Raw genomic sequence first — 57671 nt, 5'->3', positions numbered from 1 at the left:
CTGCCATTTACTAAAAAATATTACGGCCGCAACTGGATTCGTTTTGAACCTTTTGAAAACTTAATTGACGATGATACTGCATACGTAAGAAATGTATATGTGGAAATTGCAAAATCTCCTAACGACAGCTTCCAGGTAACTATGAAAAAAACAGCAAGGGGGTATTCTAAAAATGATGCTACTGCGCTTGCCAACCTGATACAGTTTAATGTAGCACAAAAGGATTCTATATTGTTATTAGATAAAGGCATTGCCATTAATAAAACAGATAAGTTTCGTAACCAGATGGTTATAATAACAGTGTATGTGCCTGTTGGAAAACAAATACGTGTTAACAAAGGGATCGGCTGGCCGGTACATTTTGGAGCCGGCAGGTGGGATAACGATTGGGACAATGATTACTACGATTCTGAAGAGGATATCAGGTGGCAGAGTGATGTGGATTATGTGATGAAAGCTGACGGATTATATACTTTAACCGGAAGAAAAGCTGATGGCTGGAATGACAAGGAAGAGAAAAAACAAAAAACAAATAACAGGAGCGGTAGTAGTTACAGGTACGATAAAATACAGGATTCACTAGAAAGAAGGCAGGATTCTATTGAAAATAGAAATCAACATAAAATAGATTCTATTGAAAGAAGAACACAATATATTAAAGACTCTATAGACAGGCAATCTGAAAAAGAAAAAAGCAAACTGGAAAACAGCAATGGTAGGGTGCAGAGTAATGAACCCGGAGATTTAAGTACCATCATAACACCGGGGATTAATATTTTAACCAACATCAATTAAGATCATTGCAATAATAAACCATTCATTCATCCCAAAACTAACCATATATGAAAGTTCGTTTTGTTCTGGTTGCAGGTGTTTTATTTTTCTTAAGTGTTTTTTCATCCTGCCACCGGCATCGCCACTATCATGATGTATCTATTTCGATAAATGATGATGAGGATATATACCAGTTATCAGCAAGATTTGATGATAGAAAAACAAGGGCTGTAGAAAATTATATTCACGAGTATACAGATGCCGCTGACATTTTTAAGTATGGAGGTCACGGTAATATGGACGCCACTTTAATACTTGATGATGAAAGCAAAGTGTATGTCAAATCACGTGAAGGCTGGTTGAAAATAAAATTTAATAAAGACGAGAATTCAGAAGAAGCTTACGAACGGGTAAAAGATATGTGCGAAGGCATCAAAGAAATTTTAGCCAAAAATTAATACAAAATAGTTTCGAAAGTTGAGTTGAAGTTGAAACACAAAAGTCCTGCCATTTTTGGCGGGACTCTTTTTGAAAATTAAAAAATTGCGCCATGAAAAAAAGACACCCTTTACTATTTGTAAACCTGCTTGTGCTATTGCTTTCTGTGGCCTGTAACCTGGGCAGTGGTACAAGAACTATAAGTACCAATGATGGTAAAGTATCACTTAAAATTGAATACAAAGGAGAAGTATTTTTTAATACAGATGGAACAGCCATTGATGAAATTTCGCCGGGAGGTTATGTAAAATACAAGCTGAACGATAATCAACTGATAGCTGAACCAACTGACAGCGGCAACGTTAATTATAAACTGTATTTTGGCGATCGTCGCCTGGACCTTAATGATACAGCGGCAAAAGAATTTTTTAAAACGGCGATGAATACAATTGCCGAACGGTATGAAAGATAAGCGGCCGTAATAAATTTTATCTTTGTAAAATGAAAGATAATTTTTCGCAACAGGCAGCAGGGTATGCAAAATACCGGCCGCAATATCCGGATGCTTTATTTAGCTATATACTCGGTTTTGTAAAAGAAAAAAACACGGCCTGGGATTGTGGTACCGGCAATGGGCAATCTGCCGCTGTACTCTGCAAATATTTCAATACGGTTTTTGCAACCGACATCAGCCAAAAGCAAATTGATAATGCATACAAGGCCAACAATATTTTTTATGCTGTAGCACCTGCAGAAAAAACAAATATTGAAGAACATAGCGTTGACCTTATTACTGTATCGCAGGCATTGCACTGGTTTAATTTTCAACAATTTTATGCAGAAGTAAAACGTGTGGCAAAACCGGGTGCCGTTATTGCGGTGTGGACGTACAGTTTATTACAAATAACTCCTGCAATTGATGCAATTATTCAGCATTATCATTTTAATACACTAGCCAATTACTGGGATGCAGAAAGAAAATATGTAGATGATAATTATACCGGCATTCCTTTTCCGTTTGAAGAAGTAACTACTCCACCTTTTGCAATACAACTCCACTGGTCTTTAAAAGACCTGGAAGGATATTTTTATACCTGGAGTGCATTGCAAAAATTTATTACTGTCAACAACTTTAGCCCGGTAGCTGCACTGATGGCGCAGATACAGCCTTTATGGGGAGCGGATGAAAAAAGAGAAATTATCTTTCCTGTTCACCTGCGGTTGGGTACAATAAAATAACAGCTTACATTTGCCAACAATAAACAGATCATTAAACTAATTAAAACTACATGAAAAATACTCCCTTTACACAAAAACACATTGCGCTGGGTGCAAAAATGGCTGAATTTGCAGGTTATAATATGCCCATATCTTATAGTGGTATTAACGACGAACATGCCACTGTGCGTAATAATGCCGGAGTGTTTGATGTAAGCCATATGGGAGAATTTATTTTAAAGGGAGAAAATGCTCTGGATCTTATTCAGAGAGTTACCACCAACGATGCCTCTAAATTAACCAATGGCAAAGCGCAATACAGTTGCTTACCTAATAACGACGGTGGTATTGTGGATGACCTGCTGGTGTATTGTGTGGAAGAAAATAAAGTGTACATGCTGGTGGTAAATGCCAGTAATATTGAAAAAGACTGGAACTGGATCAGCAGTTTTAATGATAAAAAGGTAGAGATGCATAATATCTCCGACAAAACCTGTTTGCTGGCCATACAAGGTCCGAATGCTACAAAAATTCTGCAACCGCTTACCGATATGGATATAATGAATTTAAAATACTACACTTTTACAAAAGGCACTTTTGCCGGAGTGGAAAATGTTTTGGTAAGCGCAACGGGTTATACCGGCGCCGGCGGTGTGGAAATTTATTTTGAAAATATAAATGGCGATGCAGATAAAATATGGGACGCTATTTTTGAAGCAGGAAAAGCCGCAGGCATAAAACCAATTGGTTTGGGTGCAAGAGATACCTTACGTTTAGAAATGGGTTTCTGTTTATATGGCAATGATATTGATGATACCACCTCGCCACTGGAAGCAGGATTAGGCTGGATCACCAAATTCACCAAACCTTTTACCAACAGTGCTTTTTTTGAAAAACAAAAAGCAGCCGGTGTTACCAAAAAATTAGTGGGTTTTGAAATGCTGGAAAGAGGCATAGCACGGCACGACCATGAAATAAAAGATTTTGAGGGAACTATTATTGGTAAAGTAACTTCCGGCACACAATCACCATCATTAGGTAAAGCTATTGGCCTGGGCTATGTTGATATAAAATACGCTGCTATTGACAGCGAAATTTTTATCAGTATCAGGAATACGTTGTTGAAAGCTAAGGTGGTGAAAATACCTTTTGTGTAACAACCTCGTCAGCGGTTACAAATCCTGACGGCGGTGGAGTTGACTGGCGGCTAATAAAATATGAAAAATATCGTTTTTCAAATAACCACTGTCGGGGTTGATAGCCGGCAGGGTTAGTAACGAAATCAGAAATGCCAAAAATTCATTTAACAACATTCATCGCTGCGCCTGTTGAAAGGGTGTTTGATTTAAGCCGCAGCATTAACCTGCATAAAATTTCAACTGCAGGAACTGAAGAAGAAGCTATTGCAGGTGTTACAACAGGATTGATCAATTTAAATGAAACCGTTACCTGGAAAGCTAAACACTTTTTTAAAACCAGGCAACACAGTTCTTTAATATCTGCCATGGAAAAGCCGGTTCAATTTGTGGATGAGATGACAGCAGGGGATTTTAAAAGCTTCAGGCACGAACATTATTTTAAACCGGTTGATAACGGTACCATTATGATCGATATACTGGAATTTGAAAGTCCGTACGGGGCCTTGGGCAAATTTTTTAATGCTGTGTATCTTAAAAAGTATTTGCAAAAATTTTTAGAAAAACGAAATAACACTATAAAAGAGTATGCTGAAACACAGAAGTGGAAAGCAATACTAACCCCCTAAAAGTAATGGATAATTTTTCCGATTTGCAGAGAAGTTAATTCTTGGAAAGAACCCCCGATTTAAGGCATTATTAATTATCCATTACCTGACTATTCATTAAAAAACTACAGATGGAAAAAACAAAACCTACATTATACACCTGTCTTTCTCCGGCGCTATTACATTTATATGATTTAAAAAATGCCGTGGTGGTTATTATTGATGTTTTCAGGGCCACGTCAACAATTGCATCGGTTATAAAAAACGGTGCTAAGTGTATCATACCTGTTGATGAAGTTTTTAAAGCCATTGAAATAAGCAAGCAATTAGATGCCATTGCGGCAGGCGAAAGAGACGGACAGATTGCAGAGGGTTTGCAACACGGCAACTCTCCTTTAGAATACAGCAGGGAATTTATTGAAGGCAAAACATTAGTGCTTACCACTACCAACGGCACTAAATTATTGCAAATGGCTTTGGATAATAATGCAGATACTATTATCAGCGGTTCATTCCCCAACCTTTCTTCGGTTTGTAAATACTTAACAGAGCAAAATAAAAATGTGGTATTGGCCTGCGCCGGCTGGAAAGACCGTTACAATATAGAAGACACTTTATTTGCCGGTGCTGTTATCAGTAAAATAAAAGAGCACTTTACCATTCATTGCGACAGCTCCTTAACCGCAGAACTGTTATACGAAAGCAATAAACACAACCTGATGGGTTTTGCACCCCACCTTACCCATTACCACCGCCTGGTGGAGCGTTTTGGATTGATTGAAGATATCAGTTTTTGTTTAACACCGGATTCGGCAGATATACTGGTGCTGTATAAGGAAGGGAAATTAATAGCAGGGTAATGAAAATTGCATTAAAAAAGAGGTAGCAACCGGTTAATAATTTCCGCTGTTATTTCAGGTGCCTGCTGTTTTATCGGGGGAACAGGTGGCGGACCCTGTAACGCCGGCATAGGCTTTATTACAGACTTTTTTATTTTACTGGCTGCGATTTTGTTTTTTGCCATGTTTATGTTTGTTCGGGAACCATCAGTTTCATTAACGGCTAAAACAGAGGTAATTGCGCTGACTTTAGGGTTGGTTGTCTTTTTTGCAATGCTTCTGTTTATTTAACAGCAATTTTCACAACAAACTTTCCATTTTACGCCAGAAACTCAGTTATTTTCCTTTACTTTTGCAAATTGCCCTTTTCAGACTGGCTATTGGTTAAAAACCGCTGTGCTGCCTTACATCTGAAATCATAAATCGGCAATCCAAAATCATAAATGGCATTATCCCACCTTATCAAATATGTTTACAACAATGGTTCTGATGAAGTGATCCGCCGTGGAAAAAAGATCCAGTCGATGGGTTTTGTAGAACTGGTAGAGCATGATCACCTGATGGGCAGTGTGGTATTTCGTGTAAAAGACGATAGCTACAGTACTTTTTACAAAGTGTATATTCAAAAGTATGCTGATGCTAAAAGTATTTCTGTGCGTTGTGGTTGCCCTTATAACCTGGGAGATATCTGCCGCCACGAAGCAGCAGCTTTATTGCGCCTGCAGGAAATGATTGATAAGAATATGCTGGGCAATGCCGCTATCCGCTACAACCAGCGCCACACAGTAGCTAAGATGAAACATATTGACCTGAAGATGATCAAACTTTTTTCATCTCCCGGAATTTATGAGCAGGCAGAAGATATGTTACGCACCGTAAAGGCAACTATTTTAAAAGCAGGCGACGAAAGAGTGGAAGCTGAACTGGAGTACGACGGCCAAACCTTTCCGTTAGTAATACAAAAAAACGACGAACGTAATTTTGATACGTCCTGCAAATGCGACGAAGCAGAACACCCGCTTTGCGAACATAAGACAATGCTTTTTCTGCAATTACTGAATGCTTATGGCCCCTATTATTTTGATACCATCCGCAACTGGGATAAAGAAAAAAATAAATTACTACAGATATACGGTTATAGTTTAGACGATGACCTGAAAGGTAAATTTGAATTTACCTATAAAGACGGCAAGCCGTTTTTAAAAGTGCTGGACACTACTATTAAGCGTGTAGCAGCACCGGCAGCCGGCATGAGCAGCCAAAGACCTGCAGAAGTTTTTGTAACCCCGGTTGAAGAAACAGAAAATGAAACTGCCACGCAGGCGCCACCCGAAAAAAAGCTGGGTGTGGTATTTAACTTTAATGCTGCTACTTATCCATACTTTACTGTAGATGCCATACAGGGCGATGCTGATGAAGAGAATAAAAAATTTACCACTAAAGTTGAAAAGCTGGACCTGGCCAAGTTTGTAAATGCCGAAGTGTTTAGTGAAGATGATAAACAATTATTGCAGCAGGTGCGTAAGCTGCAGGTAAGTGAGATCAATAAATACCTTGACAGAAATTCTCCCTTCAGCGGTATCTGGGAAAATATCATCCAGACGGATGGGGATGAATTACCAGAAGAAACCAAGAGCCTGATGGCAGAATACCTTCAACCCAAACTGAAAAAATTATTTGAAGAGCAGGCTGCTAATAATTTTATTTTTTACCTGCCGGAGAAAAAGGTTTTTAAAACAGAAAATTTAAAAGAATTAGAAATAAGCGATCATTTTATTTCCCCGGTATTTAAAGTGCTGGCAAAAAATAATCATTTTGAAATTGCCTGCACGGTAAAAATGCAGGGTGATATTATCCCGTTTTCGGATAATGAATGCAACAGCAGCCTTGTTTTTTTGCACGATAAAACACTGTACCTCTGGCAAAAATCGGAAGATGTATTGCAGGCCGAAAAGTTTATTAAAGAAGGCAACATACAGTTAAGCAAAGAAAACTGGGCCGAAAAGATGCAGAAGGTGATCATGCCTTTAACTAAGGAGTATCACGTGGAGTTTGATAAAAATTTAATAAGGGAAATTAAAAGCGGCGAGCCTGATGTAAAACTGCAATTGCAGGAAAAGGGCGACTACCTTGTGTTTCAGCCCATATTCAGCTACCAGGGTTTTGAAACTAAAGCATCCGACAGAGAAACGATCACTATACCTGACGGTGATAAAATATTGATTGTACACCGCAATAAGGAAGCGGAAGAAAAATTTATTCAGAAACTGGAAGCATTGCATTCAATGTTTGTGCGGCCCAGCGATAACAGCAGCCTGGTTTTAAAAGGCGCTGACGTGTTGCGTAACAACTGGTTCTTTTTGTTTGTGGATGCCATGAAGGAAATGAAAGTACCGGTATATGGTTTTGAGGCATTAAAGAATTTCCGCTTCAACACTGCAAAACCTAACACACATATACATGTAAGCAGCGGGCTGGATTGGTTTGATGCCAAAGTGGAAATTGAATTTGGCGAACAGCGTGTAGGCATTGATGATATTAAAAAGGCGTTGGTTAATAAACAGTCGTTTGTACAATTGGGTGATGGCAGTTTGGGTATTTTACCCGACGAGTGGTTAAAAAGATATTCGCTGCTGTTTAAAGTAGGCGACGATCACCGCAACCGCCTGCGCTTATCAAAATACCACATGAGTGTGATTGATGAGTTGTACGAAAATCGTAACGAAACCGAACTGAGTTTTGAACTGGATGAAAAATTTGAACGCTTAAGAGAATTTAAAAATATACCGGAAATACCGGCACCCGAACATTTGCAACCTATTTTAAGGCCTTACCAAACTTCGGGTTTTCAATGGCTGAGTTACCTTAATGATGTAAACTGGGGCGGTATTTTAGCAGACGACATGGGTTTGGGTAAAACCATACAGGCATTAACCATGTTGCATCATTACAAAGCCACAACTGGCAATTTAAAAGCCATTGTTATCTGCCCTACTACATTGATCTATAACTGGAAAAATGAAGTAGATAAATTTACACCCGGCTTAACCTGGCATATTCATCATGGCAGTATGCGTAGCCGCAGCAGCGAAGACCTGCAGAAGTACAATATTATAATTACCACTTATGGTACACTGAGAAGCGATATTCAACTCTTATTAAAAATAAAATTTGATTACGTAGTATTAGATGAAAGCCAGGCCATAAAAAATCCTTCTTCTAAAGTTACCAAGGCTGCTTGTTTGCTGGAAGCAAAAAACAGATTGTGTATGAGTGGTACGCCGTTGCAGAATAACACATTTGATATTTTTGCCCAGATGAATTTCCTGAATCCCGGTTTGCTGGGCAGCATGGAATTTTTTAGAAATGAATTTGCAACGCCTATTGATAAATTTGGCGAGCAGGAACAGAAAGACCATTTAAGAAAATTATTATACCCCTTTATTTTACGCCGTACCAAAGAACAGGTGGCCAAAGATTTGCCGGATAAAACTGAAACCATTTTGTTTTGCGAAATGGAAAAGGAACAACGGGATATTTATGAAGCTTACCGTGATACTTACCGCAGTAAAATTTTGGGAGAAATTGACCAGCAGGGTATTGGCAAATCGCAATTGACCATTTTGCAGGGCCTGATGAAGTTGCGGCAGATATGCGACAGCCCGGCCATTTTAAATGAAGAGGACAAATATCCTAACCACTCTATCAAGTTAGATGAACTGGCGAGGGAATTAACAGAAAATATAGGTGAACACAAGGCCCTGGTATTCTCCCAGTTTTTAGGTATGCTGGGCCTTATCCGGAAAACATTAACGGAACAAGGTGTGCCATTTGAATATTTTGATGGCAGCACTTCTGCAACGGACAGGGAAAAAGCCATCCAGAATTTCCAGAATAATGATGAGTGCAGGGTATTCCTGATCTCTTTAAAAGCGGGTGGTGTAGGGTTGAACTTAACGGCGGCTGACTATGTGTACATTGTTGACCCGTGGTGGAACCCGGCAGTGGAGCAACAGGCTATCGATCGTACACATCGTATTGGCCAGACCAAAAACATTTTTGCATACAGGATGATCTGTATCGATACTATAGAAGATAAAATTTTACAACTCCAGGAGCGCAAGCGTAAATTAGCAAGCGAACTAATAGCCGACGACGCCAGCTTTGTAAAGGCGCTTAGTAAGAGCGATGTGGAGTATTTGTTTAGCTAGGTAATGCCGGGGCAATTAAGAAGCTATAAAATCTTTTAACCTCCTGAATTCCCTGTTGGAACTGGATTGGAAGAAGCTGTTAATTACAGCACCTAAAGACTTAACTAATACTGCAAATGCAGTTGGTTGGGATGATTGGATCTTTTTCATGTTATTATCGGATTTTGAACTTTAAAGTTACAATTCAACAGAACTCTTGTCAAGAGTGGTTTTGCTGATTTATAGGGTTCGGTATTTTCCGAAAGGATTGAGTTATTTTACAAGTGGAGCCTGCCATTTGCGCCTGAACTGTTTTCCTTTTTTATAATATCTTATAGGATATACATCCGGGTTCTGGCGGAGTTTGCCTATAAAGTTTCTTACTACCTGTAATAATGGATTGGTCATGAGGTGTTGATTAGGTTTATTCATAGTATAAAATATTGTCTTTTATGTAACGGGGGCCTAAAAAGAATATTGTATTAAAAGCCAAAAAGAGTAAAAATACCTGCCTGTAAATTCCGCTGTTAAAATGCAACCTTGTTGGAAAGATAACCGGCAACGATATCCAATTACAGTAATCAAAACTTTATTTTTGCAAAGTGAAACTATTGGCCTTTATATTCTCCTGGTACATTTTATTATTGCCTGCCCTTCCGTGTGCAGATGGTAATGAACGTACACCAGCCGATCAAACTGTAGTATCAGCATCGGGTTGCACGGACCAGCAGCATGAAGACGAAGCCTGCAGCCCGTTTTGCGCCTGCGCCTGCTGCGGACAGGTTTTTACACCGTGCTTTCAGCTGAACAAGATCAGCCTGGCCAAACCTGTTACACAAAAGCAACATTATTTTTATACCAGTGTTTCTCTTTCTTCCCGATATTCAGGCACTATCTGGCAACCGCCAAAAGTTTAGTTAGTGATAAAAGGCAGGTATGCCTTTACCGTGTTTTACAACACATCTATTATTCATTTTACTAAACACATAACAATGCAAAAAATAATGCTGCTGTTATTGGCTTGTATATTATCAGGCAATACCAAGGCACAACATACATTTAAAACGATCATAAAAGATGGGGCAACCAATGCGCCATTAGTAAGCGTAACGGTTTTGTTCGAAAAAAGTAACAAGGCCGGCGTATCCAACGAACAAGGTTATACAGTATTATATAATATTCCCCAGGGGAAACAAAAAATTGTATTTAGCTGCGTGGGCTATGCAACACAGGAACGCCATTTTGTTTTTCCTTTAAAAGATACCAATGCCATTGAAATAATAATGCAGCCCAACAAAGATGAGTTGAGCGAAGTAATTGTACAAAGCACCAGAACCAGCCGTACTATAAAAAATACACCCACAAGAGTGGAGACTATTGATGGGGAAGAGCTGGATGAAAAAAACAATATGCGGCCGGCAAATGTATCCATGCTATTGCACGAAAGTACGGGCCTGCAGGTACAGCAGACATCTGCTACCAGTGGTAATGCCAGCATACGGGTGCAGGGCCTGGATGGCAGGTACACACAATTATTGAAAGACGGCTATCCGAATTTTGGCAATTTTGCCAGTGGCTTAAGTGTGCTGGAAATTCCGCCGCTGGATCTTAAACAGGTGGAAGTAATAAAGGGGCCGGCTTCAACATTGTATGGCGGCGGCGCTATTGCCGGTGTTGTCAACTTCATCAGCAAAACACCCAACCAAAAATTTGAAGGGGATATGATCGTTAACCAATCGCATATTGGCCAAACGAATATTGGTGCCTATATATCACAAAAGAAAGGTAAGCTGGGCTATACATTTCTGGGCCTGGCAAATTTTCAAAAAGCATATGATGTGGATAAGGATGAATTTTCTGAAATACCGGAAAGCAACAATTTTACTATTAACCCAAGATTGTTCTATTATCCTGATGCAACTACTACCATTATGCTGGGTAACAGTTTTACCAAAGGCAATAATACCGGTGGCGATATGGAAGTAATAAAAGGAAAAGCAGACGCCAACCATACTTATTTTGAAAAGAATACTACCGTAAGAAATACCACTACGCTTGAAGTGGATAAAAAGCTGGGCGGTAAGAATAGTTTAAAACTAAAACAAAGCGTAAGTATTTTCGACAGGCACATCACCATTCCTAATTATAACTTTTCAGGTATCAGCACCAATAGCTTTACCGACCTGTCATTGCTTTTTGTTAAGCAAAAACATACCGTGATCAGTGGGGTAAATTTTGTGTTTGATAAATTTAAACAGGAAAACAGCAGTAGTCAGAATACGCAATCTTTTACTGCCGGCGTTTATTTACAGGATACCTGGGATATTACAGAGAAAGTAAAAATTGAAAGCGGACTTAGAATGGATAATGTGACCTATAAAAACAGTAACTACAATAAAAACCAAAGCTTTTTATTGCCCAGAACTTCGGTATTGTTTAAGATCAGCAATAAAATAAGTTCCAGAATCGGCGGCGGCTTAGGGTATAAAATTCCTACCATTTTTACGGAGCAAACCGAAACAATGCAGTATCAGCATGTACTGCCACTAAATAATGTAAAGGCAGAAAAAAGCGTTGGCGGCACAGCGGATATTAATTACAAAACAAATCTTTCTGTAGACCTTTTATTAAGCATTAATCAGCTGTTTTTTTACACCGGTATTAATCAACCATTGATATTGCAGAAAGACAATGCGGCCAATTATTATTTTATCAATGCCTCAAAGTCTGTTATCAGCAATGGTTTTGAAACCAACCTGAAATTTATTTTTAAAGAAGACCTGAAATTATTTGTGGGCTATACTTTTACCAATGCCAAAGCAAAGTATTTAACCACCAATCAGTTTCTGCCGCTTTTGCCAAAGCATAAACTCAACCTAACATTAATGTATGAAAAGGAAGATAATTTTAAACTGGGTTTAGAAAGTTATTTTACAGGTAGTCAGTATTTATACAATGGAAGTAAAACCCCATCTTTTCATGAGCTGGGATTTATGGCTCAAAAGACGTTTGATAAAATTTCCTTGTTTGTAAACTTTGAAAACTTTACAGATGAAAGGCAGAGTAAGTACAAAACTGTAGTGAATCCGCCGCACAGCAACCCCACATTTGATGATATCTGGAACCATACCGAAGGCTTTGTGGTAAACGGTGGTATTAAACTAAAGCTTTAACGATATCTTAGTTAAAGACAGTGTATTTTTACAGTGAATTAAATTTAAACAAAATGAACAGACTTAATTGTTGGAAATGTGTATTATTGCTTGCTTCTGTTTTAGGAATAGCACATGCATTTACTGCATAGTAATAAACACAGTATCTCTATATCGGGTCGCAGATAATAAAATATCTGCGACCCTTTTTTATATAATTGCAACCATACTGCATTTGGCGTTAACAATTAAAAAAGATTCATCCTGGTTACCTTAGTACATTTCCCAATGGCTAAAATTTGAGCGATGATGAATCTGAAAGAGATCAGTAAAAAAATTATAAAAGGCGATTTCAGCAGCCTTCTTGGTTTTGGCGGCAGCAATAAAAAAGTGCATCCTACAGAAGTTGCTAAAATGCTGGGTGCTGTACCCACCGAAACAGCTTTACAGGCATTTGAATCTTTGCCGGCAACAACGCAGTCAAAAGTTTTTGCTTACCTGGATGCATTATTGCAAAAGAAAATTGTAAAAAAACTTACCAAACCCCGGGCTGCATTTATTTTAAATGAACTGAGCTCCGACGACAGGATTGCTTTTTATTCTTCTTTAAAAGGTGTTGAACGTTCGGCTTATTTAGAATTGCTGAATGAAAAAAATAAAGATGCGGTACATGATATTTTAGGTTACCCGGATAATAGTGTGGCAAGGCTTATCAATACCGAATTTGCCACCATCAGTACAGAGCTTACTATTGCCGAAGCAAATGAACATTTGCGTAAACATCATAAAGATACCGAAGCGGCCAATGTAATTTATGTAGTAGATAGTGAAGGAAAACTGATTGACGATATTCCTGTCCGCAGGTTTATTTTAAATGATCCCAATAAAAAAGTAGCGGATATTTTAGATGGCTTTTGTGTTACACTACACATGACGGACAGTAAAGAAGATGCCGTAGCTAAATTTAAAGAATATGACAGAGTAGTATTACCGGTGACCAATGCAGAAAATATCCTGCTGGGCGTACTAACCGTAGATGATGTGCTGGATGCGGCTGAACAAAGGGATACAAAAGAGATACAGAACTTTGGTGGTGTGGAAGGGCTTGATTATCCGTATGTAAAAACTTCTTTTTTCTCATTGATAAAAAAAAGGGCAACCTGGTTAATAGTTTTGTTTGTTGGCGAAATGCTCACTGCAACAGCAATGGGTTATTTTGATGCCGAGATTTCTAAAGCAGTGGTATTGGCATTGTTTGTACCGTTGATTATATCCAGCGGTGGTAACAGTGGTTCGCAGGCTGCAACATTAATAATCCGTGCAATGGCCTTAAAAGAACTGACTATAAAAGACTGGTGGTTTGTAATGCGGCGTGAAGTTTTATCAGGACTTACATTAGGGTTTATTTTAGGCACTATAGGTTTTGTACGTATTGCAGTGTGGCAAAGCCTCCACCTTTATAATTACGGCAGGTATTGGTTTTTATTGGCGCTCACCATTTTCTTTTCGCTTATTGGCATTGTTATGTGGGGCACATTAAGCGGCTCGATGATCCCTATTGTTTTAAAGAAATGTAAACTGGACCCGGCCACTTCATCAGCTCCGCTTGTGGCTACCTTAGTGGATGTTACCGGCCTTGTAATTTATTTTACCTTCGCTGCAATTATTCTGAAAGGAACAATTTTAAAATAAAAAATGGCGCACCATCATTCTGAAGAACATCATTCCGGGCACAGTCATAGTCATGCACCGGTAATTACAAACCTAAACAGGGCTTTTGTAGTTGGTATTGTATTAAATCTGGCCTATGTGCTGATCCAGGTAGTGATTGGTTTAAAAATTAATTCTCTTTCCTTATTATCCGATGCCGGGCATAATTTTTTAGACGTGGCAGGTCTTGCTTTGGCCATGCTGGCTTTTAAACTGGCAAAAAGTAAAAGCACTGAAAAATATACCTACGGTTATCGCAAAGCATCAATACTGATCTCTTTACTGAATGCAGTGGTGTTGTTGATTTCCATTGGCGCTATTGCCTATGAAGCAGCGTTACGGTTTAAATATCCGCAGGAACTGCCGGGCACAACAATAGCGATCATTGCGGCAATTGGTATTGTTATCAATACTGTTTCGGCTTTTATGTTTTTTCGTGACAGGCAAAAGGACATTAATGTAAAAAGTGCTTTTTTGCACCTGGCGTCGGATGCATTAGTTTCTCTTGGCCTTGTGGCGGGCGGTATTATTATTCATTATACAAAACTTTACTGGATAGATCCGTTATTGAGTATCATAATCTGCCTGGTGATTATTGCCAGCACATGGAGCTTGCTGAGAGATAGCCTGAGGCTTTCGTTAGATGGCGTTCCGGAAAATATTGATGTACAAAAAATTAAAACTGCCGCACTGCAGGTTGCAGGTATAAAAGACATTCATCATTTGCATGTGTGGGCTATAAGCACCAACAGAAATGCGTTAACAGCACATATTATTCTGGATAACAGCATAACGATGCTGCATGCACAGCACATAAAAGAAAAACTAAAACACGAATTGGAGCACCTCAATATTCATCACGTTACATTAGAAACTGAAGTGCAGGAAAAACCATGTACAGGAAAAGATTGTTAGTTACTTTGATATACTGAACACCTGTGCCGCCGCACCGTTTTTCAACACCATCAATACATTATTTTCTTTCAGGTATACCAGCTTTCGGCTTTCACCTCTTACTTTTAATCCATCTGTGGCATGCGATACTGCGGTAAATGAACCTTTGCCGTTTCCCTTCAGCAGCAAAATAGAAGAGGCATCAATATTGCCCACCATTACAGCAGGATCGTAAGTGTTGCCGCATACCAGAATATCTTTATTACCATCTTTATCAAAATCATCAATTACCATATCATTGATATTGGAAAATTGTGCCTGTTCGGGAAAAGCCACAAAGTGATAACTGCCATTACCATTATTGAGTAACACCCCCGATTCAAAAAAATTGCTTTTATATACATCCATGCCCTGTTGTTGTTCCGGAGTAAAAAGTTTATCCAATGTGGTGCCGGAATAATCTTTATAGCGGATGAATTTTTTTCTCATCGAAGGCATCTGGTCTATCAGCTGGTCGCGGCTGAAAAGCGGGTAGCATTTGCCCTGGTTGTAATAGCCCAGCACGGCATCATAACTGCCGTTACCATCAAAATCTTTTGCATATACCGTACAGGGATTATAATAATTACCTTTAATAGAACAGTTGGTACCACGGTTACCCACAATAATATCCTGGTCGCCATCGCCATCAATATCACCTGTTTTTAAACTGTACCACCAGCCACTGAATTCATCCATGCTGATGGTGGTATCCTGTTTTGTTGCCGGGGAAACAAAGCTTACCGTTTGTTGTTGTTTATTAAAAACACCATTTTGCATTTTATAAACCGATACCGGCATCCATTCTCCCGAAAGTATCAATTCATTTTTTCCATCACCATCAACATCGCTCCATACGGCACAGTTGGTAATGCCTGGTTTAACTAATTCCTTAGCTACATCGTTGGTTACGTTGGTAAATACACCCTTATTATTCTGCAGCAACATGCTGTTATCGGCCTTTGGAAATTTGCCGGGTAATACATGCCCGCTTACAAAAAGGTCAATATCACCGTCACTATCATAGTCGAGCGGAATGACACAGGAGCCGTTAAAAGCTTCTGCAGGTAAGGCTTTTGCGGCACGGGTAAAATTTCCTTTACCATCATTTACATACAACCTGTCCTGGTATAAAGGACTGCCGGCATCAAATTCTGCACCGCCGCTTACCACGTACAGGTCCATATCTTTATCGCCATCAGCATCAAAAAATACAGCCCCCATATCTTCATAAGCTTTATCTGCTGTAAAGGCGGGTAGCTTTTTTTCTGCAAAAGAACCGTCGGCATTCTGCAGCATCAGTTTGCCTTCAATACCTGCGGCACCACCAATATACATATCCTGTTTACCATCACCATTTACATCTGCAGCAGCGTAGTAGGGCCCTTTTCGGCTACACTTATACGGTATCAGTGGCTCTCTTTTAAAATCGATATAATCATTTTCCATCTGCGTATACTTAAACTTGTTTTGGGTAGAAATATCAGCAAATAAGGTTGACTTTTTTTCAGGTGTTTCCGGCACCGGTACTTTGGCATCGCTTTCTGCAATGGTTAATACCTGGTTGGCTTTTACATTTTCTAATACAATTGTTTTAAGTGAAGGAAAAGTAATTTCCACCCGGGGTATAACGGTTTCGGCACCGGTACCAAAATGTAAAAAATGTTCGGAAGAAGATAAAAAGCCCCGTTGCGGATTATAGTGCAGCAGCTGTACCTGGCCCTTTGCATCGGTAAGTTTTACAAAGCAGCCATACACTTCTTCTTTTGAAGCAGGTGTTTTTAAAAACTTAAAACGTAAATAGTTAGCGGTGGCCGCATCATCTGTAGTATTATTTTTAAAAACAAAAGGCTCGTCATCTACATTATTAATTACTAAATCCAGATCACCGTCGTTATCTAAATCTGCATATGCAGCACCACTTGAAAAAGAGGCCGGTTCATCCATCCACACATCGGTGTATTTGTCAAATTTTAAACTGCCGTTGTTATGATAAAAATAGTTTTTGGTTTTTACCGAAGGAATGCTTTGCAGCCATTTATCTAAATCAACACTTTGCCCCCTGTTCATAGCATTGATAATAGAATCGAGAATAAAAACTTTATAATCCCAGTCGGTGATATCTCTTTTTATACCATTGGTTACATAAATATCTTTCCAGCCATCGTTATCAAAATCTGCGATCAGTGGTGCCCAGCTCCATTCTGTTTCGGCCACACCGGCATAATTGGCCACCTCGTTAAAAGTGCCATCGGTATTATTCAATTGCAAACTATTGCGGGGGTATTGATAAAATAAACCAAACTGCAACATCAGTTGAAATTTATCGTAGTTCTGGTTTACAGCAAATAATTGCTTTTGCCGTTTAGGCTCTTCCACGGCCATATCCACTACATAAATATCTTCCAGGCCATCATTGTTGATATCTGCAATATCAGAACCCATTGCAGAAAAACTCGTATGGTTTAAATGATCGGTAAGTTTATTGGTGAAGGTTCCGTTTTTATTGTTGATAAAGAAAAAATCGGGTTTATTAAAATCATTGGCCACATAAATATCGGGCCAGCCATCTTTGTTATAATCAAATATAGAAGCGCTTAAACCAAAAGCATGAGTGATTAACCCGGCTTTTTTTGTAACATCCACAAATTTGCCACCCCGGTTTTCAAACAGCCTGTCGCTGGTATACACGGTAGTGGTATCTTCTACGTACACCAGCTTACCGTTTTCCATCCTGGCAGGTATGGTCATCGATTTAGTGAAATCGTCAAGATGGTCAACAAAAAAAACATCTTTGTCCCCATCATTATCATAATCAAAAAAGTAGGATTGAATGGTAAAGCTGGCATCTTCCAAACCATATTCGGCAGCTTTGTTGGTAAAAGTGAGGTTGCCGTTATTGATGTAAAGAATTTTCTTTCTCAGTTTAGGATCTTTAAATCCTGATTTGCAAATAAAAATGTCGAGTAAACCATCCCCGTTTACATCCACCATATTTACACCGGTCTTAATACCATCGCCGCCATCAACACCGGCATTTAAAGTAATATCCTGAAATTTAAAATTACCCAGGTTTAAATACAATTTATTACGCCCTCTTGTAGACGAAAAATAAATATCCTGTAACCCGTCATTATTAATATCGCCAATGCTTACACCGCCGCCAACATACAAGTTTTCGTACAGGTACATAAACATGGTGGCATCTTCTGTAACATCATTTCTAAAAGTGATGCCTGTACCTGAAGACGGTAGTAAAGTGAATTTTTTTTGTTGGGCGCCGGTATTGTTTACAAATACAAAACACAGTAATAAAAAATAAAAACAACGGGATAATATTGTCATAATAATTATTTAATGATTGCTGCAGGATATAAAATTTGTAATACATTTTTTCCAATGGCTTTTCCCTGCAGTACACTTATACGTGCGGTTTCGGGATAGTGGATACCGCCATAAACCCGGCTGGTGGATGATTCAAGCGACGCTTCGTAAAAAGAATTGAATGTTCTGGTGCCCTGGCCAAAAGGGATTTCTGTTTTATCAGTAAACACATAATTATCACCCAGTAAAGCGGTAAGTATAGTTGAAGCTGCGTTGGAAGTTACGGAGTGACCGCTGGTAAATTCAGGAAAAGGCGGTGTTTGAATAAAGGGCACCCAGTTACGATCTACATTACGGTTGATGATAGTGATGGGGCGAATAAGATTGATCCTGTACTTTTCATCCCAGCAACTGATAAAAGCATCAAAAATAGCAACAGTAGTTAGTGCATAAACCTGTGCAGATTTTGTAACGGAAATATTTTTTTCGGCACAGGCCTGGCCGGCTATCATTACCCAATGGCCACCCGGAGAAATTTTATGAATGAAATAATTCAGGTGGCCGATATTTGCCGATACGTTAGGGTTATCATCCCAATATAATGCTGTGGCTTTTCTGCCAGAATCCAAATTATTTACGATGTTGTAGCATTCCATCATGGTTTTATAAAACTTAGATTTCTTATCCATGCTGTACACTAATTTTTCTTTTGGGGAAAATTGCGACGGAGAGCTTAAAGTTAATGGCCTGATGGTGTTCCAATGAGGTTCAAGCCCCTGTGCATAATCTAACGGTGTGGGTTGCCAGTCGCCGGGTTTATGACTGATCACATAACGCATCAGTCCTCTCGACTTCAGGTAATTATCTCTTTTTGTCCATGCAATAATACTATCGGCAACAAGGCGGCCATACTGAACAGAGTTTTTGACTACCATAGTATCTCCCTCGTGCAATAACGAATCGGTGAATGCAGTACGCCAGTTTTCTATTTTATATTCGGTACCCACCAGCGTTTGTGCTACATAGGAAAACGATGCACAGGCGGCAACAAAATTGTCAATCTTTTTATTGGCAGGTAATGCCGGCAATGTTTTAAGCCCATTCAGCTTTCCTGTTAAAGTAGGTAGTGAAGGATCATCTAAACGTATACATTCATAAAATGCAATATTGGGATACACATAAATACGGCTGGCAATGGGTGGCGTAAAAAGATCTTCCATAACCGTATTTACCAGCAGCTTATTTAAATGGTGTAGTAACTGTTCTTTTTGCTGTGCAAAACCTGTAGTGAATGAAAATAACAGCATTGTTGATAAAAGAGTAGTGCATACTCTTTTACGGAGTTGGTTTGGAAACATGAATAGAAAGTTTGGTAACGTTAAAACAAATTTAAAATAAAAAGTTGGTGTTTGGGCATCTGCTGCAGATTGCGCCCAAAAGCACATAAAATAAAAAACCGCCATACGAAGAGTATGGCGGTTTTAAAATACGGGAGCAAAACTATTTTACCAGCTTCAGCTCTTTAATAATATTACCTGCACCACCCAACTTATCAATACACCACAATACATAGCGCACATCAACACAAATAGTTCTGTTTAAATCTTTATCAAAAGCAATTTTATGACTTAATGCTTCGTAGTTGCCATCAAAAGCAAGACCTATTAAATTACCATTGCCATCAATTACCGGGGAACCGGAATTACCACCGGTGATATCATTGGTAGTGATAAATGTTACCACCAGGTCATTTTTAGCTTTATCAATATACTGGCCAAAATCTCTTGCCTTTAATAATTCAATTTGTTTAGATGGCAGATCAAATTCATAATCTTTAGGTACATACTTTTCTAAAATGCCTTTTGCAGTACATACATAATCGTAAAACACTGCATCACGCGGACGATAACTTTTTACATTACCGTAACTGACCCTCATACTAAAGTTAGCATCGGGATACATTTTTTTAACGGCTGCCGGGTTCATTTCCATAACGCCTTTTAAATAAGCTCTTCCCAACTCAGCATTTTTATTGGTAAATGCAGTGTATAACGATGCATATTTGCTATTGTAATTTTTTACAAATGCACTGGCAAATGCAAAAGCAGGATCGGCCTGCAATCCGGCAGCAGTAGGTGCTTTGGCAAAGGCATCCCATTTGGTATCATCTAAAAACATGGTTTTAGCAAATACATCTTTAGCCCAGCTCTTAAAAGTACTTTCTTCTTTAAGACTGCCGAATGTGCCTTTCATACTTTCGTATAAACCAACGGGGTGCTGGTTTTTATCAATGTCGTTGTAAAACATCATTGCAACTGAGGCTAATATTTTTTCATCGCTTGGCAGGTCTTCTCCTTCTAAAAAAGCTTTGCGGCTGGCAGTGGCAGCTTCAATAGCTTTTTTAATTTCAGCAGACGGCGTGCTTGGTTTTAATAACTTATCTTCCAAAGAAACAAACGAAGCCGCAAATGCCGCCAGCGGAGATCCTGTGATACCTTCATTTAAATACTGGCGCATTTTACTATAAGGTGTCCATGCAGCATAATTTTTTGCATAGTCAGCAAAAATATTTTCATACTCCGGTTTGCCTTTTGCCCATGCAGTAAATTTAGCTTCGTATTCTTCCTTTTGCTGCTGGGTATGAAATTTTATCAGTTGTTTAGTTTCGCCATCATAAAATTTCCAGTAGTTGGCAATACCGGCATAGCTGTTGGCTAATTTTAATTTTACCGCCGGGTCTTTAATCATTTGCTCGTACATGTATTTCAAGCGCATGTCACGCAAATTCACCAGTGATGGGTTTTCAATTTCATTTTTTAATTTAATGCCATAGCTGGTTTCGTAACGATTGGTGCCGCCGGGATAACCATAGATCATAGCATAATCACCATCTTTAAAACCTTTAATGCTTACCGGTAAAAATGCTTTTGGTTTAAGCGGCACATTATCGGTGCTGTAATCTGCAGGCTTACCATCTTTTGTAGCGTATACTCTAAACACACTAAAATCACCGGTGTGGCGGGGCCATTCCCAGTTATCGGTATCGCCACCAAACTTACCAACGCTTTCCGGAGGCGCACCAACCAGGCGTATGTCACGGTAAGTTTTGTACACGTACATGATGTATTGATTGCCTTTGAACATGCTGTATACCCTGCCGGTTAACCCGTTTTCCTTATCAGCCACTTTATCGGTGATGGTTTTAAAAACTTCAGGCATCTTTTTTACCCTGTCATCCCAGCTTAAGCCTTTTACAGCATCTTCCACATCTTTGGTTACGTCCACAATCCTGTCCAGGAACTGAACGGTCAAAGTGCTTTTAATTTCCTGGCTCATGTTATAAGCATAAAAGCCATCCTGCAAATAATTGTGCTCTACAGTGCTTGCCCCTGCAATAGCTGAGTAGCCGCAATGGTGATTGGTAAAGATGAGGCCCTTGTCGCTTACAATTTCGCCGGTACAGCCACCGCCGAAGATTAAAATGGCATCTTTAATAGATGATTTGTTGATGGAATACAACTGCTCTTTGGTAAGTTTCAACCCTTTTTTTACCATATCAGCATATACCTGTTCGCCCAGTAACATAGGCAGCCACATACCTTCATCGGCACTGGCTTTAAATAATGTGATTGACAAGACAACCGCTAAAATAATTTTCTTCATTTCGTTTTAGTTTTAAGGCGATAAAATTAGTTAATATTTATTGATACGCCCACTTGACTTTGGTCATGCCCGGCCCGGAAAGGGGTGTTATCTTTCGGGCTTATTGTTTATATTTGTGTACTTAACCTTGCAAGCATAGATGGCCATATTTGACATTAAATTACCGGCTTCCATTGCCCGGGCACTTAATTTGCCTGTAAGCGATGCCCGCCGGCAGCAATTAAAAGTGCTGAAAAAATTATTGCGCAAAGCAAGGTTTACCGAGTTTGGCCAGCGGTATCGTTTTGATGATATCCTGCTCAGCCGCCATCCCGGCAAAAAATTTCAGCAATTAGTACCTACTTATAATTACAATAAAATTTACGAGGCCTGGTGGCATAAAGCCAAAGACGGTATACCCGATGTATGCTGGCCCGGAGTGATAAAATATTTTGCCTTAAGCAGCGGTACCAGCGATGCTACCAGTAAATACATTCCTATTACCAAAGAATTAATACGCAGTAATGTAATTACCAGCTTTAAACAATTATTAAGCCTTACCAAATATCACGATGTGCCCAAAAGCGCTGTGGGCAAGGGTTGGCTGATGCTGGGCGGTAGTACGCAATTGCAAAAGGGGCCCACCTATTATGCAGGCGATCTGAGTGGTATTCAGCAAAAAAATATTCCTTTCTGGTTCCAGGGGCTGGGTTTGTATAAGCCGGGTAAAAAAATTGCCAAGCAAAAAGACTGGGGTAAAAAATTAGAAGAGATTGTAGAAAATGCGCCCAACTGGGATATTGGTTTTATTATTGGTGTGCCGGCATGGCTGCAGTTGTGCATGGAAAAAATTATTGAGCGGTACAAACTCAACAACATTCACGAGATATGGCCTAACCTTTCTTTTTATGTACATGGCGGCGTGGCTATGGAACCCTATAGAAAAGGTTTTGAAAAATTGCTGGGCAAACCAATCACCTATATAGAGACCTACCTGGCAAGTGAAGGATTTTTAGCTTATCAGAACCGGCAGGATACCAAGGGTATGCACCTGGCACTCAATAACAATATCTTTTTTGAGTTTGTGCCTTTTGATGATAATAATTTTGATAGTGAAGGTAATATGGTGGATGATCCGGAAACCTTTATGATCCATGAAATAGAGGAAAATAAAGATTATGCCATTTTAATAAGTACCAATGCCGGCGCATGGCGTTATGCCATTGGCGATACGGTAAGATTGATTGATACTGCCAGAAGTGAGATCATTATTACCGGAAGAACAAAGCACTTTTTAAGCCTGGTGGGTGAGCATTTGAGTGTAGACAATATGAACAAGGCCATTGAAATGGTGAGTGAAGAGCTGAATATTTCTATTCCTGAATTTACTGTAGCGGGTGTACCATACGGCAACTTTTTTGCACACCATTGGTTTGTTGCCACAGATGATAATGTAAATGCAGTTTCATTAGCAGCTTTAATTGATGCCAAATTAAAGGAACTGAATGATGATTATGAAGTAGAACGTAAACATGCATTAAAAGAAGTAATAGTAGATGTGATGCCTGAAAAGCGGTTTATGGATTTTATGAAAGCTAAAGGGAAAGAAGGTGGCCAACATAAATTTCCCCGTGTACTAAAAGGCAAAATGCTGGAAGACTGGCAAAAATTTTTAAATGGCGAATTAGTAACCACCCAAGGGAACCTCAAATAATAATAGTATCGCTCCATTAGACAAGGCTTCAAAATCTATCTCAGCTGTGTTCCAGATGGCAAGCCCGTCTTTAGCATGCAACAACCGGTCTTCAATTTCAAAAGCCCCTTCAATTACAAAACAATAGATACCACTATTTTTATTTTGTAAAGAATAAGCGCCTTTCTTTCTGCCATCATATTTGCCGATATAAGAAAAGGCTTGTAGATTTAAATCGGCTGCAGTAATTATGGTGTGCAGTTGATTGGTTTGCGACAGATCAAAATGGCACAGTTGCATTTTTGGAATAAAAACAGTTTCTTTTTTATATAGCCATATCTGTAAAAAATTTACCAGCGCCTCTTTTTCATACGGATTGATAATTTCATAACGACTTTGATTAGCCGCAGCAAATAATTGCACCTGCCCCGGGTTGATGCAGGTTTCGTTGCCGGACTGTTCTTTAAAAAGTATCGTGCCCGTTAAAGGGATAATCAGCACTTCAGTATTTTCTTCTACCAGCATGTTGATGCTTTTACCAGCTGCCAGGGTATCTTCATTAAAAACCTGCAAGGTGCCGAACGGTTGCCGGTTTTCATTTTTATAATTACCAAAATTAAAAGTCACCAGGCTACGCATCCATTCACTTTCAAAATGGCCCCTGTTATCACTTAAATGAATAATTGCCTTTGCATCGTGAGCCATTTTATACAGCTGGTTTAATGAATGAATAAATACTCAATTGCTCAACCTGTGTAATCAATTCTGTTTCTACCTCCTTGCCTTCCTGTAATTGCTGCAGTTTATCGCCAACAGCTATTAAATACCGGTTAGTATAAACATCAATTAAAGTGAGCGGCTCTGATATAAAAATAATTTCCACTTTATGCAATGCACTATCCACCATATCCGACTGGATAATATTGAATTTGAAATTTTTAAACGGTATCATGTTTTTGCCATGAGCATTAACTAACCCGGGAATTACATCCTGCAACTGCCTGATATAGCCAATGGCGGCGGTGCTCACTGCACCATGCAATTTTTCTGCATTGGAATTTTCTCTTGCGATAGCAGTAAACAATGTTGCCTTGCTTTGCTGGTTATAATTAGCAGCCTGCATCCTGTATTCCATCCACGTAGCGTCAAACACTAATTTTTCCCAAAGCGATACAGCCGGTGCTTCAATAATTTTTTTGAGGCCGAATTTTATGATGCCTTTACTCATGTATACATTTTAAAAGATGGAAAGCCTTAAGCAAATGCTTAAAGCTCCCATTGTGGTTTACCTGAAACAAACGCAAAAAAATTATGCGGCTACATTTATTGTTTGTGTTAATACATAGCCAGCTGCAAGGCTGCCGGTTACTGCAGCAATTTGTACGCCGGCAGTATCATCGCTGAATATATTATCTGCAGCGTTGTAAGTATATCCGCTCATGCCTTTTGTATAGCCATAAGTTGTGCCGCCACTTCCGTTTACGGTGGCTACTGCACTGCTGCTACCCTCAGGAAAAGCAATTTGCGTAATTAATAAAGAAGTACCCGAAGCATTATACACATGCACATGAATATGAGTGGCACGGCCGGTATACCAGCCCGGAAAAATTGAAGTGAACGAAACCTGCCCGCTGCTATCTGTTACCTGGCGGCCTCTTAAAAAATGTACTGCAGTGTAATTGGTGGTTTGCATACTGGTGCCGCCATACTCAGAGTAATTGCCATCTTTATCGCAATGCCATATATCTACAATGGCACCTGCCAATGCAGCACAACTGCTGTTGGTATTTTTTATGATGATATTAATGGTAAATGCCACACCGGTCCTGTCTGACCGGATATCGCTTTTTACCAATGAAGAAGGCGTGATAGTAGGAAATGGCCCTGCAGTTTCTGATGGAGCCACGGCACAGTTGGTACTGCCGCCACCACTTCCACTGCCACCAGACCCGCTGGTATCTGTGGTGGTATCGGTTTTTTTGCAGGCATTCATTAAAGGAGCCACAGCTACCAAACCTAAAGCTGCCAGGCCGTTTTTTAAAAAATGTTTACGTTCCATAATTGTCTGTTTTTGGGTGATGAGAATATGATTGGTTTTTCTTTGAGCCAATTGAATTAAAGCGGCGTTGCTATATAACGCATAGATACTCCAAATTGTAATTTGGTTGGGCCGGGGAGAATAATGTACCGATGAATGAAAGAGGTGTACCGATTAAATGAACAAAAGATTAGTTTCTTAACTTTTCTTTAAAGGCCTTTATAAAGCCCGAGTAACTGTTACTTACAGGCAATTGAGTGCCATTAACCAATTCAATATTTTTTTGCTGCAGTAATTTTATTTTATCAACCGCAACAATATAACTGCGGTGTATTTGTTGAAATTTTTCCGGGGGCAAAAGCGCTGCTATTTTTTTAAGCGTTTGCAACGTCATTACCGGTTTTTCATGTTGCAGGTGAATTTTTACATAGTCCTGCATACTTTCTATATAGAGCACATTGCTAAAAACAATCTTCACCAATTTATATTCGGCATATACAACAAAAGAATCATTGTCTTCTGCTTTTGATATTCCTTTGGCTACTACAATGGCTTTTTCAACTGCCTTATCAAACCGTGATGCCTGTATAGGTTTTAATAAATAATCCACTGCTTCCATATCAAAAGCCTGTAAAGCAAATTTTTTATGTGCCGTAGTAAAAATAATCAGTGGCTTTTTGGCCAGGCCTGCAATGAGTTCTATGCCGCTCTTATCGGGCATATCAATATCCACAAAAAGCAGGTCTGTAGTATGTTGCTGCAAATATTTTTCGGCTTCAATTACATTATCAAATACCTGCTGTAATAACAACAGCTCATTTTTATAAGCATATTTTTTTATTACTTCCAGTGCCAGAGGTTCATCATCTATTGCTATGCAGGAAAGCTTCATGTGTTAATAATTAAATGTACTTCAAAAACTTTTCCATCCTCTTCAATTTTTAAAAAATGTTTACCGGGATATACGTTTTTCAAACGCATGGTAACATTGGTAATACCGGTTCCCTGGCGGCTTATATGCTGAGTATGGTTAAAGATAGTATTCTTACAATAAAAAAGGATGTCTCTTTCCTTAACTGCAATTTTAATTTCAATAGTACTGGCTTCATTATTACTGGTGCCATGTTTAAACACATTTTCAACAAAGGGTAATAATATCAAAGGTGCAACCTGTAGCTGGTTATTTATCTTTTCATAAGTGAATACTACAGTTGTTTTGCTGTTCAGCCGCAGCTTTTGCAGTTCAATAAAATCATTGATACATTGTATTTCGTTTTCAAGTGGTACAAAATCGTTTTGTATTTCATCGGTAACATAGCGCATAATATTAGACAGGCGCAGGATACTTTCCGGTGTTCTATCACTACCTGTAAGCGAAAGCGAATACAAATTGTTAAGTGTATTGAATAAAAAATGCGGATTGATCTGCGCTTTTAAAAAAGAGAGTTCTGCATTGGCTTTGTCTTTTTGTGCAGTAATAAATTGCTGCTGTGTTTTTTGCCATTGTTTTACTACAGGGATAAGTATACTCATTGAAACAACAACAGCATATAAAAAAAGACTTACAAAATCTACACGCCGGTGGTGTACCGGGCCAGGCCTGTTATTAAAATTACCAGCTGGTTGATTGGGTGGCGGTGAAAGGCTGATGATATGATCGAAGGGTTGAATAAAATAAACAACTGACAGAAGTGCCAGCAATGTTGTGATATAAAGCAGGTATTGCTTCTTTAAGTACAAATGGGGGAAAAGCCAATATGCATTCAGGTAAAAAATGCCGCTGTAAATAAGAGAGAATATCCAGAACCAGCTATTGGCTGCAACTGCAATGATACTCTTGTTTTCGGGGCCGTTACTTAAAAACAAAACCGGCAGGCATAAAAAAATAAGTATACCTATTACATGAAAAAAAATAAACTGCTTTTTACCTGTAGCCATTTGCCAAATTAATAACTATAAAATTACAATTATATTATTGTGTCGCCGAAATGCATAAATGAACAGATAAATGACAGTTGGTGCTGATAATTAACAGGGGTTTCTTATTTTTATTTAATGATTGATGCATTTGTAAAAGGGCTGGCTATAAGTTTACTGCTGATATTTTCAGTAGGGCCGGTAATATTTACAATTATCAAGCAAAGTGTTAATCATGGCAGGCGTGGCGGATTTAGTTTTGTAGCGGGTGTGTGGCTGAGTGATATTATCTGGGTGGTGCTCAGCAACAGCTTTAGCGAGGCAGTAAAATCCTTACTGGATTTTAAAGTACCTATTGGCATTGCCGGTAGTTTATTTTTGATTGGCATGGGTATTTTTTTTGCCTTTATTAAAAAAGTAACCCCCAAAGAAGTACCGGTTGAAATAGCCGGCGATATAATAACACCTGCAGGAAAAAAGAAAACGAATTATTTTGCCATTTTTACTTCAGGGTTTTTGATCAACACACTAAATCCGGCTGTAATAGCATTTTGGGTAGCCATGGCAGTCTCTCTCTCTGCCGATTATAATTTTCACCAGCGCATTATAATATTTGTTACCTGCCTTGCTGTAAATATGCTGGCCGATATGGGTAAGGTTTTAGGTGCTGGTAACCTCGGAAAAAAATTAAGCGACAGGAATATATTGCTCATCAACCGCATATCCGGCTTTTTATACCTTATTTTTGGTTTGGTTATTTTATCAGGTATTGTGTATACATTGATAAAACATTAACAATTAATTTGCCCGCTCATTAGTGTTGTTTTTTATTTTGTACAATGAAGTTAATTTTACCATTCCTGCTGTTGTTCTCTGTTTGCTCCTATGCACAGTCGGCTGATTTTATTATTGTAAAAAAGAAAAACAAAACACTGCAAACTATCTACGCAGGTAATGATATTGCTTTTACCACCACCAGCGGCGCCTACATTAAAGCTTATATCAATGGTATAAAAAACGATACGCTCTTTCTGCAGGAATTTGTGATCAATTATTTACCCACCACCTTTGGTACCTATATTATTGATACCGCCGGAAGTTTCCGTTATAAATTTCATTACAACCAGATAAAAGCATTGGGCTATTTTAAAAAGAAGGGTTTTGACAGCAAAGGCAGTGGTGCAAGTTTATTTGGCGGTGGCGTACTGCTCACATTAGCCAGTGGAGTGGTATATGTAGCGGACAGAAAAAAATTCAGTGCGCCTTTATTAATTGCTTCTGCTGGGTTGGGTACACTGGGTTATTTCTGGGCCAAAAGCGGTGGCAGCGGATTAGTGATTGGCAAAAAATACAAACTGGTGTATATGGATATGAGTAATACAAAGCGCTAAAGTTTTATATTGCAGCATAATAAACGTGTTGGATTACAATAGTATAACATGTTCTTTTTTAAACCCGATAAAAAATGCTCCTGTTTTGAAAACCATCTGGCGACTGATAAAAAAAATATTCCTGGTTGTTTTTGTAATTCATATTGGCTGGTTTTTATATTTTGTATTTACCAACTTTTCTGATGCTGTTGCAGTGAAAGAATTTAAATGGCAGTTGCTGGTAGCCATCGGCATTGCCTGCCTGCTTGCCATAGTATATCTTGTGTGGCTAAAAAAGAATAATCCCATAAAAAAAGCAGTTGCTCTAACCTGTAAGATTTTTTTTACCGCTTACATACTCTACTTTTTTTATTTTTTGCTGGGCTTTGTCTTTAATCCCCCCATTACATTAACGCAATTAGGGAGTGTGTTACAGGGTAATGGTTTGTCAAGGGATTATATCAGTTATGATGCCATGGGTCCCAATATTAAACTGGCTGTAATTGCCAGTGAAGACCAACGATTTCCCGACCATGATGGCTTTGATCTGAAAGCGATAAAACTGGCGATGAAATATAATAAAAGGCATCCCGGCAAAATAAGAGGTGGCAGTACCATCAGCCAGCAAACAGCAAAAAACATTTTCCTTTTCCAGGGTGGCGGCTTTATTAGAAAAGGCCCCGAAGTGTTTTTTACTTTTACCATTGAAACAGCCTGGAGTAAAAGAAAGATTTTAGAACGCTACCTGAACATTGCCGAGATGGGCCGCGGTATTTTTGGTGTGCAGGCCGCTGCAAAAAAATATTTTAATAAAGATGCCAAAGACCTAACCCGTGGCGAAGCGGCGCAAATTGCGGCTTGCTTACCCAATCCTAAAAAGTATACTGTTAAACCATTAAGCAATTATGTGGCTAATCGCTATGACGATATTATGCGGCAGATGAATAATCTGGAAGGTGATCCGGATATAGACGAGATCATTAAATGACAGCATCAATAGCCGTGATGGCTTTCTGCAATCTTTCCTCATAACTTCCACTGATATCTACCCATGGCACATCCTGGTTCACCATGATGTCTTTATAATGATGGTATAATTTTTCTCTTATCACAAGGTCTGGGTATTCTCTCAGTTCATCTTTTACCCAGGGCGCATCAATATTACAAAGCAGGTACAGGTCGTATTTTCTTTCAACGATCCTGTTTAATATCCAGTGATGGCATTTTTCAAAAACAAATTCGCACCATACTTTCATTACATACATATCCGTATCCAGAAGGATCGGAGATTTTGGGTTGCTGATTTCCGGCTTATGGGTGGTTTGCCAGCTATCAACAACCGTGTCCTCATTGGCTAATTGTCCTTTTGCAACGTCGAGTAAATTTTCAAAAGTATAGTCGGTGCCGTTTTTTAAAAGATATTCCCTGGCGTACTCCTGTACCCATGCCGATTGATAATGCCTGGCAAGCAGTTCACACAAAGTGCTTTTACCTGTAGATTCAGGCCCTATCACAACAATTTTCTTCATCCTGCTTTACTTTATATACCCGATATACTTTTTTACTTTTTTATTTTTTCTCTCCACATGGGTTTTGCTTTAATTACCTTTTTATGCACGGGGCAATCTTCATCATGTGCACCGGGCAGGTAACCTGCACTCATTAAAAATTCATTGACAATTTCGCCGCCTGTAAATTTAAAAGTTTGTTTAAATACTTTCATCCATTCCTCTTTTGTTTTGGGATGATGGTGATTTAACCAGTCTTTAAATGAACCGAATTGTTTTTGTAATACAAGAATGGTCTTGGCATTTTCTATAGCCGCATTCACTTTTAATTTATTGCGGATGATGCCGGCATCATTCAATAAACGTTCGATATCTTTTTCTTTATAAGCGGCCACTTTTTTAATATTAAAAAAGTGGTAGGCTTTTCTGAAATTATCCTGTTTGTTCAAGATGGTTTCCCAGCTAAGGCCCGCCTGGTTTATTTCCAGTATCAGCCTGCAGAATAATTCATCGTCGGTTGCAATAGGAAAACCATAATGGTTATCATGATAAACCTTGTGTACTGTTTTTTCGCCGGGTTTAAGGGCATTACTAAATGTACAATAACTCATGCTTTATTTATTTTTTCTTTTTTCATCCATTCTAATAATCCCATTATGGCCATTGCCAGTAATACCATATAATATACACTGGTAAAAACATAATGCTTTACAAAATACAAAGGTATTGATGCAATATTGGTGGCTATCCACCAGTACCAGCTTTCTACTTTCTTTTTTGTCATCAGCCACATACCGGTATAAGCAGTGGCACTTGCAAAAGCATCAGCCCAGGGAATAGCCCCTTTTATATAACCCTTGCTGCTCATCCAGGTAATGGCAAAATACAACACCACATAAAATGAAGCAAAGAATAATAAATGGTACCCCCATTCTTTACCCGATGCCTTGGTTATCTTCACCATATTTTCATGCGCACTGTTTTTCTTGCTCCACATCACCCAACCATAAATACTCATTACGGTGTAATAAAAATTAACGCTGGCTTCACCCAGTAATCCCCCTTTTAAGCTCAGGTAAATATAAAAAATGGTATTCAGTAAACCTGTTGGATAAACAAGAATATTCTCTTTACGGCTGTACCAAACACTGATGATACCGGCAAATACGGCTATATATTCCAGCCAGCCAGTATCCTTCATGCCCGCAATAAACTCGTGATAGATCTGTTGAAAGTCCAAAATAATTTTTTCTAAATGTAATTAATATTTATTGCTGTAGCGCCGCATTGGCCTCAGGTATTGTATTCCCCTGGCTGTTTTAAACCTGGTACCCACCTGTTGCCATTGGCCCTTACCATCAAAGCGCCACACAATAAAATGCAAGTGCGGAAATAAAGTATAACCCGTTTTACCACTCAGGCCAATAGGTTGATCCTGTTTAACCGTATCACCCACATTTACCAAAGCACCATTAAACTGTAAATGCCAGTAACCGGCTCTTGAACCATCGGCATGTTGTATAACTATCACGTTGCCATAGGGCCGGTATTTTTTATTCCAGCCGCCTTTGTTGCCATCTTCTTTTACACGAACCACCACACCATCCCGTGCTGCACAAATTGCAGTACCTCTTTTCATTTTAAAATCCAGTGCCGCCCTTTCCTTATGAGAGTACCTGCTGAAATAACCCTGCACCAGTAAATGTTTGGTATCTTTCAGGTAAGGCAGATGATAGACAAAGCTGGTATCATCTTTAATAATTCCTTTTTGTAATTGCCTTATCTGGTTGCGCTGCGGATTATTGCTTACTGCACAACTACTGAGCAAAACAACTGCAGCGAACAAAACGATATGTACCCGGTTATAACTATTCATTAAAGTGGGTAAAGATAAAACGAACTGTTGTATAACTGAACGCATTAAAATATCGTATATCAAAAAAAACTGCAGCTATGTTTAAAAAGATAAGTTGTATACTGATCCCCATATTATATATCGCCGCAGGTATTAATCATTTCCGTAGCCCGGAGAGTTATTATAAAATTATCCCGGAGTATTTGCCCTGGCCTGTTTTCATCAATTTATTTTCGGGTGCGGCAGAAATTATTTTAGGCTTGCTGTTTGTACTGCCTAAAACAAGAAGCATTGCCGCCTATGGTATTATTGCTTTACTGATTGCATTTATACCTGCACATATTGTAATGATACAAAAGGGTTTTTGTTTGAGTAATGGCTATTGTTTGCCGCAGTGGGCAATATGGGTAAGATTATTTCCCCTGCAGTTTTTGTTGATGCTCTGGGCCTGGGTATGCCGCAAATAAATTTATTTCACCAGTTTGTAAATAAAAACAGCATTACAATAAAACAGGTTGCACGCTCTTTCTGATAAAGAGGGATTATTAGGAACAGTGATGATACTTTGGGGAAGAACATACCCGGGTGTTACATTTATTATACATCTTTTATAGGCATAGATCAACGACAGATTAAAATCGTAACTCAGCAGCGAGAATTGTTTACTGTCTTCTGTTACCAGCTCTTCGGTAGTGGGAAAGAAAAGAAAATTATTTTTCTTATAGTAACTTTTGGTAAAATTTTGTGTACCTGCATTGGCTGCAACTGATGGCGTAATTAGAAAAACATTGTCGCCTTTTACTTTTTTAAATTGATGGTCTAAAGAAGCTGTTGCAAAAAAATCGGTATTACTTTTAGAAAATGCAGTACTTGCACCACTATTAATATTGATTATTTTATTAAGATAGGAAAGTGTAAACCCGCCTTGACCTTGTTGCACTGACCGTACCAATTCACTGGCTTGCTTATAAAAAAATTTATCAGCATAAATAGTTCCGGCAATACCTTTCTTTTTGCCAAAATTATACGTGGCGTTTATGGTGGAAGCCGCGTAATTAAATGAAGCCGTGCTGTTATTAATAAAGATGAAAGAAGGAGTAAAAGTAAAATGTTTACCAGCCTGTATTACAATTGTGGGCAGTAATGCACTGCTTTTAAGACTATCTGTTCTGCCATAATAGTGCAGGCGGGAAGAATAGGCTGCTGCAACAGAAATTTTAAATTTACTTTCTTTTTCGGTAGTTACTGTGCTATCTGGTGTTTCGGTTTGTGCTTTGCAAATGCTCACTGAAAAAAATGACAGCAGCAGTAACAGCACAATGGCAAGTTCTGTCTTTTTCATAAAAGGGATTTTAGGATAAGATAACAATGCAGCTGCTATAGGCAGCCGCATTGTTGCAATAGAATTACAGAAAATTATTGCTTTCCTGTTGCTGCAGCTGCTTTTGTTTGTGATTCCACTTTTACATCTGCCTTTGTATTGGCCTTAACTTCTTTTGCTGTAGAGGTGGTTTGTTTTGCCCTGGCAGCAACTGCTGCTTTGGTTTCTTTTGTTGTTTCTACGGCAACGGTTTTTGCTTTATCTGTTGTTGCATTTACTTCTGTACCTGCTTTGGGTTCAATCGAAACATCAGCATTAACAGCTGTTGCAGAAGATTGACTTGCCGCCGCCTTGTTATCAGAAGTTGTTGCAGTACCGTTAATCTGTGTGTTTACATTAGTTGAAGTGTTTGCATTAACGTTAGTATTACCTGCAGATTGCACAGTAGTTTTTGCAGCTCCGGCTGTTGCAGTAGTAGCCTGTTTTGTTTTTGTAATTGCTGCGTTGCTAACATTTTTTGTTGCAGCTGTAGTGGTATGTGCAACAGATTTAACAGCATTGGTACTTGCTGTTGTGCCCACTACTGCTTTTGTTGTTGCATTTAAATTAGTGCTTACTTGTGCTTTTGCAGCCATAGAGGTAGTAACTGCAATTGCTAATGATAAAATTTTTACTTGTGTTGTTTTCATAAAAGAGATTTTTAATGATTGAATATTTACACAGTGCATTTTTCAAATACTGTGCCAAATGAAGATGTGGCAAGTATAAAAAACGCAGCCTGTAAAGCAGATTAAAATTTATGTACGAAAGAATTTTTGTGATGGATTTATATGATGAAGAGGTAGTTTGTTACAAAAAAATTACTCCTCTTTAAAATTCAATAATAAAAGAATGAGTATTTTTTTTATTGTATAGCCCTGTACCATTTGCCGGGACGCAAATAAATAATTCCTTTTTTAGTTAAAAATCTTGTGGCTATATTTTTTCCATTTTTATCATATACCTGAAAATGTAAATGCGGAAAAGCGGTGTATCCTGTATTGCCGCTGTAACCTATATGCTGGCCCTGCTTAACAGTATCACCTGCATTAACCAGTACGCCATCTTTTTTTAAATGCCAGTACATTGCTTCACTGCCATCTTCCTGTTTAATAATAATGTGGTTGCCCTGTGATAAATATGCATCTTTTAATCCACCCACATCACTGTCTTCTTTTACTGCAGTTACAACCCCTGCCCTTGCTGCACAAATTTTACTGCCCTTCTTCATTTTAAAATCCAAACTCAATTCATCTTTATGGCTCATTTTACTATTATAGGCCTGTATCAATAAAAATTTACTGCCTTTACTGAATGGTAAAAAATAAACCGGGCTGTTATCTGGTTTTACCTTTCCGGCTTTCAGGTCATAAATTTCTTTATCGGGTAGTTGTGCGTTTGCAGTAAAATAACAAGCAAGGAATAATAATAGAAGAGGAAATTTCATCAAAAGGATGTTTTTTCTAAGATACTATAATCTACGCTTCAATAATACTTTTGCATTACTCATTATTTAGTTAAAGTATACCTCACCAGGGCGGGAAAATGTTGCGCTAAGCAGCCTGGTTCAAAAAAAATAAGTCAGGTTTTAAAACCTGACTTATTTAAAAATCAATAATTTAACAGATTAATTATTCCGCTTCTGCCACCACTTCCTTTACTTCGGGAATCATTCTTTTCATCATGCCTTCAATACCTGCTTTTAAAGTAATGGTGCTTGAAGGGCAACCGCTGCAACTGCCCTGCATGGCTAAATTAACCGTTCCGTTTTCGTAACTTTTAAATTGTATGGCACCACCGTCCATTTCAACAGCCGGCTTTACATAATTTTCCAGTAGTTCCTTAATGCGTTTTACCACGTCATCATCATCTGCATTTACTTCGTTGCTGTTAGGTGTTTTCATGCTGGCCACATCTTCTTCATTTACCACAGCTTTACCTTCTTCCAGGTAATCTTTTAAAAATTGCTTAATGGTAGGAATCACATCCTGCCAGTCTTCCATATCAGGAGTTTTTGTAAGCGTAACAAAATTGCTGGCTATAAAAACGGCTTTAATAAATGGAAAGGTGAATAACTCCTGTGCCAATGGCGAGGGGCCTGCGCTGGCTTCATCTGCAAAATCGATGCTTTTACCGGGATATAATAATTTGTTGGCTACAAATTTCATCGTCTCCGGGTTAGGGGTCATTTCGGTATAAATGCTTACGATCGTGTTTCCTGTCTTTATCATAAAATGATATTTTATTTTCAATGCAAATTTAGCCAAAAATGGGCTGGTTTTGGGGCGGGGAAGTATATTTTTCGGATTTCGGAAATACAGTGGTCCCGCAGATATCGCTGATTATGCAGATCAATACAATTGTTTTCTTTTCGGCGCAATCTGCAGGTAAATTTTACTCCACTATCCGCAACTTAGCATAATTCAGCATGATCTTTTTCTCCCCGTTCAGTTCAAAATTAACGGTGGCAATGGGATTATGTGCGGCGCCTTCCATTTTCATTACTTCTCCAAAACCAAATTTCTGGTGTTCCACTTTTTGGCCGGCTTGTAAATTACTGGTATCACTGGCTACAAAATCTTCAGAAGGGGTGTGCTCAACAGTTCTGTTTTGTGGCTTAGGGGCCACATAGCCCGGCGTTGCAGCTTTGCCCGGAGGTGCCCCATATTGTTTTTCTGCTTTTGCAGCTGCAGATGATTTGCCGCCCCACGCATTACCACCGCCGCCACTAAAGCCCCGGTTCATTCTTTCAAATGCAGTGCCGGTACTGCTGCTGTTTTTCATGCCACCACCGGCATAACTTTTATCTAAATATTCTTCCGGTATTTCTTCTAAAAATCGGCTGCTTTCGTTTTGCTGTAACTGCCCAAAGCGGTAACGGGCATTGGCATAGGTTAACCACAATTTATCTTTGGCCCTTGTTATGGCCACGTAAAACAAACGGCGTTCTTCTTCCAGTTCCTCTCTTGTATTAATACTCATGGCACTGGGAAAAAGTGTTTCTTCCATCCCGCCAACAAACACTACCGGAAATTCCAATCCTTTAGCTGCATGTATCGTCATCAGTTTTACCACATCACTTTCCTGTTTATCATCATCAGCGTCGGTAAGTAAAACAATTTGCTGTAAGTAGCCACCCAAACTTTTATCACCTACTTCACCATCTTCTTCATTCATGGGTGTTTCGGTAAATTCTTTTATCGAGTTTAATAATTCCTGCACGTTCTCGTAACGGGCAAGGCCTTCAACAGTTTTGTCATTAAAAAGCTCCTTAACAATATTGGTGTTTTTGCCTACTAAAATAGCAACATCGTAAGCATTCTTTTTGGTCAGCTCACTTTGAAACATTTTGATCATCGTTACAAAATTGTCTATTGCTTCTAAAGTACCACCTTTAAAACCATACATGGCAGCATTGCAAAAAACCTCCCACAACGTTAAATTATTTTCGTTGGCAAACAGCACCGATTTTTCAATAGTTGTTTTACCAATACCACGAACGGGATAATTGATGATGCGTTTTAATGCTTCCTCGTCTCGTGGGTTTACCACCACTCTTAAATAAGCAATAAAATCCTTTACTTCCTTGCGTTGATAAAAACTCATGCCACCATAAATGCGGTAAGCAATACCCATCCTCCGCAACGCTTCTTCAAAGCTGCGGCTTTGTGCATTGGTACGGTACAGAATGGCAAAATCTTTATTGTAATAATGATTGCGGAGCTTTTGTTCCTGTATGGTATCGGCAACGCATTTACCTTCGTCATTATCCGTCATGGTACGTACCAGGTGGATTTTTTCTCCCTGCCCGTTATCTGTAAATAGTTTTTTCTCTATTTGATTTTTATTATTGCCGATCACTTCGTTGGCAACGCTTAAAATACTTTTAGTGCTACGGTAATTCTGTTCCAGTTTTACCACTTTTACTTCGTCGTAATCTTTTTGAAACTGTAAAATATTTTCAATTGTGGCGCCACGAAAACTATAAATACTTTGAGCATCATCACCCACTACGCAAACATTTTCATGCATGGCGCCCAGTAATTTTATGATCTCGTACTGCGCCGTGTTGGTATCCTGGTACTCATCAATCATGATGTATTTAAACTTCCGCTGAAATTTGCTTAAACTATCAGGATGATTTTTCAGGAGCATGTACATTTTAAACAACAGGTCGTCAAAATCCATAGCGCCGTTTTTAAAACACCGTTTGGCGTAGGCATCGTATATCTGGCCAATGGCGGGGCGATTGGCCCTCATATCTTCCTGTTGCAATGCATAATCGTTCATGTATTCTGCAGGGCCGATCAGTGCATTTTTGGCCGAAGAAATTCTGTTGTATACTACATTGGGTTTGTAATGTTTATCATCCAGGTCCATTTCGTTGATCACTGTTTTCACCACACTCTTGGCATCATCGGTATCGTAAATAGTAAAGTTGTTGGGATAACCAATTTTGTTGGCTTCACCCCTCAGTATCCTTGCAAATACGCTATGAAAAGTACCGATATACAGATTCCTGGCTTCGGTATTACCTAAAACCTTTTCCACCCTTTCCTTCATTTCGGCGGCGGCTTTATTGGTAAAAGTGAGCGCCAGTATATTAAAACTGTCGATATGGTGAAAACCCATCAGGTGGGCAATACGTGTAGTAAGCACTTTGGTTTTGCCACTGCCTGCACCGGCAATGATCATTATCGGGCCGTCTTTGTGTTCTACCGCAGTCCGCTGCGGCTCATTCAGTTCGTCTAAATATTTGGGCATGGGGCAAAGTTACGAAAGGGAAAATTGGGGTGGAGGGTTGTGAGGAAATAAATCGATTTTATTTCTGCTGCTTTAAATGATCTTTCAGCAACATGGTGCTTTTTTGCCCGTGGAAGAGTCGGTTACTATAATGATGGTGGTTGCATTACGTCGCATTTTCTCTTCATTATCATTCTGAGCAAGATCATTAATGAAGGAAGTAACATGCCAAAAATGAAATATCAGCCACAATATTCCCACACCAGAAGTGCCTGCTGCCACTTTGGTTTTGTAGTTCAGTTTTTAATATTAGTTGAAGAACGAAATTAATCTAAATTCCCTGGGGGTAGCAAAATTGTTACCTTAAAATTTTGCAGGTAGTAGCAAATATGCTACCTTCATAAAAACGAAAATAAGACTTGCTTTAATGAAAGTAAAAGAACTATTAAAAGTACTTAGAAAGGATGGATGGATAAGGATCAGAAAGGCAGTCACCTGCAATTAGAACATCCGGTTAAAAAAGGGAAAGTTACAATACCGGTACATAGTGGAGATATCCCTAAGGGTACGTTAAATGCAATTCTTAAACAAGCAGGATTAAAATAAACAACCTATTCTATTATATAGTAAAACCAAAAGCAATGACACTACATTTAATATTGGAAAAAGATGGAGGCAAACTGTGGGGCCGTGTTTCTTACAACGAAAACCTTATTGTTGATTCTGCTACAACCCTACCTAACGTAGAAAAAAAGCTGCGTAAAGCTTTAAAAGATTTTCACCAGTTAGAAGAAGTGAAATTTGAGTATGCTTATGACCTGACCGTATTTTTTGAGGAGTTTAATTTTCTCAATCAATCTAAGATAGCAGAGTTATCAGGAATTAATGCCAGCTTGTTAAGACAATATGCTTCGGGAGTAAAAAATCCATCAGAGGCACAGGCAAAAAAAATTCAAACTACTATCCGGGGCCTTGCATTAAGATTAAAAAATGTTCAGATTTATGCTTAAGTGGTCAATCATTTCATAAAAAGCAAAAGAGGTTCTTTTCGTTTACAATAGTATCATTTCCCCGGTTCGGGGAAAATGGTATGCCACTGATGTAAAATCTCTCTTCTGCCACCAATCCCTTTTTTATCTTTACATCTACAAAGTATCGCCTTGCAACACATCGAATTCTTCCATATCAATCATTTTGAAAACAATTACCACAGGGTAAAGCCTGCAAAGGAACTGGAAGGGTTTATCGATTTTTTCTGGGAAACAAAATTTGATGACTTGCTGAAAGAAAATCCCAAAGGTTTTTCAGATGCATTGTTTCCGAATATTGGTTACACCTACCTTATTAATTTAGGTACGCCGTTTATTATGCAGGTAGATGATAAAAAGTTCAGCATGAAAACGGATGGTTTTTTACCCCGTAATAAGTCCATTGAATGTTATCACCGGCAGGGCAATAAATTATTCGGTATCAAGTTTAAAATCTCTCCCATTATTTTTAAGACCAGGGTCAACTTTGCTGAATACAGGGAGTATATTTACCCGTTGAGTTATTTAATGGAGCAATCGGTGATTGATAAAGTGAAGAAAGCAGTTTCCTTTGAAGAACGCATCAATATTTTAAATACTTATTTTCAATCCATCATTAAAACATATTCCGGTTCCTGGGAAGCGATACGTATTGTATCAGAAATATTACAGCATTGCGATAATAAAAATGATTTCACTACTCCGGTAGAAGAATTTGCTGCTCAATACAAGATTTCTGCAAGAACATTGCATCGTTATTTTGAAACCACTACAAGCCTTAGCAGTAAAAAAGCCTTGCAGGTATTGCGTATACGTAAGGCCGTACAACAATTAGCTAATTCACCCGAAGATTTTGCCTATGAAAAATATGGCTATTACGATTACAGCCATTTTTGTAAACACCTCAAACAGTTTTTGCAAAAAGATACCATTGTTGGTTTAAAACCGCATCTGCAATTGCTGCAAAAATTCAATCAGAAAAACATTTCTCATTAAGCCGCTGATATTTTTATCTGCAGAAGGCAAACAGTAATTTTTACCGCAGGCAAATTAATGCTGCTTCAACCGTTAAATAGTAGCTTATGCAATAGTATAATTAAAATGATCTCTTGCTTCTTCCCCACAAAATTTTATCTCTTTAATAATCCCCCGTAATCAGGTTCTCCTGGAAGGGTTACTGTGCTCTCTGCCTTTCCTCTTCCGAAGCAGTTGTTCTTCTTCTTGCAGCCGGCACTTTATTATTTCCAAAACGATAAGTAAAACTTAAATTGGCTACCCTTGATTCCCTGTACGCATGCCACTTCTCTATATAATTATTGTAAGTGATCACGGCTTTTGGAAGATTGGTCCAGAATATATCTGTAATGTTGAAACGTAGGGTGCCTTTATTTTTTAAAACAGTTTTTTGTACGCCGGTTGAAATTCCCCATTGCGGATCAAGCACCATAAAACCATATTGGCCTCCGGTATTTACACTGGCATTCAATTCTGCTGTCCAGCCTTTTTTAAAAGTAAAAGTGTTATTGGTTCTGATATCTGCCGCAGGCTTGCCATTATTTAAAGTGGTGCCACTGAAATTGCCATGAAACTTTTCAAAATAAATATTGCCGTTGTTAACCATGTTCCACCATTGGGTGATTTTAACAGGTGTGGAAAGCGATAACCCAACATAATCAGATGAGGAAAGATTGATAGGAATTTGTACCGTTACATTATCTGCTGATGGAATATTAGGGAACACTTCTTTAAATCTGGCTAAAGTAATATTCTGGTTGTCTTTGGTATGGCTATAACTGATACCGAAATTTAAATTCTTTAACGTATAACTCAATTCATACGACCAGGTAAGTTGTGGCCGCAATGCGGTATTGCCCGTTGCATAGGTAGTTACATCAATTAAAAATAAAAACGGATTTAATTGAGAATAACCCGGTCTGTCTATGCGGCGGCTTACAGATAAACCCAAAGTTTGATCTTCTTTTAATTTATAGTTGACAAATGCGCTGGGGAATAATTGAAAATAGCTGGAATCAAATTTTAAATTCCCCATTTTCTGCTCGGTGCTCATATTGGTTTGTTCTCCTCTTAAACCTACCTGCCAATCAAACTTTTTAAACTCCTGGTGAAAGTTAATGTAACCGGCATTGTTATATTCTTTGTATAAAAAATGATTGGTTTTGTTTACATCATTTTGAGGTGTGCCGTTGCTTACATCATAAAATTTAGCGTCATTATCAGATGACACAAAACTTGTTTTAAGCCCCGCTTCCCATTTGCTGCTTTTACTTACCGGGTTCACATAATCTACTTTGGCAGTTTTAAAAGTAAGTGTACCGTTCTGGTCGCCATCCAATACGTAATTGGGTTGCAATGGGGTGCCATCAAGTTTATAGTAACTGGTAGCATTAACGGTTAATGAGGTAGAATGGTATACACCATAATCAGCATCAGCAGTTAACTCTTTTCCGGTACTGTCGAATGTATGCTTAAAATTAATATTGGAAACGCTGTTATTGGCATGGTCGTTATTTGTTGCAAGAGAATTAAATGTACTGGTAACCTGCTTTTGTGTATTGAGTACGGTTGAACTGTTATCATTATCACGGGTATAATGATTAAAATTACCATTTACCACAAAGCCGATAATTGTTTTTTTAGAAGGAAAAAAATCCATACCCAATCTTGCGGTGTTGGAACTAACAGGTGATTTAGAATAATTGTCTTTCAGGTCGCCGCCATTGTAGGCGCCATTCTCATAAAAATTTCTATCTAATAACAAATGATTTAAACCAATACGATAAGCATAATTATAGTTGCCAAAAATATTTACCTTTTTATTGCGGTAATTAAAAGTGGAACCAATATTTGCTTTTGGATATACACCTTGTCCGTAACCGGTAGTAAAAGTTCCGTTAACACCCAGGCGCTGGTCTTTTTTCAGGCGGATATCAATAATGCCCGAATTACCAGCCGCATCATATTTTGCAGAAGGGTTAGTAATAATATCTATGCGTTCGATGGCAGATGATGGAAGCCCTTTTAAATAATTGGCCAGGTCGGCACCGGTCATTGGTGTAGGTTTTCCGTCTACCATTACAATAACACCCGATTTACCACGGAGCGTAATATTATCATTCTGATCAATGTTCACACCCGGTGATCGTTCCAATACGTCCATAGCACTGCTGCCTGCGCTCACAATGCTGTTTTCTACATTTACCACAATGCGGTCAGACAGTTTTTGAATGAACGGTTTACGGCTGGTAACAGTTACGGCACTCAGTTGGGTGGTAGCCGGTTGTAATGTAATGTCGGGTATTTGTATCGTTGGCTGTTCTGCAGTTAAACTAAATGCGGGGGAATATTGTGTTGCAAAATTCACCATTGTTATTTTAATGAAGTAGTTATCAAAACGAATGTTCTCAAACCCGGCAATACCACTTTTATCTGTGAGTGATATTTTTACCAAAGAAGAATCTTTGGCTTTACGTAATTCAACAGTAGCATTTTCTGCTGCCTGTTGATTAATGCGAATGCCGGCTGTTATTTTTCCTTTGCTGTTTTCCTGTGCATTGGCGCATAGCGATGCCACCAATAATAAAATGGTAAAAATGTTTTTCATGACTGTATACTTTACAACAAAAGTGCAATCAAAACGAATCTGTTCGTATCGGTTTTATACCAGCAGTAATTGTATGAAGATGAACGGGAGTATTAAAAATTTCAGATGTCTGTTTTTTACATTAATACAGCTATTGCATTGAATCCGAGGGCATTTATTACCTGTACCGCAGCCTATAGAAAAAATTCTATACACAAAAGGTTCAGCTACTACAGGAATCTGATTTTTTTTAACAAATCTTTACGGCATAATATCCTTATCCAATTTTGTAAATTAATCCTATGAATAACCATACAGAAATGTCTGATGAGAAGCTCATCCAGTTTTATTTAAATGGCAACCCCGGCGCCATGGCCACTCTGGTGGAATTGTACAAAGACAGAATTTACAGTTCAATTTTTTCGATGGTGCAGGATAAATACGTTGCCGAAGATATTTTCCGCGAAGTCTTTATTACAATTATCAACAACCTCATGGCAGGTAAAACATCAGAGGACGATAATTTTCTGCATTGGGCTGTACAAATTGCTCACCAGCTGTGTATTGATCATACCCGTAAAACCAAAATGGCTTTTATTATGGAAACGGATAAAGAAAACAGTAACGTGGTTGAAGCAGTTAATTTTTCGGTACCGGTACCGCTGCCCAATACTACTTATTATGATAGCCATAGCAAAATTAAAAGCATGATATCCATGTTGCCCGATGAACAAAGAGAAGTGATGGCATTGAACCATTATGCAGGATTGAGTTTTAAAGAAATTGCAGGCATAATGAAATGCAGTCTTTCAACTGCGTTGGATACAATGAAGTATGGCCTTAATAACCTGAGAAAGCTGATGAATGAAAAGGAGATCATCCTGAGATAAAAGCAGGGCATTTACAAACAAAATAAAAATCCGGATAACTGCTAATAGAAAAATTCCTACAAAGAGTATATTTCCACCTCTACCAAAATGAATTTTTACTTTTAGATATTTGTAATACAATTCCCAATAACCTAAAATCTATTTTATGAAAAGCACTACCACACTAACAGACGAACAAGCTGTTCAACAATTTCTCCATGGCGATTCCCAGGCTTTGGAATTACTGATCAACCGCCACAAAAACCGCATCTTCACCTCTATTTCTTTACTGGTAAAAGACAGGTACCTGGCCGAAGATCTTTTCCAGGATCTTTTTATAAAGATCATTGAAACGCTGAGGGCAGGTAAATACAATGAAGAAAATAAATTTTTACAATGGGCTATGCGGATAGCGCATAACCTTTGTATCGATCATTTCAGAAAACTTAAGAATGCCCCGGTTATAAGAACCAGCGAAGACAGGGATATTTTTGATGTGCTGGATTTTAAAGAACCCAATGCCGAAGAAAGATTAATGAAAACCCAGAGCCATAGTCGTGTAATGCAAATGGTGAGTATGCTTCCTGAAGAACAAAGGGAAGTGATAATACTAAGGCATTTTGCAGACCTGAAGTTTAAAGAAATTTCAGAACTATTGCAATGCAGCGTTAATACCGCATTGGGCCGTATGCGTTACGGGCTTTTAAATATGAGAAAAATAATGCAGGAAAAAGAACTGGCTTTATAGCAGCAATGCAATAACTCTAAACCGTCATAGTAATCAAAAAACCTTCTTATTGGAGGTTTTTTTGATTTTACAGCATCCTACATATAGGTCATCCACCCCCCTGTACATTTCTCTTTTGATTTTAAAATATAATGAGTATATTTAATATCATTAAATGATACCATTATGCCATTCTTCGATTTTCATTGTCATCCGGGTTTAAAACCTCAGTTTTCTGATCCGGCAACCAAGCCATCTCCCTGGGATTTTATTAATGCTAAACTGGCTTTATCACGAGACGTTAATCTCAGCATTAATAAGTTGTTTAATGAAACTTTAAACTCTCAATCCAGCCTTACGCAATTATTGCAGAACGAAGTAAGGTTGATTGGAGTAATACTGCATGCACCGGAGCAAAAAATTGGCCAGGGCCTCAGCGAAAAAAAAATCGTTAACAAAGGAAGTGTTAACCTGATTGATAAAACACAGCTGGCTTACCTGGCATCGGGGGTGCATAGCTATCAACTGATTAAAGAGGAACTCAGGTGGTTACTGGAAGCAATACCCGAAATACCCGGTGCAGCATTTAAAGTAGTGAGTAAGACCACCGATTTTGATGAAGCCGGCAGCAATACGGTTTTTGGTGCTGTTATAGTAGAGGGGTTGCACTGTTTTTTCGATAACCCCAATGCACTGGATGCAAAAGAAAAATTTCTCGCCAACTTTAACGAATTTACAGATACACACACCGTAGTGGCCATTAACGTTTGCCATATGCAGCAAAATCCTTTTTGTAATCATGCGCATGGTATACAATTTATTAACCCGGCATATTTTTATCCTACACGGGGAGGTATTACACCATGGGGTTGGGAAGTAATTAAACTGATGTATGCCAAAAATATTTTACCCGATATTAAACACATGAGCCTCAGGTCAAGGCGGCAGTTGTATGATTGGCTTAAAGACCCTGATGACGAAACAAAATTCAGTCATCCCATAATTTGTACCCACGCTGGTACCACCGGCTTGTCTATAGCAGACAGGGCAAAATTTTTGTTGAACAAACCTGTTGACAGGGGCCTTGTATATGAAGTGGCTTATTTAAAACCCAGGAGTAAACACGACCCCGAATGTTATCATAACTGCAGCAGTATTAATTTATATGACGAAGACATTGCAAACATTTTTTTATCGGGTGGCATCATCGGGCTTTCATTCGATCAGCGTATCCTCGGCTTTGCAGATGAAAATGTTTTACTTAATGTAACCGTACCGCATGATGTGGAATACATAAGCCATATGGAATCTGATTTCTTTTTGGGCCCCAACCCAACTATATTACCTGTTTGGCCAGATGATACAGAAGTTTGGGCAAGCGAAGATTTTGAAAACCTAGATCCTTCACTTTATGTGGATATGCACCGCAGGTTTCTCATTAATAACATCATTCACATTTTATGGGTGGCTGATAAACATGATAGTATCGATTTGAAAAAAGCGGCCAAACAAATTTGTATCGGTACCGATTTTGACGGTTTGATAAATGCCATCGATTGTTGTAAACAGGCAGATGGGCTGCAACAATTAAAAGAAGATATGAAGGAAGGCCTAATTGATCTTTTTATATCACAAGGACTAACCGCAATTAATGTGGATGAGTTTTTGGATGATCTTTTTTATAACAACGGAAAAAATTTTATACTTAACAGGATAAGAGCAATGAGAGGCTAATGAACATGCTCCCTGAAACGATTATTTTTTTACAAGGCAAATACATACTGTACGCATCTGCAATTGAGTAATTTTTAGCCTGCAGCAAAAATTATTGTAATCGAAACTGCAGATCCGCTGCGCTCATTCAGGAAATTTATGTCCCCAAACAAGAATAAATTAAGTCTAATATGAGCCTGTTTTATTAAAATTTATTATCATACCAAGGCCCAAAAGGGTGTTTTAACCCTCAAAAATTACCACTTTGTGGTATTGTTTTGTTGGAAAAACTAACCTCTCTTTGTATCAGGTACAAACTAATTAGACCCTTTACAAACTGAACATATATTTAGTGCGAACGTTAAAGGCCCGTATTTTTAAGCCTAACCTGAAAACTCGAGAAATTACCTTAGTAGATTTTTCTCATGCTTGAACACAACCTGTCCCGGTTCCCCGGGATGGGTTTTTTGTTTAAAATATATCCAACTAAAAAAATTATCAAAAAAATACTAAAATAATTAGTGTTGATAAAATAAACTTATTATCTTTGATTCCGAATTTACATTTACAACGCAAAACCAGATACATCACTTAAAAAAAACAAACACATGAGCAACGCAACAGACAAAATGGAAAAAACAGAAAAATTTAAGGCGCTGAAATTAACGATAGATAAGATCGATAAAGATTTTGGCAAAGGCTCGGTAATGATGATGAATGAAAAAACCAATATGGAAATTGATGTTATTTCCACCGGCTCTATTGGTTTAGATATGGCATTGGGTATCGGCGGTTTACCTAAAGGCAGGGTGGTTGAAATTTATGGCCCGGAAAGTAGTGGTAAAACCACTTTGGCCACTCATGTAATAGCTGAAGCGCAAAAGAAAGGTGGCATGTGTGCATTTATTGATGCGGAACACGCCTTTGATAGTGTATATGCAAAAAAATTAGGTGTGGATATTGATAATTTACTCATCTCTCAGCCCGATTATGGCGAGCAGGCATTGGAAATTGCCGATCGTTTAATTCTTTCAGGCGCCTTGGATGTGGTAGTGATAGATTCTGTTGCCGCATTGGTACCTAAGAGTGAACTGGAAGGCGAGATGGGCGATAGCAAAATGGGGTTGCAGGCAAGATTAATGAGCCAGGCTTTAAGAAAATTAACAGCTACTATTCATAAAACTAATTGCTGCTGCATATTTATCAACCAGCTTCGTGAAAAGATAGGTGTAATGTTTGGTAATCCCGAAACTACCACGGGTGGTAATGCCTTAAAGTTTTATGCTTCTGTACGTTTGGATATTCGTCGTATGACACAGATTAAAGATGGTGACGAAGCAGTAGGTAACCACGTAAAAGTAAAAGTGGTAAAAAATAAAGTGGCACCACCGTTCCGCCAGGCAGAGTTTGATATTATTTACGGCGAAGGTATCAGCAAAGTGGGTGAAATAATTGATATGGGTGTTGAACTGGGAATTGTACAGAAAAGCGGTAGCTGGTTCAGCTATAATAACGATAAATTAGGCCAGGGAAGGGAATCTGTAAAGCAATTGATGCTCGACAATCCGGAAATGGCAACAGAAATAGAAAACAAAATAAGAGAAAAGGTAAAAGAGATGCAGGTTGCATAACAACTGTTTTCACTTATTAGGGTTAGTAAGTATAAGGTCATTATGTGTAAAAGCATAATGACCTTTTTTTTGGGTATGCTGAAAATCCTTTTCGGCTGTTACAGTAACCGAAATACAATTTCGGTGTACTAAAACGGCAACCGGTGTAATGGTACTTTTTTCACTATTATGCGGTACGCTGAAAATCCTTTCCGGCTCTTACTGCAACCGAAATAAAATTTCAGTGTACTAAAAGCGGCAACAAGTATAATGTTACTTTTGTAATACCATTATGCCATTGAACAAAAGCACAACAGCCCATTTAGCATTGCTGTTTACCAATCTTTTCTTTGCTATCAATTTAAGTGCAGCAAAGCACCTTACCAGTTTGCAACTGGCAAAGCCATTTGGTTTAAACGTGGTACGGGTTGGAGTGAGTGCAATTTTATTCTGGCTATTATATCTATTAAAACCAACTTCGGTAAAAATTGATAAACAAGACAGAATGCGTTTTGTATGGTGTGCATTAACCGGCATTGCAATTAACCAGCTACTTTTTTTAAAAGGCCTTTCGCTAACTTATCCGATACATGCTTCGCTGCTGATGCTTACCACACCTATTTTAATTGTATTTATTGCAGCATGGTTATTAAAAGAAAGAATTGGTATTTTTAAAATTGCGGGACTGGCATTAGGTATTACCGGTGCTGCGGTATTGGTTTTAGCCAAAGGCGGAACAGCCAACAGAAGCGATGTGGTGCTGGGAGACATACTAATTATCACCAATGCTGTTTCTTACACCATTTATTTTATAATGGTAAAACCCCTGATGGTAAAGTACAACCCGGTAATGATCATGCGCTGGATATTTACCATTGGCCTGGTAATGATCTTACCTTTTGGCTGGCTGGAGTTTACGCAAATTCAATGGGCCGCTTTTAATGCAATTGATGGTACCACCATGGCACTTGTGGTTATTACAGGCACATTTGTAGCCTACCTCTTTAATGTGTATGGCATAAAAATACTCGGTGCTTCTGCAGCAGGTTTTTATATTTATACACAACCCTTCTTTGCAACCATTATTGCCATGATCTTTTTAAAAGAAGAATTACAGTTGTATAAAATTGTGGCAGCGGTATTGATATTTACAGGAGTGTACCTTGCTAACAAAACAAAAAAAAATGCCTGAATATTTAATTGTACAAACCAACGAAGAATACAAAGCAGCAGCACAACTGTTTAAAGAATACGCCGCATGGTTAAATATCGATCTGGGCTTTCAGCATTTTGATGAAGAGCTGGAAAACCTGAAGGCAATGTACAATGCAACAGATGGTGGCATCCTGCTTTGTAAAGAGGACAATACCTTTATTGCCTGTGTTGCTTTAAGAAAAAGCGAACAAAAAATTGCAGAGCTCAAGCGTATGTATGTACAACCTGCGCATCAGCATAAAGGCATTGGAAAAGTATTGCTGGAAAAATCTATTGTCCTGGCACAAAACTGCAACTACAAATATATAAGACTGGATACGCTAAATCATATGACGCCTGCCATCAACCTTTATAAAAAATATGGATTTTATGAAATAGCGCCGTACTATCATAATCCTGTTGCTACAGCAGTGTATTTTGAAAAAGTATTGCAGTATTAATTACAATGTTTATTATATCGTTTTATAAATGCTTTAAAGCTCGATTCCCTGTAATTGAGCTGCAGCAGATCTCCTTCTTTAATGTAATAACAATCATCAGTCCTTTCACGTAATTGATCTTCAAAAATCCGGGAGTGGCTTACATAATTGACTAACTGGTAAATTTGCCGTAATGATTCTTTATCCTGCATCTGGCCTCCCAAAGAATACAATAGCTGCACCGGAATGCTATCTTGCCGTGCCTGCACAAAGAAATAAGCAACCCCATCTTTATCTTTTGCAGAAAATAAATTAATTTTCCCACCCGTAATAAGAGGAGTTAAAAGAACAGTGGTATCATACACCGGGTCGCTGTAATTAGGTGATTGCACATCTTCAATATTTTCGGAGTAACCATACAATACCACCCGTAAAACAGGTTTAGCGGTATTGTTTTTTACAAAAATCCGTACCTCTTCCGAATTAAAAACAGCTGTGTCGGCAACCGCTTTTATAACCCTTACCTGTTTGCCGGATATTTTTACTTTGCCGGATACAGTATCGCCACGTTGCAAAACAATATATTCATTTGACTGTGCCAATGAGTTCACAGAAAGGAATAAACCAAGAATAAAAATTACAATTTTCATACGAACGAAATAATATTTACAGCAATAAATAGCAGCGGTCAACTCACCTGGTAAAAAAATAGTATCAGCTGTTTTTGGGGTAATCAAAAAATAAAAATTCCTTTTTTGCTTTGGCAAAATCTTTCCATTGACTGATATCGGTCTGCACAGCAAATACAGCACAAGTGGGCATATTGTCAATCCTTACATCAGCAACAAGATCGTTTACAAAATAAGTAATGCCGGGATTATGTGCAAAAATGGCAACAGTATTCAAACTATCATCCAGGGTTTTTATCACTTCATAAAACTCACGGGCCGGTGCATGGTACAATGCACTGATGAAATTAATATCCTCAGCTTTTTGTTTGTATGTTTCGCTAAATAATTCAGCAGTTTTTTTTGCCCGCTTGGCAGGGCTGGCAACAAAGGAATCAATAGCGATATTTCTATCCAAAACCCTTTTTGCCATTTCAGGGGCATCTTTTTTGCCCCGTTCGTTTAAAGGTCGCTCAAAATCGTTCCCAAAAAAACTCTGGTCGCTTTTAGCATGCCGTATAATGAGCAATGTTTTCAATACAGTTATTTGTATAAAAATAAAATAATTTTCAGATAAACAGGGAATTAACAAAACATATCGGTTCTTTTACCAAATTTGTACTCTAAAACCATTCCAATAATGTTCAGATCCCCTGTTTTTTTACTTTGTTCCTCCCTGTTGTTATTATCCTGCAGTAACCTTAAAAAAATTGCCATTGTACCGCAGGCACAAAATATCAGTGCTGTAAAATTGCTGGGAGAATATGATATGCCCTATAACCTTAGTTATAAAAACACTACCGTTGGCGGCTTATCAGGTATTGATTATGATGCAGGTAACAATGTGTACTACATGATATGTGATGACAGGAGCGACATTAACCCGGCCCGGTTTTATACAGCAAGGATCTTTATTACACCACAGGGTATTGACAGTATACAATTTGTAGATGTTCAAAATATGCTGCAACCAGATAACACAGTGTATCCTAATAAAAAAACAGACCGTTCCCATGTTCCCGATCCGGAAGCAATAAGGTATAATCCATTATTAAAACAATTAGTATGGAGCAGCGAGGGCGAAAGAATTGTAAAGGAGAAAGATACTGTATTGGAAAATCCTTCGGTAATTTCTATAACAACCGATGGCAAATTCAAAAATAATTTTGAATTACCTGCTAATGTAACCATGCATGCAACAGAAAAAGGTCCCCGCCAGAATGGAGTTTTGGAAGGCATGAGTTTTGCCGATAATTACACAACGCTTTTTGTAAATGTAGAAGAACCGCTTTACGAAGATGGCCCAAGGGCTGATGTTACCGATAACAATACGTACATCCGTATTTTAAAATTTGATGTGGCCACAAAAAAAAATACGGCACAATATGCTTACAAATTAGAACCGGTTGCCTATGCCGCCAACCCTGCAACCGGTTTTAAAATTAACGGGGTACCCGATATTTTAAATATTGGTAACAATAAATTCCTGGTAATTGAACGCTCCTTTTCTACAGGAAGAGCTGCATGTACCATAAAAGTTTTTATAACTGACCTTACTGCCGCAACAAATATAAAAGGAGTGCCATCACTTAAAGGAAACACTGATTTTATACCGGCAACCAAAAAATTATTACTGAATATGGACGACCTGGGTATTTATATTGACAATATTGAAGGCGTAACATTTGGGCCAATATTACCCAACGGCCATAAAACTTTAATATTTATTGCAGATAATAATTTTGATACCAAAGAAAAGGCCCAGTTACTGCTATTTGAAGTAACAGAATAAACAACGATCATTATCCTTGTGATAATTTTACCAACGGCAGCTGTTTTGGGCTGCATTACCTATAACTTTGAACATTAAATATTGTACAATGAAATTGAAACTGGTGAAGAAATTAATTTTATGCAGTGCCTTCTTTTACCTGCCATTCTCAGGTATGGCGTGGGGCGTATTGGGCCACCGCATTGTGGGGCAAATTGCAGATAGCTATCTTACAAAAAAGACCAAAAAGGCTATAGCAGAAATTTTAGGTACCGAATCTGTTGCTATGGCAAGTAACTGGCCCGATTTTATAAAATCGGACCCGGCATATAATTACCTGTACAACTGGCATTATATAAATATTAAGGGCGGACTTAGTACTGACAGTGTAAAAGCATACCTGGCTTCAGATACTGCAACAGATGCCTACACTAAAATTAATTTTTTAGTTGACCAGCTTAAAAATAAAAGCCTTGATCACGACAAAAAAGTATTGTACCTGCGCCTGCTGATACATATTGTGGGTGATGTACACCAGCCCTTACATGTGGGCCATGCTGATGACCAGGGTGGTAATAAAGTAAAAGTAAACTGGTTTAAAGACCCGAGTAACCTGCACACAGTTTGGGATACACAGCTGATCAATTTTCAGCAACTGAGTTATTCGGAATATGCAACAGCTATCAACTTCACTACAAAAGAAAGCCGCAGGGCAATGCAGGAACAACCCGTATCAACCTGGATTGTGGAATCGTATCAGCTGGCAGATAAAATTTATGGTGATATAAAAGAAGCGGATCAAAAATTAGACTATGCTTACAACTTTAAATATGTAGACACACTGAACAGTCAATTGCTTAAAGGTGGCGTAAGACTGGCTGGTTTGTTAAATGAAATTTTTGGCTAGGAACAACCCTTATGGTGCGTTTTATAAAGAATGCGCCGTAAGGCGCATTCTTACATTAATATCCTCTCACATTCTTTCCTTCCATATAATTCATAAAGGCTTTATTACAAACGCGGTTACCACCGGGAGTGGGGTAATTGCCTGTAAAATACCAGTCGCCGGTATTGGTTGGGCAGGCTTCGTGCAGGCTTTCAATTGTTTGATAAATAACCTGTATAGGAATGTCAAGATCTTTAGGCGTAATTAACTCCGCAATTTTCCGGCTCATTTCCTTTAAGGTAAAAGGCTTGTAAATTTCCTGTACCAGGTTTTCGGTATGCAGCTGGTTATTGCGTTGCAATTCTTTACACTTTTCTAATGTATCAGTTAAAATATGCTCCTGTTTGGTATCCTGCAATAATTCAATAGCAGCACGAAAAGCAATAAAATCACCCAGCTTACTCATATCTATACCATAACAATCGGGGTAACGTATTTGCGGAGCCGAAGAAACAATAATTATTTTTTTAGGCTGCAGGCGGGATAGCATGCGGATGATACTTTCCTTAAGTGTTGTTCCTCTTACAATACTATCGTCAATAACCACCAATGTATCTTCGTTTTTACGAACGGTACCGTAAGTGATATCATATACGTGCTGCACCATTTCGTTGCGGCTGGCATCTTCAGTAATAAAAGTACGCAGCTTCACATCTTTAATGGCAATCTTTTCAAAGCGTATTTTACGGGTGATCATTTCAGTCAGCTTCTCCTCATCAAAATCTTTACCCCAGCTGGTAATACGTTCTATTTTTATTTTGTTCAGGTAATCTTCCGCTCCTTTTAATAAACCATAAAAAGCAGTTTCAGCTGTATTGGGTATAAAAGAGAAGATGGTATTCTTAAGATCGTATTTTATAACTTTTAAAATAACATTGCTCAGGTTATAACCCAAAGCAATTCTTTCCCGGTAAATTTTTTCATCACTGCCACGGCTGAAATAAATACGTTCAAAACTGCAGGCCCTTCTTTCTTTGGGCGTTACAATTTCTTCTACGGAATAAGTGCCATCAGCTTTTACAATGATAGCGTTACCCGGCATTAATTCCTGCACTTCGTTTTCACCCACATTAAAAGCAGTTCTTATAGCAGCTCTTTCACTTGCTGCAACAATTACATCATCATTTATATAATAATAAGAGGGGCGAATGCCATGAGCATCTCTCATTACAAAAGCATCGCCATTGCCCAATAAGCCGCTGAAATGAAAACCGCCATCAAATAAAGGCACTGCCTTTTTCAACACTTTTACAATATCAATATGGCCGGGAAAAGCTTCATCTGCCTTAACAATAAAGTGGTGTAATACCTCCATCATTGCCGCAAGGTCACTCTGGCGCTGAAACTCCCCCGGGTCAATATTCACCAGGCCAAAAAGTTCTTCGGTATTCACCAGGTTAAAATTTCCTGCAAGCGCTAAATTTCTTGCCGGAATGGTATGGCGCTTGATAAAAGGATGGCAAAACTCCACATTATTCTTTCCCTGGGTGCCGTACCTTAAATGGCCCAGCAAAACTTCGCCTAAAAAATCAGCATGCCCTTTCATAAGGCCCGGATGATTTTTAATATCAGGTTGGTATTTTTCCAGTTCACCTATTTCTTTGCCTATCTGGCTGAAAATATCTGCAATAGGCTGGTTGGCACAACTGCGTATGCGGTGCAAAAATGGATAGCCCGGTTCGGTATTCAGCTTTACGGCGGCCACACCGGCACCATCCTGGCCACGGTTGTGTTGTTTTTCCATCAGCAGGTACAGCTTGTTTAAGCCGTACATAACTGTGCCATATTGTTGCTGGTAATAACTGAAAGGCTTGCGGAGGCGGATAAAAGCCAATCCGCATTCGTGTTTGATTTCGTCGCTCATGTTAAGGAGTGAGGCGCAAAGTTAGGTGATTTAAAAGAAAAAACCCGATGTTTAAACATCGGGTTTTTATAAAAGATGCAATATAATGCTTTATATAACTTTAATTGTTTGACAGTAAGTGATTTATAAACCACTTAAACAAATACCAATTTCAAAAGGATGAATTACCGGGCCTACGCCATCTTTTAATAAAGCTGTAAACTGGTAACTGCCAAATAATGATAAATTACCAAATCCTACGCGGCCGGTAGCAGCAACACGGGTGGTATTAAAAAAACGCTTGTTGGTTTCTTTTTGGGTATAGGTGTTAATGGTACCGCCGCTTTTATTTTGCAATGTTTTTCCTTTGGTATGCACATTTAATAAGGTACCTACTTTTACACCAATGGCAGCCTTTAAACTTTTATTTTCTTTTTCAGGATGTTTAACCCACCTTAACTCAACAGGTACTTCCAGGAAAGCGGTGGTTAATTTGTATTTTTTAAAATGATCATTGGAATCCAGCGAAGTAAAAGGCAGTTTTGTAGCGGTGGATTTGATATCGATATTATAATTTTTAAAGTACATATTAGTAGTACCGAAGCCAATGCCATATGCTGCGCTAAACTGGGGATTACCTTTAAATGGCTTGTTCATCATCACATAAATATTAGCACCTCTTGATAAGCCTTTTGTATGATTGTTAATGCTGTCCGGCATTCCTGACCAATGATCAGTGCTTAATTGAATCATAAAATGGTCTCCTGCACGGCTCACTAAATCTTTTTTATCTGCTTTTTTCTTATCCTGCGCAAATGCACCTGTTACAGCAACAAAGGCAATACATACTAGTACTATTTTCTTCATAATTAATTTTGAAGCTGCAAAATAACGTCAAATAATTTAATGAAGCGTTAAATATTTGATTACTGCTTAAGGCCCGATCAATCAAAAGCACGCTAAAAAGCCATCAAAACAAGGCGTGGTATTTTAATTTAAGGTCAAATAATAACAGTTCACACTTTTTTTACAGCAGTTCACACTGTTACCAAAATCTACTATGGTTTGTATTTGTTGAAAAGGGTATAAAAACAATCTATCATGAAAATTAGCAACCAATTCAACAGTATGTTGCTGGCAGCCACATTTGGCGCAGCAATCCTTTTTACATCTTGCAGCAAAGATGATGATCCAACCCCTGCCCCCACCAACACTATTACAGATGTGGTATCCGGCAACACCAGTTATAGTGTTTTAAAGGAAGCCGTAGTAAAAGCAAACCTGGCAGCCACATTAAGTGGCACAGGCCCATTTACTGTATTTGCGCCCGATAATACTGCCTTTGCAAGTGCAGGAATCACTTCAGCCACGGTAACTTCTTTAACAGCAACTCAATTAAGCGACCTGTTATTATACCACACCATTGGTGCTAAAATCTTAGCTGCCAATGTTCCGGCAGGCCCCAACGCAAAAGTAGTAACAGCAGGCGGCGATTCGGTTTTTGTAACCAAAAATGCAGCAGGTGTATTTGTTAATGGCATTGCAGTAGCACAGGCAGATATTGCTGCCGATAATGGTGTAATTCACCGTTTGGCCAAAGCATTAAATAAGCCATCGGGCAATATTGTGGCCACTGCACAGGCCGCAGGTTCCGGCCTCGATTCTTTGGTAAAAGCAATCGTTCGTGCTAATAATGCCACCGGCGGCGATCCTAATTTAATCAACACTTTAAGTACCGCTACCATTACTGTATTTGCACCTACCAATGCGGCTTTTACGCAGTTATTGGGAGCATTAAGTTTAACAGACATCAACCAGATTCCTGTGGCCACACTGTTAGCAGTGTTAAGATACCATGTGGTAGGTGGCAGGGCTTTTTCATCTGATCTTGCCAACGGCCCGTTAACAATGCTGGCAGGAGGTAACACCACCATCAGCCTTACAGCCGGTGCAACTATAAAAGGAAACGGAAACGGAGCCAATGCCTCAAATATTGTAGCTACCAATATTATGGCCCGTAATGGAGTAGTACATGTTATCGACAGGGTATTATTACCATAAAAATTATCGGAAAACCAACCTGCATCAACGGTGAACAATTTTTAATTTTTACCGTTGATGCTTATAAACATAAACCCTCTGCCATGTTTGGTCATAAACACAGGTACCTTTTTGTTTTTATCCTGGCCGTATACACTTACATGAACACTGTACTATGTGAAGTATACAAATATTTCAGCATTGAAATAGAATGGTACATAGCTTTTGCAACAATACTGACCATTACATTATTAACCTGGGAAAGCAGCCGGTTACTGCAACCATGGTTTAAAAAAATAATCCCAAACAGGGAGTTTAAAATACGAACCCTGTTCTTATTTTTTGTTGCGGGTAGTATACTCACTACCATTATAACCGTGGGAGTGGTGTTATTTGTAAGCATGGTGCTGCACAATTACACCATCAAAGAAACTTTTATCCCCCTCAAACTGAATTTAATTTACGCCTGGCTGGCCAATTTGTTATTTCACTTGTTGAATGCCATTAAGTTTTATTTTACAGAATATAAAGCCAAATGGATGGAGGCAGAGGAATTGAAGCGCATCTCTGCACAAGCCGAATTACAACTGGTAAAAAGCCAGATCAATCCTCATTTTTTGTTTAATAACCTCAATGTACTTTCTGCATTGATAATGAAAAATAATAATGAAGCCAATCGTTTTATCGAAGAGTTTTCAAAAGTGTACCGTTATATTTTAACTACGCATGATAAAGAACTGGTTGATATAAAAACAGAACTGAATTTTATTAAG

At 38.5% G+C, this 57671-nt stretch carries 55 protein-coding genes (2 of these 55 cut by a window edge); 30 read left to right on the top strand and 25 right to left on the bottom strand.

From position 1 onward, the window contains the following. From ACYVM0_RS25160 to ACYVM0_RS25125, 8 genes are all read left to right on the top strand, one after another. On the top strand, positions 1–795 hold the 3' end of the coding sequence (locus tag ACYVM0_RS25160) for a PspC domain-containing protein (protein ID WP_460561903.1). 1419 nt of this gene lie to the left of the window's left edge; the window shows 795 of its 2214 coding nt (coding positions 1420–2214); the start codon falls outside the window, past its left edge; the stop codon is at positions 793–795. A 47-nt stretch (positions 796–842) separates the two neighbouring features. Beyond that, entirely contained in the window at positions 843–1232 is a 390-nt protein-coding gene (locus ACYVM0_RS25155) for a hypothetical protein (RefSeq protein ID WP_460561901.1), read from the top strand. Positions 1233–1324: 92 nt separating this feature from the next. Next, positions 1325–1684 carry a hypothetical protein gene (locus ACYVM0_RS25150; protein WP_460561899.1) on the top strand — a complete coding sequence of 120 codons (360 nt, stop codon included), beginning with the start codon at positions 1325–1327 and terminating at the stop codon, positions 1682–1684. A 29-nt stretch (positions 1685–1713) separates the two neighbouring features. Continuing rightward, positions 1714–2451, top strand: a complete 738-nt coding sequence (locus ACYVM0_RS25145; protein WP_460561897.1) for a class I SAM-dependent methyltransferase — start codon at positions 1714–1716, stop codon at positions 2449–2451. A gap of 50 nt (positions 2452–2501) precedes the next feature. Then, positions 2502–3587: a glycine cleavage system aminomethyltransferase GcvT gene (gcvT, locus tag ACYVM0_RS25140; RefSeq protein WP_460561895.1), complete on the top strand. Its 1086-nt coding sequence runs from the start codon at positions 2502–2504 to the stop codon at positions 3585–3587. Between the two features lie 131 nt (positions 3588–3718). After that, entirely contained in the window at positions 3719–4195 is a 477-nt protein-coding gene (locus ACYVM0_RS25135) for an SRPBCC family protein (protein ID WP_460561893.1), read from the top strand. A 110-nt stretch (positions 4196–4305) separates the two neighbouring features. After that, positions 4306–5034 (top strand): 2-phosphosulfolactate phosphatase, encoded by a 729-nt coding sequence (locus ACYVM0_RS25130; RefSeq protein WP_460561891.1) that lies wholly within the window; start codon positions 4306–4308, stop codon positions 5032–5034. 422 nt (positions 5035–5456) lie between these two features. Further along, positions 5457–9224 (top strand): DEAD/DEAH box helicase, encoded by a 3768-nt coding sequence (locus tag ACYVM0_RS25125; RefSeq protein ID WP_460561889.1) that lies wholly within the window; start codon positions 5457–5459, stop codon positions 9222–9224. A gap of 15 nt (positions 9225–9239) precedes the next feature. Here the strand turns inward: ACYVM0_RS25125 and ACYVM0_RS25120 are convergent, their stop codons facing one another. Both ACYVM0_RS25120 and ACYVM0_RS25115 read right to left on the bottom strand, forming a co-directional pair. After that, a complete protein-coding gene (locus tag ACYVM0_RS25120) occupies positions 9240–9374 on the bottom strand; it encodes a hypothetical protein (RefSeq protein WP_430990004.1) in 135 nt (44 codons plus the stop codon). Between the two features lie 102 nt (positions 9375–9476). Next, positions 9477–9635, bottom strand: coding sequence for a hypothetical protein (locus ACYVM0_RS25115; RefSeq protein ID WP_460561887.1), 159 nt, complete (start codon positions 9633–9635; stop codon positions 9477–9479). Positions 9636–9805: 170 nt separating this feature from the next. Here ACYVM0_RS25115 and ACYVM0_RS25110 point away from each other — a divergent pair, with 170 nt between their 5' ends. From ACYVM0_RS25110 to ACYVM0_RS25095, 4 genes are all read left to right on the top strand, one after another. Next, positions 9806–10120: a DUF6660 family protein gene (locus ACYVM0_RS25110; protein WP_460561886.1), complete on the top strand. Its 315-nt coding sequence runs from the start codon at positions 9806–9808 to the stop codon at positions 10118–10120. A 75-nt stretch (positions 10121–10195) separates the two neighbouring features. Beyond that, on the top strand, positions 10196–12376 hold the full coding sequence (locus ACYVM0_RS25105; RefSeq protein WP_460561884.1) for a TonB-dependent receptor: 2181 nt from the start codon (positions 10196–10198) through the stop codon (positions 12374–12376). 285 nt (positions 12377–12661) lie between these two features. Beyond that, positions 12662–14047: a magnesium transporter gene (gene mgtE, locus ACYVM0_RS25100; protein ID WP_460561882.1), complete on the top strand. Its 1386-nt coding sequence runs from the start codon at positions 12662–12664 to the stop codon at positions 14045–14047. A gap of 3 nt (positions 14048–14050) precedes the next feature. Then, positions 14051–14980, top strand: a complete 930-nt coding sequence (locus ACYVM0_RS25095) for a cation diffusion facilitator family transporter (protein ID WP_460561880.1) — start codon at positions 14051–14053, stop codon at positions 14978–14980. On the opposite strand, the gene ACYVM0_RS25090 is transcribed toward ACYVM0_RS25095, so the two are convergent. The 3 genes from ACYVM0_RS25090 to ACYVM0_RS25080 form a co-directional block, all read right to left on the bottom strand. Continuing rightward, a complete protein-coding gene (locus tag ACYVM0_RS25090; RefSeq protein ID WP_460561878.1) occupies positions 14981–18343 on the bottom strand; it encodes a VCBS repeat-containing protein in 3363 nt (1120 codons plus the stop codon). Between the two features lie 5 nt (positions 18344–18348). After that, the gene (locus tag ACYVM0_RS25085) at positions 18349–19680 is read right to left on the bottom strand and encodes a vanadium-dependent haloperoxidase (protein WP_460561876.1); all 1332 of its coding nucleotides are present in this window, start codon (positions 19678–19680) and stop codon (positions 18349–18351) included. Positions 19681–19822: 142 nt separating this feature from the next. Then, positions 19823–21985: a S46 family peptidase gene (locus ACYVM0_RS25080; RefSeq protein WP_460561874.1), complete on the bottom strand. Its 2163-nt coding sequence runs from the start codon at positions 21983–21985 to the stop codon at positions 19823–19825. Between the two features lie 139 nt (positions 21986–22124). Here ACYVM0_RS25080 and ACYVM0_RS25075 point away from each other — a divergent pair, with 139 nt between their 5' ends. Further along, a complete protein-coding gene (locus ACYVM0_RS25075) occupies positions 22125–23678 on the top strand; it encodes a GH3 domain-containing protein (RefSeq protein ID WP_460561872.1) in 1554 nt (517 codons plus the stop codon). Here ACYVM0_RS25075 and ACYVM0_RS25070 read toward each other — a convergent pair. From ACYVM0_RS25070 to ACYVM0_RS25050, 5 genes are all read right to left on the bottom strand, one after another. Continuing rightward, the gene (locus tag ACYVM0_RS25070; protein WP_460561870.1) at positions 23649–24362 is read right to left on the bottom strand and encodes a pirin family protein; all 714 of its coding nucleotides are present in this window, start codon (positions 24360–24362) and stop codon (positions 23649–23651) included. The genes ACYVM0_RS25075 and ACYVM0_RS25070 overlap by 30 nt on opposite strands. A gap of 1 nt (position 24363) precedes the next feature. Further along, on the bottom strand, positions 24364–24885 hold the full coding sequence (locus ACYVM0_RS25065; protein WP_460561868.1) for a hypothetical protein: 522 nt from the start codon (positions 24883–24885) through the stop codon (positions 24364–24366). An 81-nt stretch (positions 24886–24966) separates the two neighbouring features. After that, positions 24967–25716 carry a peptidase associated/transthyretin-like domain-containing protein gene (locus tag ACYVM0_RS25060; protein ID WP_460561866.1) on the bottom strand — a complete coding sequence of 250 codons (750 nt, stop codon included), beginning with the start codon at positions 25714–25716 and terminating at the stop codon, positions 24967–24969. A gap of 169 nt (positions 25717–25885) precedes the next feature. Then, positions 25886–26587 carry a LytR/AlgR family response regulator transcription factor gene (locus tag ACYVM0_RS25055; RefSeq protein WP_460561864.1) on the bottom strand — a complete coding sequence of 234 codons (702 nt, stop codon included), beginning with the start codon at positions 26585–26587 and terminating at the stop codon, positions 25886–25888. Beyond that, positions 26584–27633: a sensor histidine kinase gene (locus ACYVM0_RS25050; protein ID WP_460561862.1), complete on the bottom strand. Its 1050-nt coding sequence runs from the start codon at positions 27631–27633 to the stop codon at positions 26584–26586. Before ACYVM0_RS25050 ends, ACYVM0_RS25055 begins: the two co-directional genes overlap by 4 nt. 117 nt (positions 27634–27750) lie before the next feature. Between ACYVM0_RS25050 and ACYVM0_RS25045 the strand changes: the two genes are divergently transcribed. The 3 genes from ACYVM0_RS25045 (at position 27751) to mtgA (ending at position 29970) form a co-directional block, all read left to right on the top strand. After that, a complete protein-coding gene (locus ACYVM0_RS25045) occupies positions 27751–28407 on the top strand; it encodes a LysE family translocator (protein WP_460561860.1) in 657 nt (218 codons plus the stop codon). 44 nt (positions 28408–28451) lie between these two features. Continuing rightward, on the top strand, positions 28452–29003 hold the full coding sequence (locus tag ACYVM0_RS25040) for a hypothetical protein (protein WP_460561858.1): 552 nt from the start codon (positions 28452–28454) through the stop codon (positions 29001–29003). 85 nt (positions 29004–29088) lie between these two features. Then, positions 29089–29970 carry a monofunctional biosynthetic peptidoglycan transglycosylase gene (mtgA, locus tag ACYVM0_RS25035; RefSeq protein WP_460561856.1) on the top strand — a complete coding sequence of 294 codons (882 nt, stop codon included), beginning with the start codon at positions 29089–29091 and terminating at the stop codon, positions 29968–29970. Here the strand turns inward: mtgA and ACYVM0_RS25030 are convergent. The 4 genes from ACYVM0_RS25030 to ACYVM0_RS25015 are packed head-to-tail and all read right to left on the bottom strand — an operon-like array spanning position 29963 to position 32411. Continuing rightward, positions 29963–30511: an AAA family ATPase gene (locus ACYVM0_RS25030; RefSeq protein ID WP_460561854.1), complete on the bottom strand. Its 549-nt coding sequence runs from the start codon at positions 30509–30511 to the stop codon at positions 29963–29965. The two genes, mtgA and ACYVM0_RS25030, sit on opposite strands and share 8 nt — an antisense overlap. A 32-nt stretch (positions 30512–30543) precedes the next feature. Beyond that, positions 30544–31101 carry a DNA-3-methyladenine glycosylase I gene (locus tag ACYVM0_RS25025; protein WP_460561852.1) on the bottom strand — a complete coding sequence of 186 codons (558 nt, stop codon included), beginning with the start codon at positions 31099–31101 and terminating at the stop codon, positions 30544–30546. Further along, the gene (gene pnuC / locus ACYVM0_RS25020) at positions 31098–31730 is read right to left on the bottom strand and encodes a nicotinamide mononucleotide transporter family protein (protein ID WP_460561850.1); all 633 of its coding nucleotides are present in this window, start codon (positions 31728–31730) and stop codon (positions 31098–31100) included. Before pnuC ends, ACYVM0_RS25025 begins: the two co-directional genes overlap by 4 nt. Before the next feature lie 21 nt (positions 31731–31751). After that, positions 31752–32411, bottom strand: coding sequence for a M23 family metallopeptidase (locus ACYVM0_RS25015; RefSeq protein ID WP_460561848.1), 660 nt, complete (start codon positions 32409–32411; stop codon positions 31752–31754). 32 nt (positions 32412–32443) lie between these two features. On the opposite strand from ACYVM0_RS25015, the gene ACYVM0_RS25010 reads away from it, so the two are divergent. Further along, positions 32444–32812 carry a DoxX family protein gene (locus ACYVM0_RS25010; RefSeq protein ID WP_460561846.1) on the top strand — a complete coding sequence of 123 codons (369 nt, stop codon included), beginning with the start codon at positions 32444–32446 and terminating at the stop codon, positions 32810–32812. A gap of 2 nt (positions 32813–32814) precedes the next feature. Here the strand turns inward: ACYVM0_RS25010 and ACYVM0_RS25005 are convergent, their stop codons facing one another. The 6 genes from ACYVM0_RS25005 to ACYVM0_RS24980 form a co-directional block, all read right to left on the bottom strand. Beyond that, positions 32815–33687 (bottom strand): hypothetical protein, encoded by an 873-nt coding sequence (locus ACYVM0_RS25005; RefSeq protein WP_460561844.1) that lies wholly within the window; start codon positions 33685–33687, stop codon positions 32815–32817. 74 nt (positions 33688–33761) lie between these two features. Next, positions 33762–34355: a hypothetical protein gene (locus ACYVM0_RS25000; protein WP_460561842.1), complete on the bottom strand. Its 594-nt coding sequence runs from the start codon at positions 34353–34355 to the stop codon at positions 33762–33764. 215 nt (positions 34356–34570) lie between these two features. Beyond that, the gene (locus tag ACYVM0_RS24995; RefSeq protein WP_460561840.1) at positions 34571–35152 is read right to left on the bottom strand and encodes a M23 family metallopeptidase; all 582 of its coding nucleotides are present in this window, start codon (positions 35150–35152) and stop codon (positions 34571–34573) included. A 184-nt stretch (positions 35153–35336) separates the two neighbouring features. Then, positions 35337–35936, bottom strand: coding sequence for a NifU family protein (locus tag ACYVM0_RS24990; RefSeq protein ID WP_460561838.1), 600 nt, complete (start codon positions 35934–35936; stop codon positions 35337–35339). A gap of 163 nt (positions 35937–36099) precedes the next feature. After that, the gene (locus tag ACYVM0_RS24985) at positions 36100–38469 is read right to left on the bottom strand and encodes an ATP-dependent helicase (RefSeq protein ID WP_460561836.1); all 2370 of its coding nucleotides are present in this window, start codon (positions 38467–38469) and stop codon (positions 36100–36102) included. 84 nt (positions 38470–38553) lie between these two features. Next, positions 38554–38730 (bottom strand): hypothetical protein, encoded by a 177-nt coding sequence (locus ACYVM0_RS24980; protein ID WP_460561834.1) that lies wholly within the window; start codon positions 38728–38730, stop codon positions 38554–38556. Between the two features lie 186 nt (positions 38731–38916). Between ACYVM0_RS24980 and ACYVM0_RS24975 the strand changes: the two genes are divergently transcribed. The 3 genes from ACYVM0_RS24975 to ACYVM0_RS24965 all read left to right on the top strand — a co-directional run bounded on the left by ACYVM0_RS24975 (position 38917) and on the right by ACYVM0_RS24965 (position 40472). Beyond that, positions 38917–39054, top strand: a complete 138-nt coding sequence (locus ACYVM0_RS24975; RefSeq protein WP_460561832.1) for a type II toxin-antitoxin system HicA family toxin — start codon at positions 38917–38919, stop codon at positions 39052–39054. A gap of 53 nt (positions 39055–39107) precedes the next feature. Beyond that, positions 39108–39458 carry a hypothetical protein gene (locus ACYVM0_RS24970; RefSeq protein ID WP_460561830.1) on the top strand — a complete coding sequence of 117 codons (351 nt, stop codon included), beginning with the start codon at positions 39108–39110 and terminating at the stop codon, positions 39456–39458. A 150-nt stretch (positions 39459–39608) separates the two neighbouring features. After that, on the top strand, positions 39609–40472 hold the full coding sequence (locus tag ACYVM0_RS24965; RefSeq protein ID WP_460561828.1) for a helix-turn-helix domain-containing protein: 864 nt from the start codon (positions 39609–39611) through the stop codon (positions 40470–40472). Between the two features lie 178 nt (positions 40473–40650). Here the strand turns inward: ACYVM0_RS24965 and ACYVM0_RS24960 are convergent, their stop codons facing one another. Further along, positions 40651–43098: a TonB-dependent receptor domain-containing protein gene (locus tag ACYVM0_RS24960; RefSeq protein WP_460561826.1), complete on the bottom strand. Its 2448-nt coding sequence runs from the start codon at positions 43096–43098 to the stop codon at positions 40651–40653. Positions 43099–43379: 281 nt separating this feature from the next. Here ACYVM0_RS24960 and ACYVM0_RS24955 point away from each other — a divergent pair, with 281 nt between their 5' ends. From ACYVM0_RS24955 to ACYVM0_RS24930, 6 genes are all read left to right on the top strand, one after another. After that, positions 43380–43967, top strand: a complete 588-nt coding sequence (locus tag ACYVM0_RS24955) for an RNA polymerase sigma factor (RefSeq protein WP_460561824.1) — start codon at positions 43380–43382, stop codon at positions 43965–43967. A 145-nt stretch (positions 43968–44112) separates the two neighbouring features. Further along, on the top strand, positions 44113–44694 hold the full coding sequence (locus ACYVM0_RS24950) for an RNA polymerase sigma factor (protein WP_460561822.1): 582 nt from the start codon (positions 44113–44115) through the stop codon (positions 44692–44694). Positions 44695–44859: 165 nt separating this feature from the next. Continuing rightward, positions 44860–46407 (top strand): amidohydrolase family protein, encoded by a 1548-nt coding sequence (locus tag ACYVM0_RS24945; protein ID WP_460561820.1) that lies wholly within the window; start codon positions 44860–44862, stop codon positions 46405–46407. A 587-nt stretch (positions 46408–46994) separates the two neighbouring features. After that, a complete protein-coding gene (recA, locus tag ACYVM0_RS24940) occupies positions 46995–48017 on the top strand; it encodes a recombinase RecA (protein WP_460561819.1) in 1023 nt (340 codons plus the stop codon). 271 nt (positions 48018–48288) lie between these two features. Further along, entirely contained in the window at positions 48289–49188 is a 900-nt protein-coding gene (locus ACYVM0_RS24935) for a DMT family transporter (protein WP_460561817.1), read from the top strand. Beyond that, a complete protein-coding gene (locus ACYVM0_RS24930; protein ID WP_460561815.1) occupies positions 49181–49651 on the top strand; it encodes a GNAT family N-acetyltransferase in 471 nt (156 codons plus the stop codon). The genes ACYVM0_RS24935 and ACYVM0_RS24930 overlap by 8 nt, the downstream gene beginning before the upstream one ends. On the opposite strand, the gene ACYVM0_RS24925 is transcribed toward ACYVM0_RS24930, so the two are convergent. Together ACYVM0_RS24925 and ACYVM0_RS24920 are read right to left on the bottom strand one after the other, a co-directional pair. Next, complete coding sequence (locus tag ACYVM0_RS24925; RefSeq protein WP_460561813.1) at positions 49648–50280, bottom strand: hypothetical protein; 633 nt, start codon at positions 50278–50280, stop codon at positions 49648–49650. The two genes, ACYVM0_RS24930 and ACYVM0_RS24925, sit on opposite strands and share 4 nt — an antisense overlap. Positions 50281–50344: 64 nt before the next feature. After that, entirely contained in the window at positions 50345–50836 is a 492-nt protein-coding gene (locus ACYVM0_RS24920; RefSeq protein WP_460561811.1) for a SixA phosphatase family protein, read from the bottom strand. 102 nt (positions 50837–50938) lie between these two features. Here ACYVM0_RS24920 and ACYVM0_RS24915 point away from each other — a divergent pair, with 102 nt between their 5' ends. Together ACYVM0_RS24915 and ACYVM0_RS24910 are read left to right on the top strand one after the other, a co-directional pair. Then, positions 50939–52090: an esterase-like activity of phytase family protein gene (locus ACYVM0_RS24915; RefSeq protein WP_460561809.1), complete on the top strand. Its 1152-nt coding sequence runs from the start codon at positions 50939–50941 to the stop codon at positions 52088–52090. An 88-nt stretch (positions 52091–52178) separates the two neighbouring features. Continuing rightward, a complete protein-coding gene (locus tag ACYVM0_RS24910) occupies positions 52179–52976 on the top strand; it encodes a S1/P1 nuclease (RefSeq protein WP_460561807.1) in 798 nt (265 codons plus the stop codon). Between the two features lie 55 nt (positions 52977–53031). Here ACYVM0_RS24910 and ACYVM0_RS24905 read toward each other — a convergent pair whose 3' ends face one another. After that, complete coding sequence (locus ACYVM0_RS24905) at positions 53032–54879, bottom strand: amidophosphoribosyltransferase (protein ID WP_460561805.1); 1848 nt, start codon at positions 54877–54879, stop codon at positions 53032–53034. A 123-nt stretch (positions 54880–55002) separates the two neighbouring features. Beyond that, positions 55003–55725 (bottom strand): porin family protein, encoded by a 723-nt coding sequence (locus ACYVM0_RS24900; protein WP_460561803.1) that lies wholly within the window; start codon positions 55723–55725, stop codon positions 55003–55005. 234 nt (positions 55726–55959) lie between these two features. On the opposite strand from ACYVM0_RS24900, the gene ACYVM0_RS24895 reads away from it, so the two are divergent. Next, the gene (locus ACYVM0_RS24895; protein ID WP_460561801.1) at positions 55960–56919 is read left to right on the top strand and encodes a fasciclin domain-containing protein; all 960 of its coding nucleotides are present in this window, start codon (positions 55960–55962) and stop codon (positions 56917–56919) included. A 140-nt stretch (positions 56920–57059) separates the two neighbouring features. Beyond that, positions 57060–57671, top strand: the 5' portion of a protein-coding gene (locus ACYVM0_RS24890; RefSeq protein ID WP_460561799.1) for a sensor histidine kinase. Its footprint extends 360 nt past the window's final position; only the first 612 of its 972 coding nucleotides appear in the window; its start codon is at positions 57060–57062; its stop codon lies off the right edge, out of view.

Source organism: Ferruginibacter profundus (assembly GCF_054783275.1).
Note: the sequence above shows the minus strand (reverse complement) of the source record. Positions and strands in the feature narration are given on the sequence as shown.

Bases quoted from the DNA above. Each gene is read 5' to 3' on its own strand.
- ACYVM0_RS25155 (WP_460561901.1), top strand. From the start codon at position 843: ATGAAAGTTCGTTTTGTTCTGGTTGCAGGTGTTTTATTTTTCTTAAGT.
- ACYVM0_RS25150 (WP_460561899.1), top strand. From the start codon at position 1,325: ATGAAAAAAAGACACCCTTTACTATTTGTAAACCTGCTTGTGCTATTG.
- ACYVM0_RS25145 (WP_460561897.1), top strand. From the start codon at position 1,714: ATGAAAGATAATTTTTCGCAACAGGCAGCAGGGTATGCAAAATACCGG.
- gcvT (WP_460561895.1), top strand. From the start codon at position 2,502: ATGAAAAATACTCCCTTTACACAAAAACACATTGCGCTGGGTGCAAAA.
- ACYVM0_RS25135 (WP_460561893.1), top strand. From the start codon at position 3,719: ATGCCAAAAATTCATTTAACAACATTCATCGCTGCGCCTGTTGAAAGG.
- ACYVM0_RS25130 (WP_460561891.1), top strand. From the start codon at position 4,306: ATGGAAAAAACAAAACCTACATTATACACCTGTCTTTCTCCGGCGCTA.
- ACYVM0_RS25125 (WP_460561889.1), top strand. From the start codon at position 5,457: ATGGCATTATCCCACCTTATCAAATATGTTTACAACAATGGTTCTGAT.
- ACYVM0_RS25120 (WP_430990004.1), bottom strand. From the start codon at position 9,374: ATGAAAAAGATCCAATCATCCCAACCAACTGCATTTGCAGTATTAGTT.
- ACYVM0_RS25115 (WP_460561887.1), bottom strand. From the start codon at position 9,635: ATGAATAAACCTAATCAACACCTCATGACCAATCCATTATTACAGGTA.
- ACYVM0_RS25105 (WP_460561884.1), top strand. From the start codon at position 10,196: ATGCAAAAAATAATGCTGCTGTTATTGGCTTGTATATTATCAGGCAAT.
- mgtE (WP_460561882.1), top strand. From the start codon at position 12,662: ATGATGAATCTGAAAGAGATCAGTAAAAAAATTATAAAAGGCGATTTC.
- ACYVM0_RS25095 (WP_460561880.1), top strand. From the start codon at position 14,051: ATGGCGCACCATCATTCTGAAGAACATCATTCCGGGCACAGTCATAGT.
- ACYVM0_RS25090 (WP_460561878.1), bottom strand. From the start codon at position 18,343: ATGACAATATTATCCCGTTGTTTTTATTTTTTATTACTGTGTTTTGTA.
- ACYVM0_RS25085 (WP_460561876.1), bottom strand. From the start codon at position 19,680: ATGTTTCCAAACCAACTCCGTAAAAGAGTATGCACTACTCTTTTATCA.
- ACYVM0_RS25080 (WP_460561874.1), bottom strand. From the start codon at position 21,985: ATGAAGAAAATTATTTTAGCGGTTGTCTTGTCAATCACATTATTTAAA.
- ACYVM0_RS25075 (WP_460561872.1), top strand. From the start codon at position 22,125: ATGGCCATATTTGACATTAAATTACCGGCTTCCATTGCCCGGGCACTT.
- ACYVM0_RS25070 (WP_460561870.1), bottom strand. From the start codon at position 24,362: ATGGCTCACGATGCAAAGGCAATTATTCATTTAAGTGATAACAGGGGC.
- ACYVM0_RS25065 (WP_460561868.1), bottom strand. From the start codon at position 24,885: ATGAGTAAAGGCATCATAAAATTCGGCCTCAAAAAAATTATTGAAGCA.
- ACYVM0_RS25060 (WP_460561866.1), bottom strand. From the start codon at position 25,716: ATGGAACGTAAACATTTTTTAAAAAACGGCCTGGCAGCTTTAGGTTTG.
- ACYVM0_RS25055 (WP_460561864.1), bottom strand. From the start codon at position 26,587: ATGAAGCTTTCCTGCATAGCAATAGATGATGAACCTCTGGCACTGGAA.
- ACYVM0_RS25050 (WP_460561862.1), bottom strand. From the start codon at position 27,633: ATGGCTACAGGTAAAAAGCAGTTTATTTTTTTTCATGTAATAGGTATA.
- ACYVM0_RS25045 (WP_460561860.1), top strand. From the start codon at position 27,751: ATGATTGATGCATTTGTAAAAGGGCTGGCTATAAGTTTACTGCTGATA.
- ACYVM0_RS25040 (WP_460561858.1), top strand. From the start codon at position 28,452: ATGAAGTTAATTTTACCATTCCTGCTGTTGTTCTCTGTTTGCTCCTAT.
- ACYVM0_RS25030 (WP_460561854.1), bottom strand. From the start codon at position 30,511: ATGAAGAAAATTGTTGTGATAGGGCCTGAATCTACAGGTAAAAGCACT.
- ACYVM0_RS25025 (WP_460561852.1), bottom strand. From the start codon at position 31,101: ATGAGTTATTGTACATTTAGTAATGCCCTTAAACCCGGCGAAAAAACA.
- ACYVM0_RS25015 (WP_460561848.1), bottom strand. From the start codon at position 32,411: ATGCGTTCAGTTATACAACAGTTCGTTTTATCTTTACCCACTTTAATG.
- ACYVM0_RS25010 (WP_460561846.1), top strand. From the start codon at position 32,444: ATGTTTAAAAAGATAAGTTGTATACTGATCCCCATATTATATATCGCC.
- ACYVM0_RS25005 (WP_460561844.1), bottom strand. From the start codon at position 33,687: ATGAAAAAGACAGAACTTGCCATTGTGCTGTTACTGCTGCTGTCATTT.
- ACYVM0_RS25000 (WP_460561842.1), bottom strand. From the start codon at position 34,355: ATGAAAACAACACAAGTAAAAATTTTATCATTAGCAATTGCAGTTACT.
- ACYVM0_RS24995 (WP_460561840.1), bottom strand. From the start codon at position 35,152: ATGAAATTTCCTCTTCTATTATTATTCCTTGCTTGTTATTTTACTGCA.
- ACYVM0_RS24990 (WP_460561838.1), bottom strand. From the start codon at position 35,936: ATGATAAAGACAGGAAACACGATCGTAAGCATTTATACCGAAATGACC.
- ACYVM0_RS24985 (WP_460561836.1), bottom strand. From the start codon at position 38,469: ATGCCCAAATATTTAGACGAACTGAATGAGCCGCAGCGGACTGCGGTA.
- ACYVM0_RS24975 (WP_460561832.1), top strand. From the start codon at position 38,917: ATGGATAAGGATCAGAAAGGCAGTCACCTGCAATTAGAACATCCGGTT.
- ACYVM0_RS24960 (WP_460561826.1), bottom strand. From the start codon at position 43,098: ATGAAAAACATTTTTACCATTTTATTATTGGTGGCATCGCTATGCGCC.
- ACYVM0_RS24955 (WP_460561824.1), top strand. From the start codon at position 43,380: ATGAATAACCATACAGAAATGTCTGATGAGAAGCTCATCCAGTTTTAT.
- ACYVM0_RS24950 (WP_460561822.1), top strand. From the start codon at position 44,113: ATGAAAAGCACTACCACACTAACAGACGAACAAGCTGTTCAACAATTT.
- ACYVM0_RS24945 (WP_460561820.1), top strand. From the start codon at position 44,860: ATGCCATTCTTCGATTTTCATTGTCATCCGGGTTTAAAACCTCAGTTT.
- recA (WP_460561819.1), top strand. From the start codon at position 46,995: ATGAGCAACGCAACAGACAAAATGGAAAAAACAGAAAAATTTAAGGCG.
- ACYVM0_RS24935 (WP_460561817.1), top strand. From the start codon at position 48,289: ATGCCATTGAACAAAAGCACAACAGCCCATTTAGCATTGCTGTTTACC.
- ACYVM0_RS24930 (WP_460561815.1), top strand. From the start codon at position 49,181: ATGCCTGAATATTTAATTGTACAAACCAACGAAGAATACAAAGCAGCA.
- ACYVM0_RS24925 (WP_460561813.1), bottom strand. From the start codon at position 50,280: ATGAAAATTGTAATTTTTATTCTTGGTTTATTCCTTTCTGTGAACTCA.
- ACYVM0_RS24915 (WP_460561809.1), top strand. From the start codon at position 50,939: ATGTTCAGATCCCCTGTTTTTTTACTTTGTTCCTCCCTGTTGTTATTA.
- ACYVM0_RS24910 (WP_460561807.1), top strand. From the start codon at position 52,179: ATGAAATTGAAACTGGTGAAGAAATTAATTTTATGCAGTGCCTTCTTT.
- ACYVM0_RS24905 (WP_460561805.1), bottom strand. From the start codon at position 54,879: ATGAGCGACGAAATCAAACACGAATGCGGATTGGCTTTTATCCGCCTC.
- ACYVM0_RS24900 (WP_460561803.1), bottom strand. From the start codon at position 55,725: ATGAAGAAAATAGTACTAGTATGTATTGCCTTTGTTGCTGTAACAGGT.
- ACYVM0_RS24895 (WP_460561801.1), top strand. From the start codon at position 55,960: ATGAAAATTAGCAACCAATTCAACAGTATGTTGCTGGCAGCCACATTT.